A 57671-nucleotide genomic window follows, 5' to 3' on the forward strand; every position below is an offset into this window, starting at 1 on the left:
GGCCAGTTTCCATGATGATGAACGTCAACCGCGGAAACAGATTAACAAGACTATCTTCATTTTCATCAAAATCTGTAGGGCTTCATAAATATATTGTAGAACATGCAAAAGGCGGAGAAAATCATCCGAATGCCAAAGTAAAATTCAATCAGGGAGATATTGTAACCACCCAAATCGCCTGTGAAAACGGAGAAACCATTCTTCTGACTCACGATACAAGCTTGCAGAGACCTTATGATCTGGGATTCAGAGTGCAGGGCACAGAAGGACTTTGGCAGGATTTCGGATCTGGAGAATTTAATGATGGACACATTTATTTTGAAAAAACAATGAACCACAGTCATAAGTGGGACAATCCTGAAAAATGGCTCACCGAAAACGATCATCCCATGTGGAAGAAATATGAAAATATGGCCACAGGAGCCGGCCATGGCGGAATGGACTTCTTTGTGATGAATACTTTTATTGAATGTATCAAACGAAATATAGAATTCCCAATGGATGTGTATGATCTGGCGACATGGTACTCTATTACTCCGTTAAGCGAAAAATCCATCGCACAGGGAGGCCAGGTAGTTGATATTCCCGATTTCACAAAAGGACAATGGAAAAATCGTAAACCCGTATTTGGAATGACAGATGATTTCTAAAAAAACACTTCTTATATTGGCAGGAGGTTTAGGCAGCCGATACAAAGGCCTGAAACAGGTAGACGGACTCCTAGACAACGGCTCTCCTCTTATGGAATATTCTCTGTATGATGCTTTGCAAGCAGGTTTTAATAAAGTAGTGATTATTTTCAACCGTTCTATTCCTGAAAGTTATATTAAAAGGCTTGAAAAAATTTCGAAAAACAACAATTTCGAACTACATTTTGTTTATCAGGATCAGGAAATGTTTGTACCTGAAAATTATAACCATTCTACCCGACAAAAGCCTTGGGGAACGGGGCACGCTATTCTTTGTGCAAAAAATGTGATCAATGAAACATTCACCGTTATTAACGCTGATGATTTTTATGGAAAGGAAGTTTATCAGCTTGCTTTAAAAGAAATTAATCTTGGGAATATTTCAGATTCGCAATTTGAGATTATTGCCTATCCATTAGCAACAACATTGAGTGAAAATGGTACAGTTGCAAGGGGAATTTGCACCATGGATCCTGAGAATTATTTGATAAAAGTTGTAGAACAAACCTCCATTCGGAAAGAAGGGAATGACATTATTTATACTGAAAATGAAAAAGATATAAAAGTAGATCCGGAAACTTTAGTTTCTATGAACTATTTTGTATTTCATCCTACAATTTTCGATTCTTTGGAGCAGTATTTTAATGATTTTATTAAATCAGAACCTTTACCTAAAGAGGAATTTTACATTCCTTCCGCCGTTCAAAGAATGATGGATGAAAACAAAGTAAAAGTTCTGGTAAAATCTTCGCCCTCACAATGGATGGGAATGACCTATGCAGATGATAAAGAAATTATTAAAAACTATCTTGAAAAAGAAATTCACAAAAACCGATACCCTCAAAATTTATGGAAGTAGACCATATTGTTAAAAAATTTATTGCTACCGAAAACTATACACTTCATCCTATCATCAACGGATTGATCAACGTAACTTTTATTGTAGAAAATAAAGACACTCATCAAAAATACATCTTACAGAAGATTAATAATCAGGTATTTAAAAATACAGATTCTATTATCATTAATCATTTACAGATTAATTGCTTGCTACAATCCAATGACTATCAATTGGATATCATTAAACCTATCCTTTCTCTTTCAAAAGAATTTTTGGTACAGGATGAAAATTTACAACCCTGGAGAATGCAAAGTTTTGTGGAAGACAGCGTGACTTTTATTAAAGTTCCTTCATCGGATATTGCCTTTGAAGCTGCCAAAGCATTCAGTCATTTTCTTGACGTTGTAAATACGGGAACGCTGCCCAATATTGAAGACACGTTGCCCAATTTCCTTAATTTTGAGAAAAGAGTACATGATTATCAAGAGGCATTAAAAAATGCAGATCCTCAATTCCTAGAAAATGCCAACACTGAAATAGAACTCACCAACCAATTTTTGTCTTTACCTAATAAATGGATTGAAATGGTGAATAATAATCAACTTCCTAAAAGAATCATTCATGCCGATGCTAAAATCAGCAATATTCTTTTTGATGAAAATCATGAGGCATTAGCCGTGATTGATCTTGATACCGTGATGGTTTCAACCATTCTATATGACTTTGGAACGATGATACAATCTTACACCAACACCACCAATGAAGATGACGGAAGTGCTGAAAATAATTTTAATCCCGAAATTTATAATGCCGTTAAAAACGGATTCTTATTTCATTTAAAAGAAACATTAACTCCGGAAGAATCTAATAATCTTGATTATGCAGCTCAAGTTGCTATTTATATTCAGGAGATTCGTTTTCTGACGGATTATTTAAATGGAAGTATTTATTACTCAACAAAATATCCTGAACATAATTTAGATCGAACGAAAAATCAATTGGAGCTTTTGAAAGGGTTGAATGAGTTTTTGGGTTGGAGGGTTGGCTAATGATAGAATTCCGATTTCTAAAAAATAGTTTAATCAAACCATTAAGATTTTTTAAGACGTTAAGGAAAATTAAGAGAATATCTAAAGGTATTTTTTAGAGTACAAATTTTAAATTCATATATGAATTCTTAATAATCTTAATCGCTTAACGAAATCTTAATGGTTTAATTCAATGATTTTATTTTTGCACAAAATTCAAAATAGCTTTCCATTCTTCATACTTTTTTTCAAAAGAAACAGTGTGCAACGGACTTGTGGAAGGCAATAAAATAGTAGGAAGCTTATAGTTCTTTCCTAAAATTTTCTGTAAATTTTTATAGGATTTTCCGCCATTACAGAAAATGGCTTTTACGTTTGGATATTGTTCCAACAGTTCTCCAATCTGATTGGCTTCTTCATTTTTTATTTCAGAATCAAGACTTCCTTTTCTTTCACAGGAATCTATGACATCCCAAATAGCAATATGATGCTTTGTTAAGGTCTTCACTCTTTCAGGATAATTCTCTGTAAATTCTTCATTGAATAATTCAAAAATAATTTTCCAGAATTTATTTTGAGGATGCGCGTAATATTGTTGTTTTTCCAATGATTTCACACCGGGAATTGAACCTAAAATTAAAATCTTAGATTGATCATCGATGAAGGGTGGAAATGATGAGATTCTGTTTTCCATGATTCAAATATATAAATTTCCAGCAAAGAAAGAACGGACTCAAAAATCCGTTCTCACATTATATCATATATCAAAAAACATTCTAATTGTTTACAATAGATTCAAAAAGTTCCGGATTAATATTCCCTCCACAAATCACAATACATACTTTTTTACCTTTAAAAAGGTCTTTATTTTTAATGAAACCAGCCACGCTTACTCCGGCAGCACCTTCAATAATTTGTTGATCATGTTTATAGATCAACTTCATTGCGTTTTTAATTTCATCTTCAGAAACTTCCTGATAACCATCTGTAACCGCCTCAATAATATCAAGCGTTATAGCCCCTTTTTCATAGCCGCCTGCCGAGCCATCAGAAATAGTGTCCAAAGACATACTTTCTACATATTTTTTATCCCGTATCGCCCAATATACCTCGGGAGAATTGGCGGGTACACATCCCATAATTAAAACATCAGGTAATACAGATTTTAAATAAGAAGCTGTTCCAGAAATCAATCCACCACCCCCTATAGTAATAAGCACGGCATCCAGATCTGGTCCTAATTGTTGAGCTATTTCTACTCCAACAGTTCCTTGTCCGCCAATAATTTTCAGATCATTGTAAGGAGAAACCCAAGTCATATAATGATCTTCAGCGAATTTTTTAGCATACTCTTCTGTAGCCGAAGAATCATTACCGTATTCATTTATTTCTAAATTGCCTAAAGCTTTTATTTTATTAAGCTTCATTTGTGAAGCCGTTTTAGGGACAAATAATTGCGCATTTACATGATCACGTAAACCGGATGCAGTTGCAAATGCCAAACCGTGATTTCCTGTAGAAGCTGTTATAATTCCTATTTCACATTCTTCATCAGTTAAAGACAGTACTTTATTTACAGCTCCTCTGAGCTTAAAGGAACCTGTTTTTTGTTGATTTTCTAATTTCAGATATACTTCACCACCCGTTAAAGATGATAAATAACCCGATTTCAAAACTTCTGTTGTGTTGATATGAGCTCTGATATTTTTTTCAGCCATTAAAACCTCATTAACAATATTTTCTATTTTCATACATTTATATTTTTATTTTAAATATGTTTCATACACCCCCTGAGCGATCATTAAATCCTGAGTGGCAATTCCGGTGAGGTCAGCAATTGTAATTTCTGTATCATTTTTTCGTCCTAAGCTTCTATCTCTAATAACTTTTCCCAGCTCAACAACCTCTTTTTTAGGGGTCAACTGATGATTATACATTTGATATAGTTCTCCACGAAATTTACACTGTTCAATACTGTCAACCACCACAAGGTCAGAATGCGCAACAAGAGCAGGATCCAATTCAATTTTATGAGGTGTATCAGACCCTACCGCTGTAATATGAGTTCCCGGCTTGATCCATTCTTTTCTAAGCAAATATTCTTGGGAAGGCGTTGTTGTAACAATTAGATTACTATTTTCAGCCAGCTCCTGAAGATGGTTGGTTGAGGTAATATCCCAATATTCATGATCAATTTCATCCAAAAATTTCTTTAAACCAGTTTCTGATCTTGCCCAGACTGAAACTTTTCTGCATGCTGTGACTGTTTTTAGATATTTTAATTGCATTTGAGCCTGTATTCCTGCACCCACAATCCCTATCTGAGTAATATTTTTCGGAGCTAAATATTTAGCACAAACGGCACCTGCTAAACCTGTTCTGACATCTGTAAGATAGCCGTTATCCAGCAAAACAGCACTTGTACAACCTGTTTCACTATCAAACAACAACATCAAACCCTGGCTTGAAGATATTCCTTTACCAGGATTTTCATAGAAACCTGAAGCAATTTTTACCACATAATATGGCATTTCTTTTACAGATGCACACTTAATATGAACGTCACCAGAAGGATTTTCAAAATTTAATTCCGTAACAGGAGGAAGCTGCACTTGCGAATTACTGTATAGAGTAAATGCTTTTTCAATTAAAGGCAGCAATTCTATATTAGGTAATAAACTGTGTATCTCGTCTTCTGTAAGAACTTTAGAGCTCGAATTTAGATTAACCATCATTATTAATATTAAATATTTGTGTATTGATTTTGCTTATTGTCTAGGCAATGACTCGTAAATTTAATAATTTTCAGATACCACCGTATTATTTTATGATCATTTATAATAAATTTCAATTTATTAGGATTTAGGCATAAAAAAAACGAACCGAAGTCCGTTTTCAAATATTTTTAAATAATATGTATGTGATATTATAACGTTTCTTTCAACCAATCAAAGAATTCTCTCTGCCAAACTAAACCATTTTGCGGATGTAGCACCCAGTGATTTTCGTTAGGGAAATAGACTAATTTAGATTTCAAGCCTCTCAATTTAGCCGCTTGGAAAGCTTCCTGACCTTGTTCGTAAGGAACACGGAAATCTATTCCACCTTGGAAAATCATAATAGGCTTATTCCATTTGTCAACAAAATTACTTGGGTTAAATTCTGTATATGCTTTTGGCAATGGCTTTTCCCATGGAGAACCTAAATCCCAATTCGCGAACCAAAGTTCTTCTGTTGTTAAATACCAAGATTTCATATCAAATAATCCATCGTGAGCGATGAACGTTTTGAATCTGTTCTCATGAATTCCTGCCAACATAAATACGCTGTATCCACCATAACTAGCTCCAACCGCGGCTACTCTACTTCCGTCAACATACGGTAACGTTTTCGCATAATCTGTTGCTGCCAAGTAATCTCTCATGGGTTGTCCGCCCCAGTCTTTAGAAATTTCTTCATTCCATTTTGTTCCCCATCCCGGCATTCCGCGACGATTTGGTGCTACCACGATGTATCCGTTCGCTGCCATTAAAGCAAAGTTCCATCTTGTACTGAAAAATTGTGTTAATGCAGATTGAGGACCTCCCTGACAATATACTAATGTTGGATATTTTTTATTAGGATCAAAGTTTGGCGGATAATGGAACCATACGCCCATTTCTTTTCCGTCTGTTGTTTTCACCATCTTCAGTTCAGATTTTCCCTGAGCCAATTTAGAATACATGTCTTTATTAGCTTCGGTAATCTGCTTCATTTCACCATTCTTCAGATTAACTGAGAAAAGGTCTGTTGCATGGTTTACGTCTGTTCTTCCAACTACCAAAGAGTTTTTATTATCTGCAAAAATCTCGTTGACATCAAAATCTCCTTTTGTAATTTGCTGAACTTTCGAATTTTTAGGATCTAAAGAAAACAACTGTTTTGTTCCTCTAAAAGCTGCTGTGAAGTAAATTGCTTTAGAATCTCCACCCCAGAAAACATCTCCGGAAACACTTTCGTCCCAACTGCTTGTAAGATTTGAAGTTTTTCCTGATTTCCAATCCATCAATTTGATGTCATTTTTATCAGCCTCATATCCATCTCTTTCCATACTCTGCCAAACCAACGACTTTCCATCCGGACTGAATTTTGGATTTACATCATATCCTTTATTGGTTTCCGTTAAGTTCTTAGTAGCTCCAGAAGCCAGATCGTAAGCAAAGATATCCGTATTGGTACTTGTTGAATATTCTTTACCACTTTTCGGTTTTGTAACATATAAAAGTTGAGAAGAATCTGGGCTCCAGATAAAATCTTCAGCACCTCCAAAAGGTCTTTGAGGAGAATCCCAAGCTTTACCATCCAATAGATCTTTTGCAGCATCTACTTTATCAGAAGCATTTACTACAAAAACGTGATTGTATTTCCCTTCATTAAAATAATCCCAGTGTCTGTGGTTTAGGTCTGTATATACCTGAGCAGTAGTTTTTGGAGTATCGGCATACTTGTCTTTCCCCATTAATTTTTCCACTAAAACCTGCTTGCTGAAAGCTATTTTTTTCCCATCAGGAGAAATTACAATATTATCAGCTTCCCCGATCGTATAAAACTCAGTCCAGGTCTTCCCGCTGTCTTTAGAAAGATAGATATTATCTCCTTCCTGAGCGTAAATACCGTTCTTATCCCACTGAATAAGAGCTTTTTTACCAAAATCTATTTTAGAAGCTTGATTATTAAGAACGTTTAGAAAATAGTTCTCACTTTTTGTTTTTTCCGTTTTTAGATCTACCTGTCCCACTTTATAAATAAGCGAAGACTGATCTGGTGAAACAGCCTGTACTCCCACTTTTTTCAAAGTCCAAAGAATTTCAGGTGTCATTAGTTGTTGTGCATTCATTAAAAGCGGAGCTGCCAAAGCCAGCAGACTGTACTTAAGTTTCATATATTGATATTCATTTTTGTTACGGACCTATGAAATAGCATCATAATTTCAGTAAATCCCTATTTAATTCAAAGATGCCCAAAGTTAATGTTTATCTTAAAATTAAGCGAAAGAATTAACGTTTATGTTTAAAACAAAAAAATCCGCCAATAAAAAACTGACGGATATATATTTGATATGAATTTATTATTTTAATCCTTATCTGAGAACATAGAGTTCGCAAGAGAGGTAATAAAGGAAAGCAAGATACTAAAAATAAATGCCCACCAAAAACCTTTTACATGCATACTGTCAATAAAATAATCAGTCATTAAAATCATAATCGCATTAATTACCAAAGCGAAAAATCCTAATGTTATAATCGTAAGAGGAAACCCTAATATGCTTAATATTGGTTTAACGATGATATTAAGAACCCCTAAAACAATAGCAAAAATAATGGCCGTTGAAAAGCTTTCAAAATATACTCCCGGTAAAATTTTAGTTAGCAGAAATGCAACGATTGCTGTTATAAAAAGTCGAATGATCAAGTTCATAATAATTAATTTTTTAATGTTTATAGGTGCTACCGAGCAAAAGCCATTCGATTTAAAGTAAATAAATTGATAATAATTAATTCAATTTAAGAGAAAAATTCAATCAAATATCAATATCTCATTTACAAATTTCTGATTTCTACAAACTTAATTAAAAGTAGAAGCACGATAAATTAATTCTGTATCCATCACAATTGTTTGGTTTGGCGCTGAAATATCTTTTATTTTTTCTAGCATTAAGTCTGCTGCAGCTTCCCCCATTTTCACCAAAGGTTGCTGTACACTGGTGAGTTTCGGATGGACGATGGTAGCCAATTCGGTTCCTGAAAAACTTGCAACAGCCACTTGTTCGGGGATTTTTATTCCTTTCTCCAAAAGATAATTCATGGCCCCGATTGCCAATGTATCACTGAAAGCAAAAATACTGTCGAATTCAATTTTCCTGTCCAGTAAATGTTTTGCGGCATGCTCTCCGGCTTCGAACATCATTCCGTCCGTTTTTATGATCAACTCAGGATCAAATATATTATGTTTCTTTAAAATACGTTTATAGCCCATTTCTCTTTCAACCGCATTACGGATCGTAGACGGTCCCATGATATGGACGATTCTTTTTCTTCCTGTATTAATCAAGTGTTCAACCACCAAGGACGCTTTGATATTATCATCTACTACCACTTTTGAAACCTCCAATGTTTTACTCGGAATTCTGTCAAAAAAAACTAAAGGAATTCCCCTATCCATGATCTCTTTGTACACATCTTCATTATAGGTTTCATGACAGAGATTAATGATAATCCCATCTACATTAAACTCTTCTAAAAGCTGTAGGTTTTTTCTCTCAATTAAAGGGTTTTCGTCGGATTGTGTAATGATAACCCGATATCCCAAAGGGTACAAAATATTTTGAATTCCCTGCAACACTTTTGAAGAAAAAGGGGTGATCATTTCGGGAACTACAAGGCCAATATTCTTTGTCTGACCATACTTTAAACTTAATGCTGTGGTGTTGGGCCTATATCCTAATTTTTCGGCTGCTTCCAATACTCTTTTTTGAGTTTCGGCATTGATATTTTTGTCATTTAACAGCGCTCTCGATATCGTAGAGGTGGACAAGGATAAGAATTTGGATAAATCTTTAAGGGTAATTCTGCTCATCACGTGTCTTTTTTAGATATATTTTCATCAAAAATACATAAAAAATATGCAAATGGGAACGTTCCCAAAGTTTTGGGAACGTTCCCATAAAAAAAAATCAAATAAAAAACATTATCAATAACCAAATTAATATAAGTTTGAGAAATCGACTAATATTAAAAAAATATATAAAATTTTTCACATGAGTATACAAGCTTATCAATACGATTCCAAAAACATACAATCAGGTATTCTGCACATTGGGGTAGGGAATTTTCACAGAGCCCACCAACAGTTTTATACCAATGAATTATTGAAGTATGAAGACCAGCAGCATTGGGGAATCTGTGGTGTTTGTCTACTTCCTTCTGATGAAAAAATTGTAACCAATTTAAGGTCTCAACATCTTGACTATACTTTAACGATTTGTGGCAGAAACGGCAAAGATGAAATACACAATATCGGTTCTTTAACAGAATTAATTTGGGGTATAGAAGACCCAAAAGCGGTGATCAATAAAATTGCAAATCCAGCGATCAAAATCATCACCTTAACGATTACTGAAGGAGGATATAATTTGGATAAAGAAACGAATGCATTTAATTTAAATGATGAAAAAATTAAATATGATCTGGAAAATCCGAGCAGTCCAACAACTGTTTTCGGGTTTGTTGCAGAAGGACTTCGTAAAAGAAAAGAAGACGGAAACGGAAGCATTACCATTCTTTCTTGTGACAACCTTCAACACAACGGTAATACAGCAAAAAGAGCTTTTACCACTTTCATTGAAGCACAGGATAAAGAGTTGGCAGAATGGGTAAAAACCAACGTTACTTTCCCTAACAGTATGGTGGATAGAATTACGCCAGCCACCACTCCGGAAGACGTTATTAGATTGAATGAAAAAAGCGGAACTGAGGATAAAGCTCCTGTTTACTGTGAAGATTTTACGCAATGGGTGATTGAAGATCAATTTATCGCGGGAAGACCTGCTTGGGAAAAAGTTGGAGTAGAATTTACTCAGGATGTAACGGCTTTTGAAAATATGAAATTAAGCCTTTTGAATGCTTCCCATACCCTACTTTCCTACCCTTCTTTTTTAAAAGGATACCGAAAAGTAGATGAAGCTATGCAGGATCAGGACATTATCAAATTGGTCCGTAATTTTATGGATATTGATATTACCCCTTATGTTCCAGCTCCTGAAAATACTGATCTGGAAAAATACAAACAAACTTTGATAGAGCGATTTTCAAATCACAGTGTGAGCGATCAGGTAAGCAGATTGTGTTTTGACGGAGTTTCTAAATTCCCGGTTTACATTATGCCGAATCTCATCAAAATGATTAATGATGATAAAGACCTCATCCGTGTAGCTTTTCTATTTGCATCTTACAGACATTATCTAAAATATAAGGTGGATGATAAAGGACATTCTTATGAAGTTGCAGAACCTTGGATTACTGAAAATGATGAAAAACTTATTTCAAGTGACAACGCTATTGACTTCTTAGGTTTATCTGCTTTTAAAAGTATAGACTTAAAAGAATCAGAATCATTTATTCAAGTCTATGAAAGATTCGTGAGTGAAATTAAAAATCAGGGAGCTACTCAGGTATTAAAATCAATAATATAAAAAAACAAACACTTATGATAGTCAATTCAGATACCAAACCCCTTGATACAAAAACGAATACCAGTATATTCCCTTTTGCTATTATTACTTTCATCTACTTTATTGTCGGTTTTTTAACAACCGTCAATGAGCAGCTGCAGGCACCTTTGAAATTCACTTTCTTATCTCATGCAGGAAGTTTAAAGAATACTTTCACTACCTTAATCTCCTTTTTTTTCTTTTTAGGATATCTTCTGAACGGAACATTAGGAAGCAAATGGGTAAATGCTTTTGGATATAAAAACACCATTCTGAGAGGACTTTTATTTATGATCTCAGGACTTTTTATGTACTTATTCTCATCTTGGTTTGGTTTTAAATTTCCTGATCTTGACTTTAGTATTGCTGATGCTGTAATTCCTTTTGGATTTATCATTTTCGTTGTAGGATCTTATTTAATGGGAACTTCAGCAGCAATCATTCAGGTGGTAGTGAATCCTTATGCAGCTTCTTATCAGTTAAAAGGGACACAACCTGTACAGCGATTAAATATTTTAACAGCAATTAATTCCATAGGAACCACTTCTGCTCCTTTTTTTGTAACTGTTGTGATGTTCAGCGGAATTTCTATTGAAAACATAGAGATCAAACAATTATTACTGCCCCTTTCTGTTTTAATTGCCTGTATTTTAACGGTTATGCTCATCACCAGAAAACTGCACCTTCCGGATATTGAAAATACGAGAGCCGTGGCAGGAGAAAAACTGGAAAGAAGTATTTGGTCATTCAGACATTTTGCATTGGGCGTTGTGGCTATTTTCTTTTATGTGGGAACAGAAGTTGCAATTGGAGCTAATATCAATCTCCATGCTTTTGAATTAATGGAATCCGGGCATCCCATCACGTTCTTCGGAAAAACAGATATTATGATTGGTGGGATGGACCTAGGAATCCATGCTTTATTGTCCACTTTATATTGGGGAGGGTTTTTAGTTGGAAGATCTATTTCAAGTTTTCTGAGTCATATTTCTGCTAAAACACAATTGGCTACTACGACTATCCTTGCCACCATTCTTGCCATAGTATCCATGATCACTCAAAATCTTTGGTTTCTTGTTGCTATTGGCCTTTTACATTCCTCTATGTGGAGCTGTATCTATTCTCTTTCAATAAAAGGATGGAATAAATATACTTCAAAAGCATCCGGCGTATTTATCTCAGCGGTATTTGGCGGAGCTGTATTTACTCTTGTTCAAGGTGGGCTGGCAGATGCTTTAGGATCTTGGAGATGGACCTGGATATTAACTGTAGTTTGCGAATTACTGATGTTATCCTACGCTCTATTTGGATCAAAAATCAGAGAAAAAGACTTACTTAACTAACCCTTTAATTTTCAACAGTACATTCTATAATCCGGTATTTACTTATCGGATGTGGAATGCTACTTATCAAATAAAAACACACAACATCATGATCAGAACTAAATTATTGATAATGTTCAGCATTATTATTGGAAGCTCATTGCTTTATAGTCAAAAAATCCATTCTGCCCTACAACTTAGAAACAGTCATTTGTGGCGTGGTTTAGAAGTTTCTTCAGGCTTAGTTTATACAGGAGATATTCACATAGACGGTAAAAATTTCTATGGCGGATTTTGGACCGGAGGAAATGTAGATGGCTCTTACAAAGAATTCAACAATTATATTGGTTATAAAAATAAACATCTTACGGTAGAACTTTGGGACATTTATAATTTCTCACCCAATGCCACTTACAACAACAAAGAATTTTTCAATTATAATGCCAGCGAAACCGGCCGTTTCTGGGATTTGAGATCCTATTACACCATCAGTGATAAAATTCCTTTAACCTTAAGTGCCAACACTGTAATTTTCGGTAGAGACAGGAATAAAGACAACACCGAAAACAAATATTCGTCTTTTGTTTCTGCGGAATATCCAGTTTATAAAAAAGAAGATGAAAACCTGGAAGTCCGTACAAGAGTTGGCTATGGTTTCTCCCTCAATCATGCAGGAGAAGACAGTAATTTCTTTGCTAAAAAAGATGGTATTACTGAGGTGAGTTTAATTGTTTCCAAAACTTTCATCATTGCTGGCTATAAACTTCCTGTCGGAATCTGGGGAATGTGGAATCCTGTTGGGAATAATGCGTATCTGCAATTTTCTGTTCAGGCTTACTCATTTTAAAACCAATACAATTAGTTAAAAAACAGTTAATTAACATGCAACCTATTATTTATTGAAGTACTTTTATTGATGAAAAATTCAAATAATGAAAAATTACGTTGTCCTTTTTACCATCATCCTTTTCAATTTCTGTAATGCTCAGAATTATAAAATCTATTACAAATTATCGTATAAAAAAGACTCTACAGACAGTAAACTTAGCACTAAAAACATGGTGTTGGAAATCAATAAAAACAAATCATTTTTTTATTCTCCTTCAGATCTACAAACAGGAAGTAGAGAAACCTCAGCAGCCGTAAATACAGAAATCACTTACGATGGGGAACCTTTTGAATATATCTTGACTGTAAAAAATAATTCTTCAAAAGAAATCAGCAAAACAACTTCTATCGGGATGAATACCTATGAAATTAAAGATACTCCCATTCTTAACTGGAAAATAGAAAATGAGAAAAAGAAGATTGGCACTTATAACTGTCAGAAAGCTACTCTCAGCTTTTCCGGTCGCCAATGGGAAGCATGGTTTTCAACAGAAGTTGCCATTAATAACGGACCTTATATTTTCAGTGGATTGCCCGGTTTAATCATAAAAATTAATGAGACTAAAAATAATTTTGACTTTGAACTCACTGGCTTAGAAAAAATGAAACCTGAACAAAAGAATTTTTCATGGAATAGCAGATCTATAAAAACCACCAAAAAGCAATTGCAGAAACTAAAGCTAGATTATTACAGTGATCCTTTCAAAGAAATAAGAGCCGGCGAAGGAATGATGATTACCCGTGGGGACTCTGGTGAGCCCGTTCAAGCTAACCTTAAAGAATCTGTAAAACAGGAACAAGAAAAGCTCAAAAAAGAAAACAATCCTCTGGAGTTAGTTGATTTAGTGAAATATCCTTAATCGAATAAAAATACTTATTTTATCTTCATCATCGTAACCAATGAAGTTGCCACATGACTTTCTGAACCTCCATTTTCATCAACAACATAAATTTCTGTTCTGATGACGCTGATCTTTGCACCTCCTTTTATCACATAAGATTTTGAAACCAAAGCATCACCCATTGCAGGACGTAAATAATTAACTTTTAATTCCACCGTCACAACATAACAATCTTGTTCATAATGGCTCACCGCCGCATATCCTGAAGAAACATCCACCAAAGAAGCAATCATTGCCCCGTTGAACATTCCTGCTTTTCTGGTCATTAATTCCATTTTTGGAATTTTCATGGAAATGAAATCAGTATCAACTTCCAGTAATTCTGCTTTGTAGAATTTTAAGGTTTCTGAACGGTTGAAACTGTCAGTGATGAGTTGTTTTTTTTCGGGGGTCATTGATTATTATTTGAAGGGTAAATTTAAACACAAATGGCACAAATATTTCAAACAAATGACACAAATCTTAAAACAAAGTTTAAACTTAATAATCTTAATCGCTTAATATAAACTTAATGGTTAGATTTTTTAAACATTAAGAAAGGTTAGTTAAGTTTTGGCTAAAGCCAATTGAACGTATTTAAAATGAAAACGGGCTAAAGCCCGTTCCTATTGATATTGTTGAAAATAATGTTTGTGTTATTCGTGAAGAACATTCGTGTTATTTGTGTTTGAAACTTAGTTAAGCTCAACCTGAAAATCATCAGACAACAATAAAACTCCTTCTACTAAACTTTCCGGATGTGTTGTAAACCCTTTTAGCTTTGAAGTTTTTCCTTTTAATACTAAATCTAAAAGTTGTTTATCTGAAATCTTTTTCCCGAAAATATCGAAAGAGATTTTAAAGCCACAATTTTTAAAATCAGAACAGCCGACAGCGGTTTTTCCTTTGATTAAATTATGTTCTTTACACTTCGGACACTTAGTTTCTTCCCAAGTCTGAAGTTCTTTTTTTACCGCAGGTTCCCTCTTTTTCTTTTCAACTACTTTTTCTTCTTCCTGCAACATGATGACTTTTCCTTTTCCGTCTACCACTTTTTTGGTCAACTCCGTCACCATTTGGATCAATTCTTCTTTAAACTGATTGGCTTCATATTCACCACTTTCAATTTTGCGAAGTTTTAATTCCCATTCCCCCGTTAATTCAGGGCTTTTCAGTAATTCATCTTCAATCGTATCAATCAATTGAATTCCGGTCTGTGTAGCAATTAGATTTTTTCTTTTCTTTTCAATATACTGTCGTTTGAAAAGCGTTTCTATGATATTGGCTCGGGTGGATGGTCTTCCGATCCCGTTATTTTTTAAAAGTTCACGAAGTTCTTCGTCTTCCACCTGTTTTCCGGCAGTTTCCATTGCTCTCAGAAGCGTTGCTTCCGTGTAAGGCTTGGGTGGCGAAGTTTTACCCTGATGAATCATCGGATCATGGGGTCCGGTTTCTCCGGCAACGAATTCAGGAATCGTTTGTTCCTCTTCCTTATCTTTTTCTTTATCAGCAGGTTCTTCTTTGGCATCTTTTGCATAAACTGCTCTCCAACCCGGTTCAAGGATCTGTCTTCCACTTGTTTTAAACGGAATGGTTCCTACCTTACCTTCTACCAAGGTATTTGAAATTTTACATTCAGGATAAAATACAGAAATAAAACGTTTGGCAATCAGATCATACACCAATTTCTCTTCCCTGCTCAAGTTTTGAGAAGGCGTAACTTCCGTTGGAATAATCGCATGGTGATCCGTTACTTTTGCATCATCAAAAACTGCTTTCGATTTTGGAATTGGTGCTTCTAATAAAGGGGCAATCAGTTCCTGATAGAAATACATTTTTCGAAGAATCCCTTCAATTTTCGGATATAAACTTTCCGATAAATAGGTGGTATCAACACGTGGATAAGTCACATGTTTTTTCTCATAAAGACTTTGAATATATTTTAAAGTGCTGTCTGCAGAATAACCGTATTTCTTATTGGCTTCCACCTGAAGTCCGGTCAGGTCAAAAAGCCTTAGATTCTTTTCTTTTCCTTCTTTAATTTCAAAAGAAACGATCTCAAAAGGGTTTACTTTAAGATATTCCAATCCTTTTTCTGCGCGGTCTAATGTTTTTAAACGGTCAATCGCTGCGTTGAAAATAACGTCACGGTATTTGGTTTTCAGTTCCCAATATTCTTCGGTATTAAAAGCCTCGATTTCTTTCTGACGCTGAACCAACATCGCCAACGTGGGCGTCTGCACTCTTCCAATAGAAAGGACTACTTTATTTCCTCCAAATTTTTTAGTGAAAAGTCGGGTCGCGTTGATTCCCAATAACCAATCGCCAATCGCTCTTGCATTTCCTGCGAGATAGAGATTTTTGTAATCTTCGGCTGGTTTTAGGTTTTGAAAACCTTCTTTAATGGCTTCTTCGGTAAGAGAAGAAATCCATAAACGCTGAATGGGTTTGTTGCATTTTGCTTTCTGCAATACCCAACGCTGAATGAGTTCTCCCTCCTGCCCGGCATCCCCACAGTTAATCACCTCATCACACTCTTCCACCAATCTCTCAATCACTTTAAACTGATTTTCAACGCCTTTATTGGGAATTAGTTTGATCCCAAAATTATTTGGTATAATGGGCAGTAAAAACAAATTCCAGGATTTATATTGAGGACCGTAGTCGTGAGGTTCTTTCAGGGTGCAAAGATGTCCGAACGTCCATGTTACACAATAGCCGTTCCCTTCCATATACCCTTGTTTAGGCGTGGTTGCGCCCAATACTTTGGCGATATCTCTGGCAACACTGGGTTTTTCGGCAATACAAAGTTTCATGAATTTCGGGGATTATTGAAAGGGTTGCAAAAATCGGGATTTTTTTTGGATATTAAGTAATCTTGTAGTGTAAGAATTATACATTGCTGATAATTATTAATGATATAGAGCTGATGGTAATCCTATTTAATTCACTTAAGTTACCTCTCCAAAATACATTAAAGAGTCTGCCTTATAATCTAAAAAATAGTAACAAACATTTTGATCATATATCTATTTCAATTGGTTTGTTTTTATTTTACTCGAATGGCTCAAAAATATCACGCATATATTCAATTATAGAATTGTAATCAATAATTCCTGAATTTCTATAATCTGGTTCGTGAGTTTTTAATTCATTATAAATAGTTTTTCCATTAGAATCATCTAATAAAAATATTCTTGAAACTCCTCCATCTAATTGAAAGTATTCTAATTTCCAATAAGAATGACTCTTATCAAATAATCTAGCAATAGAATAACTTGGTAGATTATCTATTTCAATTTTGGAGGCTATTTCTAATACTTGAAGAACTGACATTCTGAAATATTTTTCTATATTAACATTAGAAATTTCATTTCCAGATTTATCATATACATACCAATTTCCTACGGGTATATTATCCGAATAAGTTTTTATTTTCTTTAACTCTCCTGTATCATAAAATACATAACTATATTTTACATCAATATTAATAGAGCGATTTTTATAATTATCCCAATCTTTATGTATTAGTATTACATTATTTTCATTTCTATAAATTTCCTCAAGAGAATAAAGTCTTGAATTTTCAATAAACATTCTCCGAACAAGTCCTTTAGAATCATATTCTTCAAAAGAATAATTTGAATCATTTATGCTATTTTTTGTAACCCTATTTAGTTTAATATTTATTCCTGATGGGCTTTTAATATTTATAGAATCCTTTTTTGTAAATTGATTATTTATTTGTTCTAAATTCGGAATTTCTATATTTCGAATGTTACGATTGGGGATTATCATTCTACTTTTCTTTATACTATTTTTAGAATCCTTTATTTTTTGTGCACAACAAGTCATTTCATTAATAAAAAGACACATAAAAATTAATATCCATTTTTCCATTTTAAATCTATCTATTGTAGAAATTTTTATTTAAAATATTCAAGTTCTCTTTCTATTATTGCTGTAATAGGGCCATCCTGGCCATTCATATAAACCTTACATTTATACCAATTATTATATTCATCATACTCATATTTGTAGTAAGTATGCTCTGGAAGTTCATACATGAAGCCTCGCAACTTTTGATTTGGAAACTCTGGAACATATTGTTTGTGAATTATATTTCCAAACTCATCATAATACATGATGGTTTTCTTTGTAACATATACTTTACTTCTTAAGGAAGATGTAAAATAGATTTCATTTTTTGAGATATAGTTTTTATTGGAATCGTATGTATATGTCTCACTTTGAACTTCTTCTTCGCAGCCATAAAGAGTCATTTTTACAATACGATCTTGGTTATCATATTCATATGAAAAATGTAAATCAGGACAATAAGAACTTTCCGTATCTACTGCATTAAAAGGCATTTCTTTACCAGAAATTCCTGGTTTAATATTTTGTTTGATAAGGTTTCCTTTATTATTGTAAATAAATTCAGTTTTTCTAATTAAATCCTTTTCGTTTAAGGTAAACTTATCAGAATCTGAGACTAAATAAAACTTTTCTTGCTTTATTCTTTTATGCTGATCTAACAAATATACGTATCCAAAGACCTGTTTATTGTCGTTCTGGTATATATTATTCTTATAAACATAATTTTGTTTAACCAATTGATAGTCATTATAAATTGAGTATTTAGGATATTTTACAACTTTAATATTCTTCTTTTGTTGTAAATCTTTATCGTCATATTCATGGAAAATAGCATACCTTTCTGATAGAGGCTTTTTTGTCATATCCATCCAATTCTCGTATCTGGGAATCTGTTTTATTATTCTTCCTTTATTGTCAAAGGAAATAAAAATTGCGCCTCCGATATTTCTGCTGAAATACATTACTTCTTCTTTAGCTTTTTGAAGATCTTGAACATTACCCAAAGAATCAGAAATATAAGTATAATACCAATATGCAGATTTCACAGGACCATGCAGATTAATATTTTCAGATCTACTCTGCTTTGAATTCATTAACATATCATCGGTTAAATTTTGCCCTAAGTACAGAGAAAAACAAGATAGTTGAAATAATATATTTAAAAAAAAATTCATGTAAAAGCTTTATTCAAGTGATAAATATAAAAAAAGCTCCCTTAAAAAAGAGAGCCCTCAACAATATTAATGAATCTAACTTCATTATTTTTTATTCACTTCTGCAATCGCATCGTTAATTCCACCACCTGCTACTTCAAAGAAAGACGGTCCTGCCAACAGGTATACTTTTTCTAATTTCTTGGTATTTGAAAGTTTGTGTTCTTTTAAATAAGTTTCAGAACGGTTAGCCAATACAATCCCTTTGACTACATTTCCGGCTACTAATGCGGTTGGAGAATCAATTCCAGCATCTTTCAGGTCGCTGGCAAATGCGAAATTGGTTACGCCTAATCTCATCGCTTCACGAGCGGCCACTTCACCTACGGAAGTCATCAGTTCGGGAGTGAATTTATTTCGGTCACCCAAGCCAATCAACAATAGTTTTTTTGCTGACATAGAACCTGTAGGAGACGTAATTAAAATGGTTTCTAATGAATGTCCCTGAAACTGTCCCGACTGTCTGATCTTGGTGAACTCACCTTTTAATGCGTCATCTAAATGGACTAACCCATTCAAGCTGGCAGGCAAAGCCTGAGCGTTGTGAATGTCATTTTCTGTATATTCAAAAACACAGGCAACCTGCAGTTGAGCATCTGCGGAAGACGGTCCCTGCACCAATCCGATCATTGAAATTCCGTCAACGGAGCCCCAGTTTTTTGATGTTCCGACAGGTGTTTTATTTTGAGCACTTAATGTCAATGATAATAAAGCTACTGCAAATGATAAAATGAAATTTTTCATGATTTTAATTTTTAGCATTAATTATTTTTGAGTGTCATTTTTAATAGAACATTTAGGTCATTAAAAATTTAACCACAAAAGATTTTAACACTTAAGTTATTTTTAAGTTAAAAGCATTCTGTTGAGAAGATCACTAAAGCTTTCTGAAAATCTTCGATTTCAATTCTTATGTGAGTTTTATATTCTCCATTTGTTTACCTCAGATTACATCGTCATTGGAACTTCCATTAATAGAATCTCCGTATTTTCTGCTGTTGCTTTAATATTCAAATCTGAAATATCCCAAACTCCAAAACCGTCTCTCGTTTCTAACGGCTGACCTTCAATCTCCGCACTTCCTTTTAAAATAAAGGCATAGACTCCATTTCCTTTTTTCTTGATCTGATAGTTGGTTTCAATTGTATTGTCAAAATTTCCTAAGTGAAACCAAGCATCCTGATGAATCCAAACGCCTTCGTCATCAGCATTTGGAGATAATATTTGCTTAAATCTATTTTTACTTTTTGTTTTATCTAATGTAATCTGATCATATCTCGGCGTTACATTTCTCTTATTTGGATAGACCCAAATTTGAAGAAATTTAACCAAGCTATCTGCATTTTTATTGAATTCACTGTGCATGATTCCTGTTCCGGCACTCATCACCTGGATATCTCCACTTTTGATAATAGCAGAATTTCCCATGTTGTCTTTATGCTCCAAATCTCCTTCCAACGGAATGCTGATAATTTCCATATTGTCATGGGGATGTGTTCCAAAACCTCTTCCAGCCTCCACTTTATCATCATTAAGGACTCTCAATACTCCGAAATGCATTCTTTCCGGATTGTGATAATTGGCAAAGCTAAAAGTATGATTACTTACCAACCATCCATGATCTGCCTTTCCTCGTGAATCTGCTTTATGAATGACTGAATTATCTTTAATTTTTGACTCGGGATTGGGTAAATGATTGTATCCGATTGGTTCTAATGGCTCGATCTCATCAATCTCATTTTTCATTGTGTTTCCCAATGAAGCTGATGCCACAAACATTCCTGTTCCTAATAATCCTTTCTTTAAAAAATCTTTTCTGTCCATATCTATTCGTTATTTGTTCGTTATTGATAGGACAAATTTAGGGAGATGGAAAATGCTGGGCATTTAACTAGTTTAATAAATTTCTTTTTTTAAGTATTTTTATGTGATTATATTCTTTGTTGGAATACGCAAAGGCGCAAGGGTATTATTTATAAATCATAGATAAGGCGCAAGGATTTTATCTGCGATAAAATTAATTATGGATAATTTGTTGAAAATATTTGATTTTCTTGCGCCTCAAAAACGTTTTTAATTGTGAATTTTTGCGTCTTTGCATATTCCAACCAATTAAATTTCTTTTGTCTTGAAATCGAAGATTCGACGTAGTCAAACAAAAGAAAGAAAAGCTCAAGACTTGGAAACTTTCGCTAAAAAATAATTAAGTTTTGGCTAAAGCCAATATTATGGAATGTATACTTTTTAAACGGGCTGAAGCCCGTTTCTATTGACCGAAAATTTGTAATTATTTATGACAATAATTATAATATTTAAGGATAAAAAATCTGCATCATCTGTAAAATCAGCAAGACAAAACCATTTCTATTTTGAAGCTAATCTTTTCCGGATTGTGCTTACAAATTCTTTTGAAACCCCAAGATAAGAGGCAATATAATACTGCGGAACTCTTTGTGGGATTGTAGGATATACTTTTACAAATTCTAAATATCGGTCTGATGCAGTTTTTGAAATGGTATTCACCAAACGGTTTTGAAGCGTTGATAAATTCCGCTGTACCAACATTCTGAACACTCTTTCAAATTTTGGATATTCTTTTAATAATTTTTCTTTGGCAGTGGGAGTCAGCATATAAATCTCTGAGTCTTCCAGTGTTTCGATATAGAATTTGGATGGTTTCTGTTCCTGAAATGAAGCAATGTCACTCGTCCACCAATCTTCAATGGCAAATAAAATAGTGACTTCGAAACCATTATCATCAAGGTAAAATACCCTCACACAACCTTTTTGGATATAGCCTTCAAACTGGCAAATTTCTCCTTCTCTTAATAAAACAGTTTTCTTTGGAACAGTCTCGCAAGTGAGTAAATCTGTGAAAAATTTTTCTTCATCTTGACTAAGAGTAATGAATCGTGTTACGTTTTTGATGATATTTTCAAACATATAATAAGTTTACGGCTGCAAATTAGGGAAAAGCGCGTAAACTTCATTCTTTAATAATCCGCTTCCTCCGCCATAATGGTCGATTACCTTTACATCCTGATCTAAATTTTCACAAAAAACTTTGATATCTTTTTCAAATTGTTCCTCTAACCCTGAACTTAACAGTACAATATCAACCTGATTTTCTTTGAGATAATTGTAACAAATGTTTTCATCACTTTGAATTTCCGCTTTCCAGCCTTCATTATTTTCTATGATTCTTTTTAAAGTATCCAGTATTTCCTGATTTTTCCCGATCACTAGGAATTGTAGTGTTTTCATTATGTCTTTTATTTTAGTTATTCCTTTTATCTTCTCAATTTATTCCCACAAGTTTGTCATCCTGAAAGGATCTAAACACAAATCTTTTCATGCAATTTTCTAATACTAAGTTTAGATCCCTCTGGGATGACAAACTTTGTGGATGATTGTTAAGTGATCAAAATTTTAAACAAGTTTATTTTTAAAAATGCTTAGTTCCCGTAATTTTCAATTCATTTAAATCTAATTGAGATTCTGCTTTTCGAATTTCGTCATCACTGAAAACCTTCTCTCTTTTCATGGTAAACAATTCCTTTCTCTGCATTGCAAAAATATCAAGCATAATCTGATGGTACTCTTTCAAATCATTTTGTCTGTTGGAACACATTTCCAATGAACTTAAGTGTCCTTTATGTAATTTGATATCGTTTTGTAAACTGTCTTTGAAATTTTCAACCAAACTATTGCTCGTTACGCTCTTCTCATATCTTTCATTCAACCTTTCAACTGCCAGACTATCCAATCTTATCTGAATTCCAGCCTGTTGCTCATGCGAAGGTAAAATATCATCAATTTCTCCGATTTTGGTTAATTTAATAATCAAAGGAAGCGTTAAACCCTGAAAAACCAAGGTCACAAAAATAACAATAAACGTAATGAAGATTATTAAATTTCTCATCGGAAATTCGATCTGATCATTCATCATCACCGGAATCGACAAAGCCGTTGCCAATGAAACCACGCCACGCATTCCTGCCCAACCGATAATCAATGGATTTTTCCATCCCGGACTTGGATCTCTTCGTACTTTTTTACTCAACCATCTCGGAATATGTGCCACCGGATAGATCCATAATAAACGGACTACAATCACAATTAAACTTATGATTAACCCATATTTGATTCCTTCCATTAAAGAAGTCTCCCCAAAGCCATTAATTATATCTGGAAGTTCAAGCCCGATTAATACAAAAACTAATGCATTCATCACAAAAATCAACGTATTCCAAACGCCTGTCATATTGATTCTCGTAGTTCCTGTTTTAAAAATTTCATGGGAACGGAAAGACATGAATAATCCGCCGCTTACAACCGCCATTACTCCCGAAAAATGAAAATGTTCAGCACTCAGAAATAAAATATAAGGGGTCATCACAGTTAATGCCGCATCTATCGCCGGAGTTGTTGGTAAAAACCTGTGAATGGCGTAGAAAATGTGAGCCCCTACAATTCCTACTACAATTCCCATTCCTGCAACGAGAAAAAATTTCCCCGTCGCTTCCTGCATTGAAAAAGCTCCTGTCGTCACCGCTACTAAAGCAAATCGGAAAACAATTAATGATGATGCATCGTTGATCAAACTTTCTCCTTCCAACATCGCAAGGGTTCTCTTTGGCACTTTTAATCCTTTTAAAACTGTTGTTGCAGCAACCGCATCAGGTGGTGAAACAATTCCGCCCAACAAAAATCCTAATGCCAACGTAAACCCCGGAATTAAAGATTGAGAAGCAAAAGCCACAACAATTGAGGTCAGAAACACCAAACCGAAAGCCATTAATGAAATTGTTCTTTTCCATTTCCAGAAATCATTCCAAGACGTGTACCAAGCTGCTTCGTATAAAAGTGGGGGCAAAAAAATCAGGAAAATAATCTCCGGATCCAATTTTAAAATCGGAACTCCGGGAATAAAACTAATCCCCAATCCCGCCAATACCAAAAATATGGGATACGCAATTTTGATACGCTGTGCCAGCATAACGAGGAGCATGACGAGTAATAAAAGTCCGAGTATTAGTAGTAAATCTTCGTGCATAGTTTTTTTGTTTAAACTTCTTTTGTCTTGAAATCAAAGATTCGACGCAGTCAAACAAAAGAAGCAAAAGTTCAAGACTTGGAAACTGAATGCTAAAAATTAAAACTTAATCCTAAAATCCCCAAAACTTGTGCAAATTTACTATTTGTTCTTCGATTCAAAATTTGTCTCGCGCTTCGAACAGTGGGAATTTTTTAACGGATTAATTTTTAATTTTCTTAACGCTTCAGCTTCCTATGTCGGTTTAAATTTATAGCTTATTTTAAGTTTTGGCTAAAGCCAAATTGATTTTTGCTATTTAGTTAAACGGGTTAAAACCCGTTTCTATTGATTACAATCTCATGTTTATTTGTGAAAAACATTCGTATCAATTCATGTTTAAATAACTCTATTTAAAAATCAACGTATTCGCTAGTTCCATTTCTTCTTCGTTAATGGAATGACCAAAGTTAGCATATACTTTTTCGGTAACATCGGCATTCATTTCTCTTAAAATATTGGCTGTAGCATACACTCTTTCAACAGGAACATGGAAATCCGGATTGCTCGTTCCCAAGAAAATTGGAGTTTGAGCAAAATCTCCTTTGTAGTTTTCACGATTGATTTTATCACCGATCACACCACCAATAATCGCTACTGCTCCACCGAATTTCTGTGCATTTCGGGCTAAAAACTCCAATGTAAGACAGGCGCCTTGAGAAAATCCAAAAAAGTAAATATTATCCGTTTTAATTCCTGCTTCTAAAGCCATTTTTACTGTCTTCCCAATCATTTCAATGGCTGATGAAAGCCATGGTTCGTTTTGTTCTACAGGAGCGATAAATGAAAGAGGATACCAACTTCCATTCGTTGCCTGTGGTGCTAATATTGCATACTCTTCAACATTTAAATGTTGTGATAAGCTTAAAATATCCTGCGCACTTCCCCCTCGACCGTGAATCATAATTAAAGCTTTTTCGGCTTGGTCTGGAGGTTTTCCTGCTGTTTTTATATCTAAAATGTGACTCATTATTTTATCTGTATTTTTCTGTTGGATAATTAATTTTTGGGAAGAACGTCAATCAAATGTTCTCTTTTTTCTTCAAACTGTTCCGGAAGCATTACATCTTCTCCCAGAGATGCTAGCTCTTCATCAATATCGAATCCCGGACCTGAAGTTGCAATTTCAAATAACACACCTCCCGGTTCTTTAAAATATACGGAAGTGAAGTACTTTCGGTCTTTCACTTCGGTATGCTTCAAGCCGAATTTGTTTAATTTGTCAATCATTTCAAGCTGAGATTGTGCATCGGGCGTCGCAAACGCAACGTGATGAACGGTTCCTCTTCCAGCCAACCCTTTCAAAGCATTTGGAGTACAAACCAAATCAACATATTTTCCCGGCTGATCATCTGTTCCAAATCGAAATCTGTCTGAACTTTCAGCGATTAATTTGTGATCCATTTGGGTTGTCAACAACGCTGCCGTTCTTTCATATGCATCTAACCAGATTTCTACGTGATGGATTCCTTTGATGGCATAATCTTTCGGGATAAATCCGTTATAGTAGCCTTTTCGGTCATCTTTATCATTAAAAACCAATTCTAATCCCAATCCGTCAAAATCCTCAAGATAAATGAAAGCTTCACCAGAAAACCTTTGCTGTGGCTGTTTGTAGGGAATATTAAATTGATCAAGGCGATTCAACCAATAGTCCAGTCCATCCATTGAGATTGAAAAAGCCGTTGTATTCAACATTCCTTTTCCATGTCTTCCATTCACCAACCCTTTTCTATAAGGGAAAGTGGTCATAATAGTTCCCGGAGTTCCAAATTCGTCCCCGAAATAGAAATGATAAACATCAGAATAATCAAAGTTGACCGTCTTTTTTACTAATCGAAGTCCTAAAACTCCGGTGTAAAAATCTATGTTTTCCTGTGCATCGCCTGTTATGGCTGTAACGTGGTGAAGTCCTGTTATAAGTGGCATTGTTTTTTTGTTATTTTTTGATGGTTTCTAGTTGATGGATTCTAATGCAAAGACGCAAGATTTTTATTTTATCGTGCATATTTTTCGTTCACACAGCTATTTGAATGCCTTGATTTCCGGTTTCAGTCAGCAATGTCATGTCTGGTTTATAATTCTGAATGAAGTAGATCAAAATGAAGAATCTCTATTAATTATAATGAAATTTATCCTATTTATAGAGATTCTTCCTTCGTCAGAATGACAAATTAGATGTTATAATATTCCGTTAAAACTTTGATTTTGTAAATTTATTTTTACAATTCTTCTTTCAACCAAACGTCATTATATTCTTCCGGGTTGCGTTTGAATTGCGCGTGAACGTACGGACACAGCGGTACAATTTTCAAGTCATTCTCTCTTGCGTAGGAAACCAGTTTTTCTAATAATATTTTCGCAAAACCTTTTCCGGCGTATTCTTCATTAACTTCTGTATGATACACTGTTAATTTTTTTCCGATTACCGAGATATCCATTTTCCCGGCTTTGTTATCGTCTGAGAACAATTGAATTTCTCCTCTTACATTTCCTAAAACTACTTCTGTTCTTTCCATTGTATTATTTTTTTGCTTGTTGCTTGTTGCTTGTTGCTTGTTGCTTGTTGCTTGTTGCTTGTTGCTTGTTGCTTGTTGCTTGTTGCTAAGATATACCGTTTACTAAAATTGAGTAATGACCTATGATAACTTCGGTAAAGCTTCTGCTATTTTATTACGTAATCCTTCGTGTTGCTTTGGAAGTTTTAAGTTGGTTCCCAATTCATTTAAAGGTTCATCAACGGTGAATCCAGGATTATCGGTTGCTATTTCGAATAAAACGCCACCCGGTTCACGGAAGTATAATGAATAGAAATAATCTCTGTCGATTTTTGGAGTGATGCTTAATCCTGCAGACATTACTTTTTCGCGGTATTCCATTAAAACATTATCATCCTTCACTCTGAAAGCGATGTGATGATTGGTTCCCGCAGCGTTTCTTCCCGCTACAATTTTATCATTTTCAATAATATCAATTAAATTTGCCGTTTCTATTGAATCTGTTGCGAAACGGTATCTTTCACCTTCCTGTTTTTGAAGATCGTAGCCTAAAATATCTGTCAGCACTTTGATCGTTGGATCTGCTTTTTTCAATGTCAATGTTACATTATGGAAACCTTTCAATGCATTTTCATCTTTAATATCATCGGTTGTCCAAACTTTTCTGTCATCCGGAGTTGATGATTCGATGAACTGTAATTGTAATCCGTCCGGATCTTTAAAAGAAATCATTTTCTCACCAAAAATCTCTCCCTCTTCAACATTTACATTGAGCTGTTGAAAACGGTTCTTCCAAAATTCCAGACTTCCTTTTGGAACCGAATATCCAATATGCGTTGCCAATCCGCTTCCGTTTGTTCCTTTTCCAATTCCTTCCCAAGGAAAGAAAGTTAGAATTGTTCCCGGCGTTCCGGTTTCGTTTCCAAAGTAAAAGTGATATGTTCCCGGATCATCAAAGTTGACGGTTTTCTTTACCAATCTCAGTCCCAAAACCTGCGTGTAAAAATCTAAATTCCTTTTGGCATTGTCAGCAATTGCTGTGATATGGTGCAGTCCTAAAATTCTATTTTCCATTTTTTCTATTTGTTTAATTTTGATATGACAAATTTAGGCTGACGAAAAATGCTGCACATTTAACTAGTTTAATAAATGATGGGAATTTTATTTATTTGAATGAAAAGAAAAAGCCCTTTTAAATGTAGTATTTAAAAGGGCTGGTATTACTCAATAAATTTATAACTGTAATTCATTACTAAGAATAAGCTGAACGTCATTTTCTTTTAATAAAGTGCCGTTTCCTACCCTCATTGAATCTAATTTAAATGATAAAAAGTAAGTATTACTTGGTTTAAACCAAAGATATATATGTGAATCTGTTCCTACATACTGCCCAGCAGTAATCGTCGTAGATGCGTTAACATGGGTTTTATCATAAATCAAATTTCCAATTGGCTCATAACAATATCCGACCCAGATGACATCAATAATATCCGATCCAGAATAATCATATCCCATAGCTTTAAGATGATACATGGAACGATCTGTATTTGCTTTGTAAGGTAATTTTATATGACAAATTTTATTTGCATTAGGATCAAGATCAGTTGTGAAAAATTTTAAAATTCCTTCTCTAGTACTTGCCACATCTTCAGGCTTTACAAATTCCGGATTATCCACATGGACGTAACTATCCAAAACATCTTCAAATTGTTTCTCCGTAGGCCTTTTCCCTGCCATGAAGAATTCTTTTAACTCTGCAATAATTCTTTTAGGCATGATTTACTACCTTTTTAAGATTTTCAATTTCCTTATTCTGAGAAATCAGATAAAGAGTGAGTTCTTCTATTTTCTGAAGAAGTTTAATTTGAAAATTTCCAATTTCTACTCCATTTTCAGTCATTTCCTTAGCTGAAGGAATTTCAGGAAGGTGATTCTTTTCAGAGATGAATTTTTCTACATCCTGAATGGATTTCAGATTATAGTCTGCTGCAAAAACAAAGTCTGCCGTTGGCGTATTGGAAACCACAAAGTTTTTGGCTTCTACTTTTCCTTGAAAGGCAGCGTTACCATTAGGGGTAAATCTCGCAATTTCTTTTTGATTAATTCTTAATGCCAGTGCTTCTATTGCTTGCCCCCCACTTCTAACCACTCCTACATCAGCGGTATCATTATACCATGTGAAACGAACCATTGAATTCATTGTACCAGGCATATTAATTGTGTCTAAAAACTTAATCGTTTTAGGTTCTCCCGGAAAATGTACATCAAATGCTCCCTCAGGTACAGTAACCCCAATTCCTACGTTTCCTCCTTTAGGATTTAAAGATAAATCATAAAATACATTAGCTACATCAGAATTTTGAGGCTGTATCCATCCGTAAGAAGGTCCTATATTCATCCCAAAATCTAAAACTTCACCCAACCCTTTATCACTGGATTGAAGTCTTAATAATGCCTTAGAGTTTGTTCCATCAGTAGGTACACCATCATTATATCCTTGCCTCCCTCTTACTGTTAAAGGCTGTGTAGAGTTTGATGCATTTGCTCCAATCGCTACATTTCCATTACCTGCAATATTCATTCTGGTCATCTTACTTGTGACAAAATTTATTGCTCCGTATGTATCACTTAATCCGTTATTAATGATATTAAAATCACTATAAGAGCCATACATAAAGCCAGTGCCGGAATATCCTGAATTAAGCTCCAGATCTGCACTGCTATGATATTTTAGTCTAATTTTAGTACTTCCACCAGCTGCTTCATTTCTATCAAATAAGGCCGCTACGCTATTTACATTTCCTAAATTTTCATTTTCTTTTACATGAATTTTTGCCTCTGGAGAAGCAGTACCTACGCCTAGTTTTGCATCTTTAGTAACCTTTAAACCCACCTTTGCGGAATCTGATGAGGACTGATCTCCAACGAGTAAGCTCCAATCATTTGTCATTGGCTGTAATCTAATAGATGAGGAATCATTCCCTTTATTATTAAGAGCATTCCATGCATTATTTTTATTGATTGACCGTACTTTGATAACAAGAGACATAATCTCATTTGTAACTCCAAGTATTCTGGTAGCTCTGATACGGAATTTACGAGAATAGCCATTAACATCAATCGTAAAACCATTTGCATTTGGATCCCCTACATAATTGTTTTTATTAACCGTTCCACATTCTCTCCATATATTCGGATTTGAGTGCGAAACTGATGCGATATGAGTTGCTGCTGATGCGATATTCCCTCTGGTATATGCTATCGAAACTTCATAAAATCCACTTGCATTAACCATTTCCGGGAAAAATTCTAAAAATTCTACGTAGTCTCCAACTTGATAATCTGGCGGAAAATTAAGATAAGTTGTATACTCAGATGATGCATCTACATGTACGTAGCTATCTATTAGGTCCCCAAACTGATTTTCTGTAGGCCTTTTCCCTACTTTAAAATATTCTTTTAATTGTGTAATTGTTCTTTTTGCCATGATTTAATTGTGTTTTACAGTATCAATTTCTTTTTTAAGAGAAATAATATACAAGGTTAGTTCTTCAATTTTTTGGAGTAATTTCATTTGAAAATCCCCGATTTTCACCCCATCATTCATCATAGTTTCACCTGATGGAATTTCTGGAAGATGTTTATTTTCTTTGATATACGATTCTAATTCCGCTAAATCTGGCATTTGATAATCTGGCCTGATTGATGAATAATTATCGTAATATTTTTGGAAAACATAATCTGCGGGTACATTTGTATCAATAATTATATCTTCCGCATGAATTTTTCCTTTTACTGTAAGTTTTTGATCAGGATTTTTTGTGCCGATTCCCACGTTTCCTGTTATAGCTTGAACTCTAATTCTTTCGATATTATTAGTTCCTATGGTTAAAGGATTATCTGAAAGCGTTTTAATAACCCCTAATCCTTGTCCATCTCTTGCAAATGACATTTCAAGTACATTGCTTCCCAATTGATTAATATTAAAACCAGCTATATTTGAAGGAGTAATAGTATCATTTAGAATTTTTGATGTTATAAAACCATTTACTTCAAGCTTAGATTGAGGATTATCTACCCCAATTCCTACATTCCCTGCATTTTTATTTAATATTATATTATTCCCTAAAGAATTAATATGTAATGGCGATCCTGCATGGCTTTGAATCCAGGTATATTGTGAGTGGGTGCCAAATCTTATATTCGGAAAATCTATATTGCCGATGATGAAGTCTCCCAATTGATCAGGAGTAGAATATGTGGAATTAATCTGCAATTTTGCTTGCGGCAATGTTGTACCAATACCCACATTTTCATTGTAATATACATAATGTTTTTTCTGTCCTACGAGAGGATTAGAATAAACACCTGATAAAGTAGCATTATTAATGGCTAATGCTCCTCCATAAGTGTGTTGTTTTATTCTTACCTCATATGGATTTCCAGACCAATGTGTATGGTAAATCGTTAATTTGTATTGATTAAGTGTAGTATCCCAAATAATTCCGCCAATATAGATATTGTCCACTATAGGACCAGCCGCCTCTACTATCCTTGAAAGAGGTTGATACCAAATAGCATTATCTGGATTTGCCCCTATATCAAATTGTTTTCTTATAACTCCAACGCTATTACTAAAGTTATATGATCCTACTATTTCAACTTCAATATGTCCACCAACATAATCGTTTCCGAGTAAAATATCTACCGCCATATCAGTTTGCTGATGGGGGAAATCTATATGAAAACTTTTCTCTTTATAATTAGGTGAAAATATATTTGGGTCATCTAAATGTGCATAGCTATCAATAAGATCTCCAAACTGATTTTCTGTAGGTCTTTTTGCTGCTTTGAAATATTCTTTTAATTGTATGATTGCTCTTTTTGCCATGATTTAGTTTAATTTCATACTATCCATTTCCTTTTTAAGAGAAATGATATACAGGGTTAACTCTTCAATTTTTTGGAGTAATTTTATTTGAAAATCTCCAACAGCAAGTCCTTTTTCTGTCATTTCTTTTGCTGAAGGAATTTCAGGAAGATGATTCTTTTCAGAAATAAACTTGTCCAAATCATGAATTCCTCTTAAATTATAATCCGGTGCAAAAACAAAATCTGCAGTAGGTGTTTGTGTAATCACCACATCTTTTGCTTCAAGTTTACCATACAATGCCATATTTCCTTTATCAGATAACATCAACTTTACTCCGTAGTCTCCATTATCAGAATAACTCCAGAATTGTAAGCCGTTTCCATAACCACCTGTCATATTGTACATTGCCCATCTGTTTGCAGTACCTGGCGTTGTTTTACTAGCATTTTCTAAAAAAAGAGCCCCCCCTTCGTTACTGCTTACTTGTGATAGCACTACCCCTTTTACGTCTAGTTTTTGCTTAGGAGAATCAGTACCTATACCTACATTACCGTTAGGATTAATTCTCATCAGTTCAAACATATCTACAGGATAATCAAAAGCAGTCTGCTGATAATTAGAAGCTAGAAATTTAACACCTTCACCTCCTGTAATTATAGCGGTATTATAATTAGGAAAAGCACCATTGGTTGATAGCCATTTTAAGGCCCCGTAAGGATTCGCCCTAACCCCATAACTCATATAAGTTTCTGCACTGCTTCTTAATGATCCCCAGTTATTCAATGAACCATCTTCATAGCGAATGGCAAATGCGTTGACCCCTTGTGTACCATCACCACTACCAGCGAAAACAGTCCCTCTAACATCTAGTTTACTCTTGGGTTCATTTGTTCCAATTCCGACATCTCCATTTGTATTTACTTTTAAAGCTACTTTAGCACTTTCATTTGTATGCAGACTTCCTACCCAAAGGTTCCACTCATTGCTCATCGGCTGAAGAGGAACAGAGGCAGTATTACTACCTCTGTTATCTATTGCTAACCATGAGCTGTTTTTATTAATAGAACGTACTTTTATTACAACTGACATCGCTTCATTTGTAGCTCCAAGTACTTTTATAGCTCGTATACGAAACCTGCGAGCAGAACCATTTACGTCAATAGTAAAAGCAACTGCGCCTGAGTCATCTACATAATTATTTTTATTGATTGCCCCACATTCTCTCCATGCATTTGGGTTTGCATGGGAAGTTGCTGCAAGATGGGTAGCTGCTGAAGCTATATTATTTCTTGTATAAGCTATTGAAATTTCGTAAAACCCGCTAGCGCTAGCCATCTCAGGAAGAAATTCTAAAAATTCTATATAATCTCCTACCTGGTAACTTGCAGGAAACTCTACAGAAGTTGAATACTCAGATGATGCGTCTACATGTACATAACTGTCTATTAAATCCCCAAACTGATTTTCTGTAGGTCTTTTTCCTACTTTAAAATATTCTTTTAATTGTGTGATTGTTCTTTTTGCCATAATTTTATTTTTAATCTGGGCTCACTACAAAAGTCTGTTCTATAATCATCCCATCGGTTCCATCAGAGGAAATTCCACCAATATTTGATGAGTTATCTGGGCTGTACATTGTAATAACTTTATCTTCTTTACTAAACATACCAGCCGTATTTTCTGTAATGACTTTGAAGTGATGATAGATAGGATTTCCTTCGGCATCTTTTACCGTAAGAGGATCTAGTCCTAGCTTATCGAATCTTAAAAAGATCGTTTTATCATTAATATCAAAAACTTCTTTAGGAATCCAAGCTTCTGTATTTGTAAGCGGATCATTTTCGAATAAATACAATTGTACTTTTGAAATATTATTTGGAAGAATATTCATTCTAGCCATTTCTTTCCAGTTTCCTTGATTATTCATTTTATAAAGGTGATATTTACCTTTATAACATTGTTCTTTCCAACTTAACAACCCTGAAGTCACCACATTTCCTGTAATTGGATTAGATTCAAATTTCAATTCCGGAGATGATGGCAGCACATTTTCTGTAATGGTTGTAATCATTATTTTTGATGCTTCCGAAGGCGCATACTCTGTTACGATGACATCACTTTGATTAGTTCCATATTGTGCTTCTGCATATTCTACTTCTGCTTCTACAGTAACACGATAATATAATGGATCATTAAAAGGAACCTCAGGTAAATCTGAAAAACTGTCTTGTAATGTCCACGTTTCGTCACCTACTACTCCTTCTTGTTCCAAATCAAGCTCTTTCACCAATTCCATTGTTCTAACAGAAATAGCATCCTGCATGTTAAGAGCACGATATAATTTCGCTTTTTTAACATTGTAGATTTTATTATAAGGGTTGATTGTTACTTGCATTTTTGGAGAAACATTTACTGCTGAATCTTCTAAAACAGGAATCACACTTTTGATCTCAGGAGTTTTCAGAGGGAATGAATTAACCATTTTTATAGGTCCAACTGCAGCACTTAATTCACTTTGTAACAATTGAGCATTTGTTTCCTTTACTGCATAAAAGTACACACTGGTAGATGCTCCATCTAATGTATAATCTACAAATAAAGTTTTATGATAAGGAGTTCTTTCCAGAATCTTCATCATTGGAGCCATATCAAATTCTCCATCTATATCATTACCCGGAGTTAATAGTACTCCGTTTCTGTTTCTAATAACCTGTGCTTTAGGAATTGGCTGATAAACACCATCTTTAATAAACTGATAAAGAATAGGAACCTCTGTTAAAGGCACATAAGTATTTTCAATTGTTTGTTTTACAAAATCATAGAATGTCACTCTTCCAAACTTCCCATTAGGGTCAGCTGGAATAATCTCTGTTGATAAATCCTGAATACCATTAGCACCGCCATAAGCTATTGCCGGTATGCTAGGAGAATAATGCTTATTATGATCTGCAATAAATTCATTGATACCCTTTAATAAACCTTTACTGTTTGGAATCGGAAGCCTATATCCATTATGCTCTATAAATTGTCTCTTATCTGAAGTAATAATAGCATTGGCTAGATCTGATAATCTGTCGTTGAAAAACTCATCGTTATTATGTTCTCTAATATACTCAACAGAGTTTAATTCAGGGACAGCATTATATCCTTCTGTATGTTTATATAATGAACTCAGTAAAATATCGTCATTACTACGAAGAAACATTACGCTGAAAGGCTTATGCTTATAAGTAGTGGTAAAAGCATATGAAGAACGTCCAAAAGTATCAGGTCTTGTTGCATATTTTGAACCAGACGGAGCATCCGGAACCTTAGGCGCTTCAATTTTTCTTCCAAACATCATTGTTGGGGAAGAAATTCTCGACTTATAATCTGCATAAGTAAGATCCACACTTCTTGTTCCGAAGATTGTATACTTTTCTAAGTCATCATTCTGAGGAAGAATATCTTCATTTCTTAAGCGGCATGGTGCATTATAATGAAGATAAGCTCTATATCCAGGATAGAAATTCACCTCTACAGTTCTGCTAGGCATTGTATTAGGTTGAATTGGATTGGTTGAAAAAGCTTCATCTAAAGCAAAGACTTTCAGATCTCCATTTCCAATATTATCAATACGAACCACTTTAAGTGTTGATTTTTCTTCAAACGGAGCATCATGTTTTTCAACACGGATACTTCCTCTATACCATTGTACACTATCTGCACCCACCACAGTAGAATACTGAGGATGATTACCTAAATTAAACCCAGGGAAATCAATCTCATACATTCCTACAAAAGGAAGTGGAACAGGAGTAGGATCATTAGGATCCGGATTAGGACCAAATTCAACAAATCGTTTAACAACTGCCGTCTTTTTAATTCCTCTGAATTTTCTGAAATAGGTATTTTCAGTAATATCAGGAGCCTGCCCCGATCTGATTATTTTCTCTTCAGTATGAATCGGCCAGTTATTACCAATTTGAATTTTTAAAGGATGAGGATTTACAGTTCCCCATGTTGTAGGATTCTGCATATTCTCTCCAACCATAAATGAATCGTTGGCATGAGGTACGGTAAAGTTCGCCGGATCAAAAGGAATAGATGTATTTTGACCAAACGCATTTCCTACCTGTTTTTTCAGGACATGGAAAATAGGATAATCAGGATTTGTTCCAGGTAAGATATTATGAATAAAATAATCATCAGTACCTACCGTAAATACGCCACCTATATAATTAGGAAATGCTACAGGTGCAATAGTCGGTTTCAATACCTGAAGGGTTCCTGCTGCTACCGTTCCTGTACTACTTAAATCTAACCCTTTTGTTTTAACAACAGATACCAAAGGATTTCCTGCTAAATCAGCGATACTCTCAATTGTTCCAAAAACTCGATTTTGAATTTCCGGACGGAAAAACACTTCAATATGGTCTGCAAATAATTCTTCAGCATCAGGCAGAGGGGTGAAATCTGTAATCTGTACTCCATTAACTTCTTTTTGATACGTAATCATATCCTGTGAAGCATCGTACTCCATTGTAAGTCTTATCAAAGACTTATCATTAGCTGGGTTCTGCGCATACAAATCCTGTTCATTTTGAGAAGTAAGCAATAAAGGCAGCTCCTTTTGAATCAAAAATGCATTTACACTGGATGGAGGCAGTAAAATATTTGATGGCTTAATAGTAGACTCTACTTCAAATGTAAGAAATGCTGATTGAGCCCTTGAAAACCAGTTTACTCCATAAGAACCATATTTATGTTTTCCAGATCTCTTTTCTTTATGAACGTATGCTGGATTTCCGTACTCTGGAAGCCCAATCGCTACAGTTTCAAAGTGTGCTTTGTCTCCGTTTGAAAATACATTTACATAATTGGGGTTATGAGGAAGTTCAGGAAGTCTCCATTCCGTTTCATCACTTGATTTATACTCAATTCCCACGTGTACCGGATATGTGAAGGTAGACATATCAAATTGTTGAGTGGAATAGTAGAAAGGACTATTTGCTGGTTCATCAGGAGATAATTCTTCAGTTAATAAACTTAAAAATCTTGCTGTTCCGTCATAAGTATATCCATTTGCATCTGTTAAGCTACTCATGGTAACTCCTGCAGTAGGATCTGCCGAAACAATTCCTGGAACCGGCTGTTTTAGTCTTACAGGCAAACAAAGACGCTGATCTTTTACTGATGTCGGAAGTGTAAGAGAGACATGAACAGCTTCAAAAGGTCCCTGTCCGTTCCCCAAATCAGCTTCAGTTACATAATGAGCCGCATACATATATTGCTCTCCGCTAAATACATCATCTTTTATATCCATATGGCCTAATCCTAACATCCTTGCTACATGGAAATCCAAAGCTGCCATTTGCAGAATTGAGAAATGAGAAATTTCTAAAGGATTAGGATCACTTGTGTCATCCTCAGGATAATAGTAATCTAAAGCCAATGGATTAGCTGCATCATCACTAAACTTCAAATATTTAATAACAGAATCTTTGATACTGTTTTCTGGGTCTTTATTATCATCATACCATTTTGAAATATAGTTTTTGATATTAACAAATTCACCATCATTATATCTTGGCCAAGTGGCGTGTACAGGGTAACTGCCCGGATCCGGATCTAATCTTTGATGAGCTTCACCGTCGTCTGTAGTAAGTGCAAATTTCCCAAACTCTTCCCAACCTTCTCTGTTATAAGCATCTTCATAGAATTCAAAATCAATTTTGGAAATAATGGTCCCATCAGGTACAAAACGAACACTTCTTGCATTTTCAGCAAATATCTTAGTTGTAAAATTTGAAATAGTTCTTCTAAATGTTACGTTTTTAGGAAGGTTTTGCTTATTCGTTTCCACAGAAAGCACTTCTGTTTTTGCAGTTCCTAAGGTATTTTTAGGCGTAAGTTGCAAAGCAAAGAATAAAGAATCTTTATTTTCTACTTCAATAATATTACTTCCATATTTATCTAAAAAACCACTTGGATCTGAAAAAGGATCAGTATTAGCTCTTACCTCATTATATTTACTTGTATTTCTAAAATAAACATAGAACATCCTTCCATCACGCTTTCCGCTTGAGTAAAGCCATAGTGCTTCAGAATCAACTACAGTTGTAGGAGAACTTGTTAAATAAAGTGATGTAATTGAAGGCTGATAACGAATTCTGGATAACCTAACGAAATCCTCCTGTCTGTTGAAACCCTTAGGAGAGCCTTGATAGGCTTCTCCTTTAGGTAAATGTTCTGCTGCAGGCCCTTTAAGCATCCATCTCAAATGGATTCCTGCAGTACTCTCTTCTCCTTTTGATCCGGCAGCTTGAATGTATAAACAATCTGACTGTAAAAAGATATTATTCATTGATAATGAGGTCGGTGCCGCATTAGTTATATTATTTGTATTTAAAGACATTGTATTAGTTTATTTTAATATTTTTAGCAATAACTGTACTTGATTCTATATAATTTTTTCCATCCCAAATTTTATAAATGAATTTGAAATTCAGTTCATTTGATATAATCAATTTATCGGCATTCATTATTAATGCCTGAGAATAATCTTTAGAATAAACAACTTTATAGTTGATGTTGGTAGTGTAACTTCCTGCTCTGGTAAGTCCTGCTACTTCTATCATACCACTAGATATAAGTTCTGGAAGCGCAGGAGATACTGGATTGGTCATCTGTCTGCTAACATCTTCCAAAGGAATCTTAGGATGGTTAAACGGCTCCGGGTTTCTGATTAAGATTGCCACCACTTTTCCTGTATCAGAATTAATAATCTTATTAAATTCCGTTGTAGGAGCATCTTCCTGAGGTGTAATTCCGAATAATCCCTGAACAATTCTGTCAAACGGATGCTGGTACTGATTCGCAATCGCTTGGCTTAATGGGTTGTCACAAACCTCTTTTGGTTTTGTCTTAATGATATCCCATGCTGCAGTCAGCTTATTAGGTGCAATTGATTTTTCAATACTATAAACCGCTTGTTTGGTTTGGTTTACTCCATTGGTATCCTGGTATGGAATAAAGCAGCTTTCTACCTGATCTTTAAAGTTTTCATAACGAGAAGTCTGGAATACAAATTTGTGAACTTCTTTAGCATACTTTTTCTTCAGGTTATCATCAACATTCGTAATATCAACATTCGTATCTTTACCCCAATAGAAATTCAGAACCTGTGCTGTATATAACTTCTGAGGTTTTAACCTTCTCGGCTCTATTACACGATACATTGATTTTGGTTTCTCAAGTGCTATAATTCCTGTACAATGTGTACCGCTGTTCAACATATTGAAATATTGATCCAGTACTGTAGGAATCGCAGGATCGTTATCTACAGCCCAGCTTTCAATAGTCTGAGGAATATCTACCGCAGATTGTATAATAGTTGTCTCTGTAGGTTCTAATGTTGGTGGATTAATCACTGAAATATCTTCAACAGGATCTTTAATAATCACCTTCATCGTTCCTCCAATTGCTCCCATGTTATGGCCTTCAGATACAAAATTTTCCCATCCACCTAACAATTTGGATACATAGCTGGAAGTGAAATACAATGAGATCTTTGTTGTTATGTCATGATAGAACAAAGGTTTTGCATTCACAATATTTCCGTCTGCATTTGGATAAGAACGCTGATAATCAATATAAGCTCTCAAAGAGGTATGAGGATACTGATCAGGATGTGGAGTCTGTGATTTCACATACGCACCGTTGCTATCATAAATGTCTCCTGTAGTATCTTCTAACCTATATTCAGAACCATCCGGATTCGCAATTTTAATATCTCCATAAGTTGAGTTCTTGTCTAAATGGAAGAATCCTAACGGACCTGCTGTACGGAAAGCATACGCATATGGATACACTTTATGATTGATTCCGTTATCTACATTATCTTTTAAGATAAATTTGATATAATATGCAGTATCCGGTCTCCATATTGGCTGAACAGATTTTGTAATAGCATAAAGAGCTGCTTGAGTTTCCTCTGCAATAGCTGCCTGAGAAGGAATATGAACATTATAGTCAAAATCTTCTACAGATAACCATTCAATTTCATGGAATAAAGTAAAGCATTTCTTTTTAGAAGAACAGTTACCCAGATCTTTCAGAATTGAAATAATATCCTGGCATGCTTGATTAAATGCACCTCCATTCGTCATATAGAAATACTGCCCATTGAAAACAACGGTATTAATTGTATATATCTGTCTTGATAATACTGTCGTTAAATATGAATACCCAGGATGGCTATCAATAAATGCATTAAAAGCTTCTAATAAAGGAGATCTACTAATATTTTGTCGGTCATTAAATTCCCCAAACACTTTAAGAGCAAGCTCTGCACTTAAATTACATAATGTAGAGTCTGTACAAAGATTTAAATCCAATGACAATCTTTCGATTTGTCTGAACTTCGCCTTCAACACTTCAAAACGTTTGATGATTTCATCATAACTTACCGAATGATTATCAACATAATTTTGAAAATCTTCTAGCATCTTTGCATATTGATTCAGATAAACATTAAACAAAGGAGATTGAACCCCAAGTGATGCTAATGTTTCTAACATTTGATGATAAACTCCAAGACCCAACTGGTTGCTTACAAAAGTAGCATAGGTAATCCCATTTGGTGTACCTCCCCTTCTATTGAAAGGAACAAAGAAACTAAGGTTATAATGCTGTGCAATCACTTGGTAGTATTTACACATAATTTCTTCTTTAACCTGTCTTGCCCCTTCGCATCCTGTAGACTGCAATTTTTGCAATTGTGCTTCTAGATTTCTGTATTGCTGAATATCACTTGGCTGTACAGTACCTACAACACCACCATGAGCCAATGCCTGCTGGTAACCTTGCTGCATCAATACTGCCATTTGTTCCAAAATAAGATTAATCTGCGTTGAATCTGTAACATCCGGAATAATAACAATTTTAGTAATTCCTTTTTCCGTAATCCACTCTGGTACAATCACTTTATCATTAAGAACATCTTTTGGATAGTATACTTCATCCATATGATATTGAACAAATGACTGGGTATCATCAATGATCGGGCTGAAGAATTGAATATTTAAGCCTGTGCTGTAAGTGCTAAGTTTCAATTTAATCTCTCTTGCTGGAGCAGGTAACATAACAGTAAGGTGTGACTTATTCTTAAATTCTAATGACTTTTCAAAACCAAAAATATTCACCTCATCAGATACTTTACCTGAATCTCCCTGCATAACCATATTTCCATTAGGATCCATCGTATACTGTACATCTCCTGAAATCTGGTACGAAGCTTTTTTACTTTGGAAGAAATTGTTCGTAGAAGCAAAATACTGGGTATTCAATGGTTTATCTAAAAAGTCTGAAATAGAATTCTCAATTTCCTGACCATGACAGAATAATGTAGAAGGTAACACCCCATATTGTTCAGGCGTAAACCATCCCGGATTTCCTTGTTCTGTATAAGAGAACGGGGTTGTTCCTAATACACGGATTGCATTATACTGGTTGTCTTTTTTCTGCCATTGACCGGCTTTCGCATTGGTAAGATAAGTATTAGTAGGATCCATTGCTTTGAAAGGATCATATTTCACCCATTTCCCATTTCCAACGTATGCTTTAATTTCAAAACTTTCAAGAGTGTATTGGTGTTTTACCTGTCTCAATTCCAATCCTTTCATTACTTTATCAGGCGGAATAAGATCTACGGAATTACTTGCCGGGTTGGTAAATCCACCGATAACCTTATTACTTTCAGTTGTAGGAAGCAATCCTTTTGTTGTTTTGATATCAATATAGGTATCTAAAGGAACTACATTTTTAATTGTATCTACATTTGGAAAACTATTGGCACTTACCTGTAACAGATCAAATGTTTCGTTCGTTAACATACTGATTCCTTTTACTAAACTTTCCGTCTGATCAGAAATTTCTGTAAACGGATTTACAGGATCTCTTTCTACTGTTTTATTAAACTCCCATTTAAGCTCAACTTTAACACTAAAGCTAATTTTAAAGAACAGAATTTTCAATTTAAATGCGACACTAAATGCTCCGTAAATTAAGAACGGTTTCGGAGACTCTACTGCTAAAAGAATGGTAACAGCTGCATAGATCCTAATGATTTTAACATCAATATCAATAGCTAACCCTGCTTCAAAGTACGCTCCCATCTGAGGTTTTTGGAAACTGATTTTTCCTCCAAGCTCTAAGTAAGCTAATACAAAGATTTTAACTGGACCAAATTTTCTGTCAAACCTAAATTCTCCTCTTGCTCCCGCCTCAATTCCTTTTCCGGAAATCATTAAGAAGGCTTTCAAAGTAAATAGGTTTTTCAGTAAGCTTGCTGTAATTGGTGCCTGTTTTGTTCCGAAATTAATATACCATGCAGATGGATTATTAAAGAAGAAACCAGCTTGAATTTCAGCGTATAACTTAATAATATCACCTGTTTCTTCAGGGAATTTATAGTCGGCTCCAAATCCGAATTCTAGTGAGTTATCTCCAAAAATAAAGAACGCAAAGAATGGTGGATCATCCTGATAGGTCACCCTACTCGATAGAAGCTTCATTCTGGCATCTACCATCACCATGGATGGAAGTGAAAGCAATAACATCGCATTCGCAGAAATGATATTTCCATTAGCCATTGTATCTCCAAGCAATGCACCAACTCCTAAAGAGAATGGGAAATTATAGGCCTCGGTCTGATCCGGACGGCTAAACTTATCTACCCCAACTCCTCTTTTCGGAGCTGTATAGTACTGATACCATGTGTTATCAGATGTCATACCAATTGCTTTTTTCTCTGCCACATAACGATAGCCTAGCAATCCACGGAATCCGTAGATGGATACAGGACCTAATGCAATTGGATTTGGAAGTTCAATATTGGCATCAATCAGGAATGCAGGATATTTCGGTGCTAAACGCATATCTACCCCTCCTGTGATTCGAGGATTTTTCACCTTTAAGCTCACTCCTCCTTTATATTCCTGGAATGCTCCAGGCTCCGGAATGGATAACCATCCTTTGATCGAAACCGTTGGATCACTTGAATTAGCAGGAATGATCATATCTATGTGAATGGTCTGGATATGAAGATATGAATCAGGACCTTTATTAACGTCCGTATCATCATTATCAATGGTATAGTAGAATTTGATTCCATCTCCACGGGCATCAATTCCTGCAACACCGATACTTACACCACCATCGAAACCGAAGTAGTTGTATTTACGGGTTACATTCTTTACGACTCTTTCATGAGATCCAAAGTGAATCGCCGTAACAGAAACATCTACAGGCCCAATCGGAAGTTTAATAGGCTTTGGAAGGGTCATATTTCCTCCATTCACTCTGAAATCGATGCTTCCATCGCTATAAATTCTAAGCGCAGAAATACTCAAAGTTTGCCCTTTTAATAGGCCTCCCAATAGGTCATCAACGAATTCTACATCTGCAGATGCACCAATGAATAGCTTTCCATTTTCTTTCCCTAGCTCTACGGATTTTAGATGTAATTTAAAAACTCCGGGTAAGGTAATAGTAGGATCTAATGGAGCTACAGCTGCTGCAGTTAAAAGGAAATCTCCAGCTGCATCCAAATGTCCTGTAACATCTATTTTAGCATCTCCATTTGAGCCTTTAAATTTTGGAATTACTAACTGAGCTTTAATATTGGATGAAATAATATTACTCTGCTTAAAGGTAAGATCAAAGGAATTAAACCCGATGCTCCAGCTGCCCATGTCTGCATATAGATAATCATCAGTGGTAGTAGGAGTACCATTTATTGCTTCTAACCCAACTGTTCCTGAGATTCCTCCTGTACCTACTAAAAGATCATTTCCATAAATCTGAAGGGTGGTATTATTTACATTTTTAAACCATTTATGAGGAAGTGTTATTGCTGCTCTTTTGGCATAAACTCCTTTAAAATTGTCAGGTCTTCCATCTAAAGTAGCTTCCGGAATATTCGAATCAGATTTAAGATCAACTTTTAAATCATCAAATTCAACAATCAACCCTGTATTACCAATCATGGAACGATTCAGATTGAATGCACTTTCTTTGGTAAATTTAAACCCACTTGAAGAAGAGTAATCTAATCTTCCCACGTCAAAAGTTAAATAACTAAAATATTGATCAGGAAGTGGATCATCCAATTCTAATCCTGTTACAGGTTCAACTCCTGTATAAACTGGGGTTAACCATTTTTGAGGAAATTGTAATCCAACGGATATTTCTTGTATAGATGCATTAAAATTTAGCCTAATAGCTTCATTAAAACTTTTTTTAGCATCTTCAAAATACCCTTCGAAAACAGTCTTCACTCTTTCAACTCCCTGGCCATTAAGGTCAAGTGATGTTTTACAAATTACATCTAAGAAGTCATAATTTAAATTTGAAATTTCATTAACAACACTTTCTGCTTTTTCCCATAAAGCCATGTTGTCATCAGATGGAGGAAGCATTGCTTGATTGTATGCATTATTAAATTGCTGAATGAAATTTTGTAATCCGTTAATTTCCGGATAAAAAGCTCTTAATACATCATAAAGTAATTCTGACTGTGTAACACCTGCCAATTCCATAAAGATTTCCAAAACGGAACGAACACCGTTATCGAAAGATTCAAAATTAAAGCTGTTAATATATTTAAGAATTGCCCATGAATAATCAAAGCTAATAGGTATTTCTGTAGTCCCTGTTGTAGTAGGATTTAGAACAAGTTTTAAATCGTCAGCAATGGGAATATTTATTCCAAGCGGAGCATAAGTAGTTAAAATAAAGGTATAATAGGCAGAAGAGCCGTCGTAACTTTTTGATGCAATCAGGTTTTTCACATAAATATGATCAAATACACTGACGAGCGCATCGCGAATTCCCTCTATTTCATTAGGGATGGCATCCAACGAAATCAACTGACTTAATGATGGATGTATATTTTGATTTGGCATAATTCAATTATTATTTTGTAATTGGTTGTCTATAGAGCATCAACTGTCATAGTATTGAAGCTCTCTTTCTATAGTTGCAGTAATAGGTCCATCCTCACCATTCATATAAATATTACACTTATACCAATTATTGTATTTATCATATTCATATTTATAGTAAGTATGTTGTGGAAGTTCATACATAAAACCTCGCAACTTTTGATTTGGAAAATCTGGAATATATTGTTTGTGAATTATATTTCCGAACTCATCATAATACATGATGGTTTTTTTGGTAATATAAACCTTACTTCTTAGAGAAGATGTAAAATAGATTTCATTTTTCGAAATATAGTTTTTATTGGAATCGTAAGTGTATGTCTCACTTTGAACTACTTCCTCGCAGCCATAAAGAGTCATTTTTACAATACGATCTTGGTTATCATATTCATATGAAAAATGTAAATCAGGACAATAAGAACTTTCCGTATCTAATGCCGTAAAAGGCATTTCTTTACCAGAAATTCCTGGTTTAATATTTTGTTTGATAAGGTTTCCATTATTGTTGTAAACAAATTCAGTTTTTGTTATTAAATCCTTTTCGTTTAAGATAAACTTATCAGAATCTGAGACTAAATAGAATTTTTCTTCTCTTATTCTTTTATTCTTATCTAATAAATATACATATCCAAAGACTTCTTTATGATCATTCTGATATATATTATTCTTATAAACAAAATTCAACTTAACTATCTGATAATCAATACAAATCGGATATTTAGGATATTTTGTAACTTTAATATTCTTCTTTTGTTGTAAATCTTTATCGTCATATTCATGAAAAATAGCATACCTTTCTGATAAAGGTTTTTTTGTCATATCCATCCAATTTTCATATCTGGGAATCTGTTTTATTAATCTTCCATTATTGTCAAAAGCAGTAAACAATTCACCTCCTATATTTCTATTAAAATACATTACATCTTCTTTAGCTTTTTGAAGATCTGGAACATTACCCAAAGAATCTGAAATATAAGTATAGTACCAATACGCCGATTTCACAGGACCATGCAGATTAATATTTTCAGTTCTACTCTGCTTAGAATTCATTAATGTATTATCTGTTACAGCCTGTCCGAAGCAAGTAGTTAAAAAAAATACTTGAAAAATTACAACAATAATGTTTTTCATTTTAATTAGTTAATATTTTTAATAATGTTTTAATTCCTATTCTATTTTTATCTGATGCTAAAGCCAGAATTCTATTAATTTCGTCAAAATTTGAACGTAGTGGATCATTAATAGGTAAATCTGTTAATTCTCCATTTTTAAACAATGTTCCCTGATAGCTAAGTCTTGCAAAACCGTGTACAGCACCTCTTACTCCGGGACCTTCTCCACCTCCTATTTGTCCTCCAACTGTGGGACCCAAAATAGCCTCTAAGCCAGCTTCTAATCCTGAAATACTTGCAATAAAGGAAAATAGATCTATAAAATCATCAATCCCAAAATCTTCATTTTGCTGAATTGTAGGTTTTACGTTATTAAGATAGCTATTATATGCCTTAACTCCTTTTATAAAATATTTTACAACTTCAAAAAATGAGTTTGCCGTATTACCCCCAATAAGATCTTTTATGTAAAAATTTAACCCTTTAAATTTATTCGCTGTTCCAGTAAATTGTTCATTTTCAGAAAAAAGAAAATTATAATAATCAATTCCTTTTTCAACCTTTCCAGCCTTTCCATCATTTAATTGTTTACTTATTTTATCATTAATTCTCTTACGTTCCAGAGCTAGATTTTTCTCAAAACTAGCTCTCGCTGTACTTGTAGTTAATATAGAATATTTATAGTATAATTTATTAATATAAAATTCAAAAAGTAAATCAACAAGATTAAATTCCATATTAATTTTAAAATCTAACGCCAATGAACCATCTATAAACGTAAATCCTGATTTGATTCCGCTAAAAAATTTCTTTAATAGCCCTACTTCTGTCGCTGCGGAAGAAGATCTAGAAAATGAATCTGCAACTCTTGTTGGATATTTCAAGCTTGCTAATCTGTCAAGTCTATTATTTTTCTTTCTCGTAGCATCAGACTTTTTAGCAAAGACCCCTACTTTTTTGCGATACTCAAAATTCTTTAAAATTTTCTTTACATTGTCATAAGTAAAATTATAGTTTGGATCATCACCCATTTTTTTAATTTCACCCATATCAAGATTTAATTTCATCTCCGTTCCAGCTTCACCAATAGTTCCGACATCTCCGGTAAAATATCCAAAATACAATGACACACTTTTATCAAATCTATCTCCTGCAGCATTGTTAGAAATTTTAAGTTTTCCATTTGTTAAAGCTTGGAAATGTTTATTTTGAACATTCCCTCTACCCAAACGAATATCACTCAAAGTCACATCTTTTGCATCTGCTTTTCTTTCAAACTCCCATTCACAACCAATCATAATACCCTTATCAAAATCTAAGGCACTGAAAAATGAAGAAGATACATAATTTATAACAAGCTTTTGAAGGAAGCTTCCTAAAGGTCCTGCCCCCAGCTGAGCTTGTGCATAATATTTAAGATCAATTTTTGCTTTACTAAACACTCGAGCATCAATATTGGAGACTTTAGGATTCATATCATACTCCGCTTCAAAAGATAAAGATAAACCACATGTTATATCTCCAGTAGCTTGAGCTCCTACCCCGGGAACCTGACTTAGCAGATTGTGGGCAAGTCCAAAACTTTTTCGACCTTCTTGAGTTGCTGCATCTTCAATATTACTTTGATTTATGTGCAAATTATTAGCAGAAGTACCATTATTGAAACCTGCTTGAGCTGCCGACCACGCACTCGCCTTATTTTCAACACCTAGTTCTAGTTTTGTGAGATAGTGATGTGGATCAAGATTAATTACATTAAGATAGTCTAAAAGTCGAGATGTATTGGTTACCATTTCTCCTCCAAAAACGGCTATTACCATAGACAGTAATGCTGTTTCTTCTTTTCTTATTGGAAATTGATATTCTGTATTAGCCTTAAATGAAGCTACTATCGACGCACCAGCACCTGCATTAAGACCTAATGATTTCTTTTGTCTTCCTACACCAGAATATAAACCAACTCCACCACCGGACATAACTTCCAAGCCCACTCCTACAGATCCAGCTTCACTAAAACAGATATTAAAATCTTCAGGCTTTGTAACCTCTCGCCATAAATGACGCTCTACACTACCTTTAAAATTAAAGACCGTAAAAAGTATATCAAACTCTCCACCTACTAGCCCTCCTGTTCCACGAGGCCAATATTGCGCTAATGATTGTATCGCAAAATTATATGCTTTTACAAAAAAGTCTGCGACCTCATGGTAGGTTTCAACTGCTTCATTTTTTACACTGTCGATAACTCCCGATATTGCATCAATTGCATTTCCTAAAGTATTAATAATACCATCTAAAACCGATCCCTGAACCTGTCCCATGTTGTTATCATCTACTTTTGTGAGCATTTCATCGTGTCTATAATTCAAATAATTATATAATGAATCAGCAAACTTTCTGGAAGGTATAATAATATTTTTACCTGGATCCGGTACAAAAGAAAGTACTTTACCTGTGGAATCAAATTGTATTTTGCTAGCAGCATTTAAAGCCTCCATTCTTTTTAAGAATCTGTAATAATTCGGCAGAGCCGTGTTTGGATTACTGCTGTTATAAGTATTATCAAAAACATTCACATCATCTAAATGATTTACATTATACCTTTGATAAGTACCACTCTTTTTCATTCCGTATTCTTTTGTACTATTACTACTTAAAACATATTCAGAATTATAGTAGTATAAAAGATTTAAATAGAACTGAAAACGGGCATCTTCACTTCTTTCATTTACAGCGAAAGGAATTCGATTAGGAAGAGTAACAATTGTTGCTCCAGTATATGGATCTTTAATATTGAGAGCACCTGTGTTATAATAGTTTTCTGTAACAATATCTCCAAAATTATCATCTGCTTCAACCTTATATATTTTAGCATCAGGATCGTCAAAATTCATTGGAGGAGTTTTTGCCAATTCATCCTCAAAACCTTGTCGATTAGATATATTAATTTGTGCAACAGGCTTATTTTTTTTTACAACTAAAATTGTTGCCGGGTTATCCAACTTTTTTTCTACAAATATTCCAGCCTCTCGCTGAAGCATTTCATTATAAAGTTCACGCTCAGTCTTCGCAGATGGTTTTATCCTAGCAGATTTATCTTCTTTAGCAAGAATAGTATATCCACTAAATATGTTTTTAGTATTTATTTTAAAAGTTTCATTTGCATTGTATGTAAATACAGAATAGCTATATTCTAACGTAGATGGATTATAATTTTCCTGAAAAGTAATTCTTTTTCTAGTATTTTTTCCAATATATGTTGTTTTAGCGGCATCTGTTAATGATTGCTGCGTTAATTTAGAGTCAATACTCAATAATGTTTTTGAATCAATTATTCCTGTTTGTGGTAAGCCTACCCATTGTTGAAACTTAATAACATTACTTTCCATTGTATTATCAAAAGTATATCCTGGAGATGTACTTCCTGAAGGAGATAATATGAAGTTAGGTGAGTTTGAGTAAAGTTCTTTAATTATTGTAAATGCAATATTTATAGCTCCTAAGCATTTCCTTACAGTGTTATCTTTTTTTAAAGATTTTACAGCTACAGGATTTCTTGCTAAGGCCACCAAATACTCTTCTGATCTAAACAAACTACTTTTTAAAATAGTATCTACCTTAACGTTTGCATCTTTAGCAGTAATTGGAATGTCAACAATTGCATTTGTTGATATATAATTTGCCATGTTTATTTAATTTTAATTATAGTTAACTCCTGTAAATGTTATTGGTAAACTATTGTATACCACATCTCCAGGGATATTTTCAAGACCCATATATAAGATATTTGACAGAGGATCTTTTACGACTGTAGGAATGCTCAAAGTGAGAGTGATTTTCTCTAAATTCACATTCTCATATTCTACAGTCTCAACACTTTTAGCCTTAATAAATTTAGAATGATCATTAAAAGTTGAGCTTGTTATAGACTTCAGATGTGTATATTCACCATAAGTAAACGAGACAGATTTCAAACTGTTAAATGCTGTATCTGTATTTCTAAAGTCATCTTCTTGAGAATATGTTAAAAAGTGCGAAATGTTATTTGAGCTATCATTAATCATAAATTTTTCAAGTTCAAAATTGTCAAACTTATAATTATTTGCTAGCTGAATCAAAAAGCCAATATTGGGATTAGTTGTCGAGCTATCATAATCTGTAAGATTATAAGGAGCATTATACTTCCCTCTATTTATTAGAGAAACAAATGATTCTTTAAAATCTTTATCTAGGGAGTAAATAACCTGCTCTTTGTAAACAAAGAATGTTACATGTCTTTTATCGTAGGCTATCCCAATAGTAGATGTATAAGCTTCTCCATTTATTGGATCGAATATAATAGGGCAGTTAATGGAAGAATATGTATTAACAGCAAAGCTACCTTGCTCCACATCATTACCAAATATATTAATTGATGCTAGTGAAAATAAATTATCCCAAGCTATAGGTAGATCTTCATTTACATTATTTCTATTAGAAGATTTTTTTAATAATATATAATTGGAAGCAATCATATTATTATATTTCCAATTATTTAATTTAATCGCCTGACTAGAATTTAAATTAATATTTGCACTATTAAAATCATTACTTATAATGTGATATTTTCTCTTTGTTTTATCATCTGTTGTCGAAATATTCTGTGTATAAGAGTATAGTAATGATTGATTGCCTATTTCAGTCGTTTCTATAGGAAGAGATAACCAAAAATTTTCTCTAGAAGAATTATATGTTTTATTAATAATTCTTAATATTGGCCAAACTGAATAATAGTTTAGATCCTCATACACAATTTTATTACTAGAATCATAAAACCCTAGTTTCAAAACGTCAGATTCTTTAAAAAAATGATTGTAAGAAAATCCTTTATTATCTCTAATATCAATATAAATGACGTTTTTATTATAAAATTTTTCTAAAAAATTTTCATTAACTCCTTTTATACTGACTTTTTGATTTTTACAGGTTCCATAAAATGCTGCTAAATCTAAATAAGCCAATATTTCTTCCCTCCTATCTCTATCTTGAAAACGTAATTTCAGTTTATTTTCCTCACTATCAGCAGACTGAACAACCAATTTGGAAACTTCAAGAGTGTGATTCTTTTTTCTTAATATATTAATTTTTGGATCATATCCAATTTTGTCCATTACAACCTCTACTCCAGCTAGAGCATTTTGTCCCTGAAATTTTCCTATTTGATCTCCTCCTTCAACAATTAAAGGATTAAAATCATCTGTATTATCAAAAATAATACTTTCTATATAGCTATTTACATTAGAACTATATTGCACTCCTAAACAACTCGAAGAAGCTTTTACGTTTGGTGTACCAACTGCATCATTAATTTTATCTTGTATTTTCTTAATATCTTTTAATATATTAGAACTTGACCAAGAAGAATCAGAGACTTTAATAAAATTATTACTGTCTATTAAAGAACTCTTTTTAATGCCCCGATAAATAAATAATTTAATCGGAAAACCTGCCGTGTAAGAATTAATTGGAATTAAAGCCGCATTTAATAGTTCACTATTATTTTCATCATTAATAAAAATGATAATTCCTTTAGTTATAGCAATTACAGGAGCATCTGAACTTACAGAAAATTTATTCTCTAAATTATAAATGTCAGTATTTGAAGAACTAGGCAAAGGACCAAAAGCAAAATCAGAGTTTTGGGTTGCAATAATAGCATCTGGATCTGTGAAAAAGAATACTTTTGCCATATTATTATTTTGTTTATATTATAAATTTTGTTGAAATTAAAATATCTAATTTTAGATTAAAAACTGATATTATTAAATTTTTATTTTGAATAGATTAGTGATTATTACATTGTTTTATATATATATATATATATATATATATTTTTTTTTTTTACAATCATCTAAATATCAATTTACTTCATTGAAAAGTGAATAAAAACAAGGGAAGAGTTTTTATGATTGTGATGAATAAATTGATTTAATTTTTCTAACGCTTCACAATATTTTTGCGATTTTAATTACTTGATTCGTTAGATTGGAACAAATGTATTCCGTTGTAACGCCAAAACTTGACGCATTATACATAAAGGTTAAAAAAATTAAGTGTTCTCATGAAGTAAATGTTTTTTATATTAGCGCTAATATATTTTCCCTTGTAATTATTCGCTTATTTCTAAAGCAAAACTATTCCCTGTTAACGTCAAAACTTGACGTGTTATAATTTATTTAGAAAAAAATTAAGTATTTTATAATATTGTATTGATAATTTACACAAACACAATGAAAATACTTATTTAAACATCATAAAACCAAATAGTTAACTATTAAATGCAAATTATTTTTCAAAAAGTCTATAATTTTAGTAGACTAATAAAAATATATGTTTTATATTTGCAACATATTAAGAACAAAAAATAAAATGAAGACAGAATTACAATATAATTCTTTACAGAAACATAGCATCAATACCATGATGATGGATTGTTGTATGCCTATGCTTTATCTAAATTCCTGTGGTTGACCTTACTTTTATATGACATATTTTTAAAGGCCTTACCACGTTGTAGGGCCTTTTTTATTTCTAAAAACAACATAAAAAAACATAACTCACAATGACTCACTCAAAAAATAACTGGTTAGTCCCCGTCGCATTTGCCAATATTTATGTAATCTGGGGAATTACATTTTTAGCCATCTCTTTCGGATTAAAAGGCTTTCCTCCTTTTATCCTTTCGGGTTTTAGATTTTTAGCTGCTGGGATATTAATGATTGGCTATCTTACTGCAAAAGGAGAAAAAGCCAATTCATTGGTTAATTGGAAAAAAAATGGAATCACAGGAATTCTTATTCTTACCGGAGGAACCGGGCTGGTAGCTTGGGGAGAACAGTATGTCTCTGCTTCGGAAGCTGCAATTACAATTGCCACAGGACCATTTTGGTTTATTGCCATCGACAAGAAAAACTGGAAATACTATTTCTCTGATAAATTTATTCCTATAGGTTTAGCGATAGGTTTTATCGGATTGATTTTATTTCTGAAAGGAAGTGTAAATTCTAACGCCCATCATCCGGCAATAAGCGATTCCATTCGGGTCACCGCATTTATTGTTTTAGCCATAAGTTCAATAGCATGGGTACTGGGTTCTTTATATTCTAAGAAAAATCCTGCCAGCCATTCTACTTTTATGAATATTGCGCAACAGCTCATTATTGCAGGGATTGCTTCTTTTATCATCGCCTTTTTCAGAAAAGAATGGAACCAGTTCTCAATCAGTGAAATTCCACTCTCAGCATGGCTGGGTGTAACATTCCTGATCTTCTTCGGTTCTATTGTGGCCTATCTTTCGTATATTTGGCTTTTATCTGTAAAACCGGCCGCTTTAGTAAGTACGCACACGTATATAAATCCCATCGTGACCGTAATTGCTGGCTGGATTATTGCTAATCAAACGATCAACGGAAATCAGCTGTATGGTCTTTCAGTAATATTAATTGGAGTTCTCCTCACCAATATTACCAAATACTTCAAACTTTCCAAAAGGTCAAAAGTAAAAATAAGAAGGGTAATGAGGCATGTAAAGAAAAACAACAGACCTTATCAACCCGTATAAAGTGTAAGTAAGTAGCTTAAATATAATGATAGAAATTAAGAACATTTCAAAAACATTTCACCAAAAAAAACAGTCGTTTAAAGCACTGGATGATGTGAGCCTGACTCTTGAACAAGGAGATATTGTAGGAATTATAGGCTTTTCAGGTGCCGGAAAAAGTACTTTGATACGTACTGTAAATTTATTGGAAAGACCCGATCAGGGACAGATTATCATCAACGGAAAAGATTTCACCCAACTAAAACCTAAGCAGCTTGCTCATGAACGCAAAAAAATAGGGATGATCTTTCAGCATTTTAATCTGCTTTCTTCAAGAACTGTTTTTGAAAATGTAGCGCTTCCTTTAGAATTAGATAACAATAACAAATCGGATATCCAGAAAAAAGTTAATGAGCTGCTGAAGATCGTAGGATTGGAAGACAAAGCCAATGACTATCCTAAAAGTCTTTCTGGTGGGCAGAAGCAAAGGGTTGCTATTGCAAGAGCTTTGGCTAATGATCCTTATCTCCTACTTTGTGACGAAGCCACAAGTGCATTAGATCCGGCGACCACTCAATCTATTTTACAATTGTTGAGAGATATTAATCTAAGGTTGGGAATTACCATTTTACTGATTACCCACGAAATGGAAGTTATCAAATCAATCTGTAACCACGTTGCCGTGATAGACAAAGGTAAACTTTTAGCGAAAGGAACTTTAAGTGAGATCATCTCTAATAAAGAAAATCCGATCATCAAACAATTTTTAAACTCAGGTGTTATGACTATACCACAAGAATTAAATAAAAAACTACAAAAAGAACCACAAGCGGGATTATTTCCACTTGTTGAAATAGAAATTGACGAACATATATCTGTGGAAAAATTACTCTCCGTTATTTATGATCAATATAAAATTCCATACAAACTTCTGAAAGCAGATGTAGAATATCTTGGAGATTCCAACTTCGGGAAATTATTGCTGCAGCTTCAAGGGGAAGAGGAAGAAAACCAAAAAGCAATCTATTATTTCAATCAAAATAAAATTCAAAATACAGTAAAAGGTTATGCTTAGTGATACGGTAATTTCGCTTTTGTCGAAAGGAGTTTGGGAAACAGTTTATATGACTTTTGTTTCAGGGTTTTTCGGATTCGTGTTGGGACTTCCTGTTGGAATTCTTTTATTTATGACCAGAAAAGATCAGTTGCTGGAAAATGTATATTATAACAGAATACTCTCTATTTTGGTTAATATTTTCCGTTCTATCCCTTTCATTATTTTGATTGTCTGGATGATCCCTTTTACAAGAACTTTGGTGGGAACATCTATTGGAGTCAATGCAGCATTAGTTCCGTTAAGTATCGGCGCTGCACCATTTATTGCAAGATTGGTAGAAAACAGTTTGCTTGAAGTTCCGGCTGGGTTAATTGAAACCGCAAGAGCTTTAGGTGCTACTCCATTTCAGATCATTAAAAAAGTATTGCTTCCAGAGGCACTTCCTTCATTGGTTAATAACGCAACCATCACTTTGATCACCTTAGTAGGATATTCTGCAATGGGTGGAGCTGTTGGCGCAGGCGGATTAGGACAAATCGGATATCAATATGGTTACATAGGTTATGACGCTGTAATTATGAATCTGGTATTAGGTTTATTGGTAGCTATCGTGTTTATCATTCAGTTTTCTGGTGATAGATTAGCTAAAATATTTGATCATCGCTAATTTTGGTTAATCGCAAAGGCGCAAAAAATTGAATAATAGATGTTTTTAAGGCGCAAGGATTTTATCTTCGATAAATTTGATTGTGCATACAAAACCTCATGTTTTACGATGAAAATCTAAGATTTTCTTGCGCCTTAAAATCCGTGCAAAGATTAGAAACCTTTGCGACTTTGCGTTTAAAACAGATAAAATAATAAATAAAATAATTTACAATGAAAAAAATAAAAATTTTAAGTTTCCTAGCAGCTGGTTTACTATTATTCACGGCTTGTAATAAAGCAAAAAAGGAAGATCCAAATCATATTAAAGTCGGTATTACAGCAGGGCCTGAACAGGAAATTGCTGAAGTAGCGAAAAAAGTAGCAAAGGAAAAATACAACCTTGACGTAGAGCTTGTTTCTTTCAATGATTACGTAGTCCCAAATGAAGCGTTGAATAATGGAGATATTGATGCCAATGCTTTCCAACATGCTCCTTATTTGGATGAACAGTCAAAACAGAGAGGATACAAACTAGCGATTATAGGAAAGACTTTTCTTTATCCTATCATAGCGTATTCAAAAAAGATTAAAAACATCAGTGAACTTAAAAACGGAAGTACGATTGTAATTCCTAATGACCCTACCAACGGCGGACGTTCATTACTTCTTTTACAGAAAAACGGATTAATAAAATTAAAAGACGGTATTGGTTTACTTCCTAAAGTAACTGATATTGTTGACAACCCAAAACAACTGAAAATTGTAGAAATTGAAGCTCCACAATTGCCAAGAGTTTTGGATGATAAGGAAGTGGTAATTGCGATTATCAATAATAATTTCGCTGCACAGGCCGGATTAGATGAAGCTAAAAACGGGATTTTTAAAGAAGATAAAGATTCTCCTTATGTGAACCTTGTTGTGGCAAGAGAAGATAACAAAAACGATGAGAAAGTGAAAAACTTCCTTAAAGCATATCAATCTGATGAAGTGGTAAAAAAAGCTGAAGAGATCTTCAAAGGAGGCGCTGTTAAAGGTTGGTAGTAGTTTTTGCTATAAGCAATAGGCTTTAAGCAGTAAGCTATTATTCGATTGATTAAAAAATTCTATTATTTTATATCGGGACATCATTTCAGAAAAATTTACAATCTGAAATGGTGTCTTTTTATTTTGCCTTTTTTTCTTAGAAATTCTATTAGCCAAACTCGCATTTTTCTTACTTACAATTGGTTATTAATGACCAATTATGCAAAAATTACATTTTCTCAATTTGAGATAATAAAAATTTTTCTTAATTTTGTTACGAATCAAAAAAAGGTTTTTATGTTAAAGAAAACTGCCATCATAAGTTTATTCACACTTTTTTCTGCTTATTCTATGGCTCAAAATACTACACCCGTTTATTTAGACGAATCCAAACCCGTTGAGCAACGCGTTAAGGATGCACTTTCCAGAATGACACTGGAAGAGAAAGTAGCAATGCTTCATGCACAATCGAAGTTTAGCTCTCCCGGAGTTCCTAGATTGGGAATTCCTGAATTCTGGACAACAGATGGCCCTCACGGTGTCCGTCCGGAAGTGATGTGGGACGAATGGAACCAAGCCGGCTGGACGAATGACTCTATCATCGCCTACCCTGCTTTAACCGCACTTTCAGCAACATGGAATAAAAAAATGTCATGGAATTACGGTAAAGCTTTAGGAGAAGAAGCCCGTTACAGAAAGAAAGATATCCTTTTAGGACCCGGAGTAAATATCTACAGAACGCCATTAAACGGAAGAAATTTCGAATATATGGGTGAAGATCCTTTTTTAACATCTAAAATGGTAGTTCCTTATATCAAAGGAGTGCAATCAAACGGTGTAGCGACTTCTGTAAAGCATTATGCTCTTAACAATCAGGAAATGTTCCGTCATACAAGTAATGTAAAGATAGACGACAGAACGTTGTATGAGATTTATCTTCCGCCTTTCAAAGCTGCGGTTACAGAAGGAGATTCGTGGACGATCATGGGCGCTTACGACATGTACAAAAACGAATATGCAAGCCAAAACCAATATCTTCTAAATGATATTTTAAAAGGAGAATGGAAATACAAAGGCGTTGTAGTTTCAGACTGGGGTGCCGTAAACAATACGGAACAAGCTATCCATAACGGATTGGATCTTGAATTCGGAAGCTGGACCAACGGACTTTCTGCAGGAACCAAAAATGCATACGATAATTATTATTTAGCACAGCCTTATTTAGATTTAATTAAATCCGGAAAAGTAGGAACAAAAGAACTTGACGATAAAGTAACAAGAATTTTAAATCTTGCGTACAAAACGACAATGAACCGAAACAAGCCTTTCGGAAATGTTGCTTCTGAAGAACATAAAGCGGTAGCCAAAGAAATCGGTGAAGAAGGAATTGTTTTGTTGAAAAACCAAGGAAACGTTCTTCCAATTGATATTAATAAAGCTAAAAGAATTGCTGTTATTGGTGAAAATGCTATTAAGATCATGACTGTTGGTGGAGGTTCATCTTCATTAAAAGTGAAATATGAAACACTTCCTTTAGACGGAATTAAAGCAAGATTTGGAAAACAATCTGACGTACAATATGCAAGAGGTTATGTGGGAGATATTGGTGGAGAATATAACGGCGTAAAATCCGGACAAGACTTAAAAGACACTCGTTCTGAAGCTGAATTATTAAACGAAGCTATTGAATTAGCAAAAAAATCTGACTACGTAATCTTCGTTGGAGGATTAAATAAAGCCGATTTCCAAGACAGTGAAGGAAACGACAGAAAAAGCTACGGATTACCATACAATCAGGATAATGTAATCT

Annotated in this window: 39 protein-coding genes and 1 pseudogene (2 of these 40 cut by a window edge); 12 read left to right on the forward strand and 28 right to left on the reverse strand. The window is 34.1% G+C overall.

The window, feature by feature from the left end; translation table 11 throughout:
- The 3 genes and pseudogenes from BUB80_RS05960 to BUB80_RS05970 form a co-directional block, all read left to right on the forward strand.
- Positions 1-650, forward strand: a pseudogene (locus BUB80_RS05960) (Gfo/Idh/MocA family protein) (it extends 731 nt beyond the left edge of the window).
- The gene (locus BUB80_RS05965) at positions 640-1548 is read left to right on the forward strand and encodes a nucleotidyltransferase family protein (RefSeq protein WP_083547075.1); all 909 of its coding nucleotides are present in this window, start codon (positions 640-642) and stop codon (positions 1546-1548) included. Before BUB80_RS05960 ends, BUB80_RS05965 begins: the two are co-directional and overlap by 11 nt.
- Positions 1539-2579 (forward strand): phosphotransferase enzyme family protein, encoded by a 1041-nt coding sequence (locus BUB80_RS05970; RefSeq protein ID WP_073291835.1) that lies wholly within the window; start codon positions 1539-1541, stop codon positions 2577-2579. The genes BUB80_RS05965 and BUB80_RS05970 overlap by 10 nt, the downstream gene beginning before the upstream one ends.
- A 178-nt stretch (positions 2580-2757) precedes the next feature.
- Here the strand turns inward: BUB80_RS05970 and BUB80_RS05975 are convergent, their stop codons facing one another.
- The 6 genes from BUB80_RS05975 to BUB80_RS06000 all read right to left on the reverse strand — a co-directional run bounded on the left by BUB80_RS05975 (position 2758) and on the right by BUB80_RS06000 (position 9173).
- On the reverse strand, positions 2758-3252 hold the full coding sequence (locus BUB80_RS05975; RefSeq protein ID WP_073291837.1) for a DNA-deoxyinosine glycosylase: 495 nt from the start codon (positions 3250-3252) through the stop codon (positions 2758-2760).
- 82 nt (positions 3253-3334) lie between these two features.
- Positions 3335-4309, reverse strand: coding sequence for a pyridoxal-phosphate dependent enzyme (locus tag BUB80_RS05980; RefSeq protein ID WP_073291839.1), 975 nt, complete (start codon positions 4307-4309; stop codon positions 3335-3337).
- Between the two features lie 12 nt (positions 4310-4321).
- Positions 4322-5293 carry a Rossmann-fold NAD(P)-binding domain-containing protein gene (locus tag BUB80_RS05985; RefSeq protein ID WP_083547077.1) on the reverse strand — a complete coding sequence of 324 codons (972 nt, stop codon included), beginning with the start codon at positions 5291-5293 and terminating at the stop codon, positions 4322-4324.
- A 191-nt stretch (positions 5294-5484) separates the two neighbouring features.
- The gene (locus tag BUB80_RS05990) at positions 5485-7479 is read right to left on the reverse strand and encodes a S9 family peptidase (protein ID WP_073291841.1); all 1995 of its coding nucleotides are present in this window, start codon (positions 7477-7479) and stop codon (positions 5485-5487) included.
- Between the two features lie 191 nt (positions 7480-7670).
- A complete protein-coding gene (locus tag BUB80_RS05995) occupies positions 7671-8015 on the reverse strand; it encodes a phage holin family protein (protein WP_073291843.1) in 345 nt (114 codons plus the stop codon).
- A gap of 147 nt (positions 8016-8162) precedes the next feature.
- Complete coding sequence (locus BUB80_RS06000; RefSeq protein ID WP_073291845.1) at positions 8163-9173, reverse strand: LacI family DNA-binding transcriptional regulator; 1011 nt, start codon at positions 9171-9173, stop codon at positions 8163-8165.
- A gap of 181 nt (positions 9174-9354) precedes the next feature.
- Between BUB80_RS06000 and BUB80_RS06005 the strand changes: the two genes are divergently transcribed.
- From BUB80_RS06005 to BUB80_RS06020, 4 genes are all read left to right on the forward strand, one after another.
- Positions 9355-10788 (forward strand): mannitol dehydrogenase family protein, encoded by a 1434-nt coding sequence (locus BUB80_RS06005; protein WP_073291847.1) that lies wholly within the window; start codon positions 9355-9357, stop codon positions 10786-10788.
- Positions 10789-10802: 14 nt separating this feature from the next.
- Complete coding sequence (locus tag BUB80_RS06010) at positions 10803-12149, forward strand: MFS transporter (RefSeq protein WP_073291849.1); 1347 nt, start codon at positions 10803-10805, stop codon at positions 12147-12149.
- 88 nt (positions 12150-12237) lie between these two features.
- Positions 12238-12975, forward strand: coding sequence for a hypothetical protein (locus tag BUB80_RS06015; protein ID WP_073291987.1), 738 nt, complete (start codon positions 12238-12240; stop codon positions 12973-12975).
- An 85-nt stretch (positions 12976-13060) separates the two neighbouring features.
- Positions 13061-13876, forward strand: coding sequence for a GLPGLI family protein (locus BUB80_RS06020; protein WP_073291851.1), 816 nt, complete (start codon positions 13061-13063; stop codon positions 13874-13876).
- A 14-nt stretch (positions 13877-13890) separates the two neighbouring features.
- Here the strand turns inward: BUB80_RS06020 and BUB80_RS06025 are convergent, their stop codons facing one another.
- From BUB80_RS06025 to BUB80_RS06135, 22 genes are all read right to left on the reverse strand, one after another.
- Positions 13891-14313, reverse strand: coding sequence for a PaaI family thioesterase (locus tag BUB80_RS06025; RefSeq protein ID WP_073291852.1), 423 nt, complete (start codon positions 14311-14313; stop codon positions 13891-13893).
- Positions 14314-14592: 279 nt separating this feature from the next.
- Positions 14593-16713, reverse strand: a complete 2121-nt coding sequence (locus BUB80_RS06030) for a type IA DNA topoisomerase (protein ID WP_073291854.1) — start codon at positions 16711-16713, stop codon at positions 14593-14595.
- 238 nt (positions 16714-16951) lie between these two features.
- Positions 16952-17797, reverse strand: coding sequence for a hypothetical protein (locus tag BUB80_RS06035; protein ID WP_139262561.1), 846 nt, complete (start codon positions 17795-17797; stop codon positions 16952-16954).
- Between the two features lie 26 nt (positions 17798-17823).
- The gene (locus tag BUB80_RS06040) at positions 17824-18870 is read right to left on the reverse strand and encodes a hypothetical protein (protein WP_139262564.1); all 1047 of its coding nucleotides are present in this window, start codon (positions 18868-18870) and stop codon (positions 17824-17826) included.
- Between the two features lie 165 nt (positions 18871-19035).
- A complete protein-coding gene (locus BUB80_RS06045) occupies positions 19036-19734 on the reverse strand; it encodes a M17 family peptidase N-terminal domain-containing protein (protein ID WP_228433699.1) in 699 nt (232 codons plus the stop codon).
- Positions 19735-19938: 204 nt separating this feature from the next.
- Positions 19939-20814, reverse strand: coding sequence for a pirin family protein (locus BUB80_RS06050; RefSeq protein WP_073291862.1), 876 nt, complete (start codon positions 20812-20814; stop codon positions 19939-19941).
- Between the two features lie 540 nt (positions 20815-21354).
- Entirely contained in the window at positions 21355-21933 is a 579-nt protein-coding gene (locus BUB80_RS06055; protein ID WP_073291864.1) for a Crp/Fnr family transcriptional regulator, read from the reverse strand.
- 9 nt (positions 21934-21942) lie between these two features.
- Positions 21943-22254, reverse strand: a complete 312-nt coding sequence (locus BUB80_RS06060; protein ID WP_073291865.1) for a hypothetical protein — start codon at positions 22252-22254, stop codon at positions 21943-21945.
- Positions 22255-22435: 181 nt separating this feature from the next.
- Entirely contained in the window at positions 22436-24046 is a 1611-nt protein-coding gene (locus tag BUB80_RS06065; RefSeq protein ID WP_073291867.1) for a Na+/H+ antiporter, read from the reverse strand.
- A gap of 388 nt (positions 24047-24434) precedes the next feature.
- Complete coding sequence (locus BUB80_RS06070) at positions 24435-25055, reverse strand: alpha/beta hydrolase (RefSeq protein ID WP_073291869.1); 621 nt, start codon at positions 25053-25055, stop codon at positions 24435-24437.
- A gap of 29 nt (positions 25056-25084) precedes the next feature.
- Positions 25085-26014: a VOC family protein gene (locus BUB80_RS06075; protein WP_073291870.1), complete on the reverse strand. Its 930-nt coding sequence runs from the start codon at positions 26012-26014 to the stop codon at positions 25085-25087.
- A gap of 293 nt (positions 26015-26307) precedes the next feature.
- Positions 26308-26604, reverse strand: coding sequence for a GNAT family N-acetyltransferase (locus BUB80_RS06085; RefSeq protein WP_073291875.1), 297 nt, complete (start codon positions 26602-26604; stop codon positions 26308-26310).
- A 120-nt stretch (positions 26605-26724) separates the two neighbouring features.
- Positions 26725-27657, reverse strand: a complete 933-nt coding sequence (locus BUB80_RS06090; protein WP_073291876.1) for a ring-cleaving dioxygenase — start codon at positions 27655-27657, stop codon at positions 26725-26727.
- A gap of 159 nt (positions 27658-27816) precedes the next feature.
- Positions 27817-28359, reverse strand: a complete 543-nt coding sequence (locus BUB80_RS06095; protein WP_073291878.1) for a hypothetical protein — start codon at positions 28357-28359, stop codon at positions 27817-27819.
- Complete coding sequence (locus tag BUB80_RS06100) at positions 28352-30070, reverse strand: hypothetical protein (RefSeq protein ID WP_073291879.1); 1719 nt, start codon at positions 30068-30070, stop codon at positions 28352-28354. The genes BUB80_RS06095 and BUB80_RS06100 overlap by 8 nt, the downstream gene beginning before the upstream one ends.
- Positions 30071-30073: 3 nt before the next feature.
- Complete coding sequence (locus tag BUB80_RS06105) at positions 30074-31474, reverse strand: hypothetical protein (protein WP_073291881.1); 1401 nt, start codon at positions 31472-31474, stop codon at positions 30074-30076.
- A gap of 3 nt (positions 31475-31477) precedes the next feature.
- Positions 31478-32983 carry a hypothetical protein gene (locus BUB80_RS06110; RefSeq protein WP_073291883.1) on the reverse strand — a complete coding sequence of 502 codons (1506 nt, stop codon included), beginning with the start codon at positions 32981-32983 and terminating at the stop codon, positions 31478-31480.
- A 10-nt stretch (positions 32984-32993) separates the two neighbouring features.
- Complete coding sequence (locus tag BUB80_RS06115; RefSeq protein WP_073291885.1) at positions 32994-37853, reverse strand: hypothetical protein; 4860 nt, start codon at positions 37851-37853, stop codon at positions 32994-32996.
- 4 nt (positions 37854-37857) lie between these two features.
- Complete coding sequence (locus tag BUB80_RS06120; protein ID WP_073291886.1) at positions 37858-44403, reverse strand: hypothetical protein; 6546 nt, start codon at positions 44401-44403, stop codon at positions 37858-37860.
- A 39-nt stretch (positions 44404-44442) separates the two neighbouring features.
- Positions 44443-45573: a hypothetical protein gene (locus tag BUB80_RS06125; protein ID WP_073291888.1), complete on the reverse strand. Its 1131-nt coding sequence runs from the start codon at positions 45571-45573 to the stop codon at positions 44443-44445.
- A 1-nt stretch (position 45574) separates the two neighbouring features.
- Positions 45575-49240 carry a peptidoglycan-binding domain-containing protein gene (locus tag BUB80_RS06130; RefSeq protein ID WP_073291890.1) on the reverse strand — a complete coding sequence of 1222 codons (3666 nt, stop codon included), beginning with the start codon at positions 49238-49240 and terminating at the stop codon, positions 45575-45577.
- Between the two features lie 12 nt (positions 49241-49252).
- On the reverse strand, positions 49253-51283 hold the full coding sequence (locus BUB80_RS06135) for a hypothetical protein (protein WP_073291892.1): 2031 nt from the start codon (positions 51281-51283) through the stop codon (positions 49253-49255).
- A gap of 872 nt (positions 51284-52155) precedes the next feature.
- Here BUB80_RS06135 and BUB80_RS06140 point away from each other — a divergent pair.
- From BUB80_RS06140 to BUB80_RS06160, 5 genes are all read left to right on the forward strand, one after another.
- A complete protein-coding gene (locus BUB80_RS06140) occupies positions 52156-53154 on the forward strand; it encodes an EamA family transporter (protein ID WP_073291893.1) in 999 nt (332 codons plus the stop codon).
- Between the two features lie 25 nt (positions 53155-53179).
- Complete coding sequence (locus BUB80_RS06145) at positions 53180-54208, forward strand: methionine ABC transporter ATP-binding protein (RefSeq protein ID WP_073291895.1); 1029 nt, start codon at positions 53180-53182, stop codon at positions 54206-54208.
- Positions 54201-54857, forward strand: a complete 657-nt coding sequence (metI, locus tag BUB80_RS06150) for a methionine ABC transporter permease MetI (RefSeq protein ID WP_054509870.1) — start codon at positions 54201-54203, stop codon at positions 54855-54857. Before BUB80_RS06145 ends, metI begins: the two co-directional genes overlap by 8 nt.
- A 212-nt stretch (positions 54858-55069) precedes the next feature.
- On the forward strand, positions 55070-55879 hold the full coding sequence (gene metQ / locus BUB80_RS06155) for a methionine ABC transporter substrate-binding lipoprotein MetQ (protein WP_073291897.1): 810 nt from the start codon (positions 55070-55072) through the stop codon (positions 55877-55879).
- A 279-nt stretch (positions 55880-56158) separates the two neighbouring features.
- Positions 56159-57671, forward strand: the 5' portion of a protein-coding gene (locus BUB80_RS06160) for a glycoside hydrolase family 3 C-terminal domain-containing protein (RefSeq protein ID WP_073291989.1). 746 nt of this gene lie beyond the right edge of the window; 1513 of the gene's 2259 nt are visible here — the first part of the coding sequence; the start codon lies at positions 56159-56161; the stop codon falls past the right edge of the window.

The organism is Chryseobacterium polytrichastri, from assembly GCF_900142445.1.
GTDB classification, from domain to species: domain Bacteria; phylum Bacteroidota; class Bacteroidia; order Flavobacteriales; family Weeksellaceae; genus Chryseobacterium; species Chryseobacterium polytrichastri.

Excerpts from the sequence above, each read along its gene's own strand:
- BUB80_RS05965 (WP_083547075.1), top strand. The coding sequence starts at position 640 with ATGATTTCTAAAAAAACACTTCTTATATTGGCAGGAGGTTTAGGCAGC.
- BUB80_RS05970 (WP_073291835.1), top strand. The coding sequence starts at position 1,539 with ATGGAAGTAGACCATATTGTTAAAAAATTTATTGCTACCGAAAACTAT.
- BUB80_RS05975 (WP_073291837.1), bottom strand. The coding sequence starts at position 3,252 with ATGGAAAACAGAATCTCATCATTTCCACCCTTCATCGATGATCAATCT.
- BUB80_RS05980 (WP_073291839.1), bottom strand. The coding sequence starts at position 4,309 with ATGAAAATAGAAAATATTGTTAATGAGGTTTTAATGGCTGAAAAAAAT.
- BUB80_RS05985 (WP_083547077.1), bottom strand. The coding sequence starts at position 5,293 with ATGATGGTTAATCTAAATTCGAGCTCTAAAGTTCTTACAGAAGACGAG.
- BUB80_RS05990 (WP_073291841.1), bottom strand. The coding sequence starts at position 7,479 with ATGAAACTTAAGTACAGTCTGCTGGCTTTGGCAGCTCCGCTTTTAATG.
- BUB80_RS05995 (WP_073291843.1), bottom strand. The coding sequence starts at position 8,015 with ATGAACTTGATCATTCGACTTTTTATAACAGCAATCGTTGCATTTCTG.
- BUB80_RS06000 (WP_073291845.1), bottom strand. The coding sequence starts at position 9,173 with ATGAGCAGAATTACCCTTAAAGATTTATCCAAATTCTTATCCTTGTCC.
- BUB80_RS06005 (WP_073291847.1), top strand. The coding sequence starts at position 9,355 with ATGAGTATACAAGCTTATCAATACGATTCCAAAAACATACAATCAGGT.
- BUB80_RS06010 (WP_073291849.1), top strand. The coding sequence starts at position 10,803 with ATGATAGTCAATTCAGATACCAAACCCCTTGATACAAAAACGAATACC.
- BUB80_RS06015 (WP_073291987.1), top strand. The coding sequence starts at position 12,238 with ATGATCAGAACTAAATTATTGATAATGTTCAGCATTATTATTGGAAGC.
- BUB80_RS06020 (WP_073291851.1), top strand. The coding sequence starts at position 13,061 with ATGAAAAATTACGTTGTCCTTTTTACCATCATCCTTTTCAATTTCTGT.
- BUB80_RS06025 (WP_073291852.1), bottom strand. The coding sequence starts at position 14,313 with ATGACCCCCGAAAAAAAACAACTCATCACTGACAGTTTCAACCGTTCA.
- BUB80_RS06030 (WP_073291854.1), bottom strand. The coding sequence starts at position 16,713 with ATGAAACTTTGTATTGCCGAAAAACCCAGTGTTGCCAGAGATATCGCC.
- BUB80_RS06035 (WP_139262561.1), bottom strand. The coding sequence starts at position 17,797 with ATGGAAAAATGGATATTAATTTTTATGTGTCTTTTTATTAATGAAATG.
- BUB80_RS06040 (WP_139262564.1), bottom strand. The coding sequence starts at position 18,870 with ATGAATTCAAAGCAGAGTAGATCTGAAAATATTAATCTGCATGGTCCT.
- BUB80_RS06045 (WP_228433699.1), bottom strand. The coding sequence starts at position 19,734 with ATGAAAAATTTCATTTTATCATTTGCAGTAGCTTTATTATCATTGACA.
- BUB80_RS06050 (WP_073291862.1), bottom strand. The coding sequence starts at position 20,814 with ATGGACAGAAAAGATTTTTTAAAGAAAGGATTATTAGGAACAGGAATG.
- BUB80_RS06055 (WP_073291864.1), bottom strand. The coding sequence starts at position 21,933 with ATGTTTGAAAATATCATCAAAAACGTAACACGATTCATTACTCTTAGT.
- BUB80_RS06060 (WP_073291865.1), bottom strand. The coding sequence starts at position 22,254 with ATGAAAACACTACAATTCCTAGTGATCGGGAAAAATCAGGAAATACTG.
- BUB80_RS06065 (WP_073291867.1), bottom strand. The coding sequence starts at position 24,046 with ATGCACGAAGATTTACTACTAATACTCGGACTTTTATTACTCGTCATG.
- BUB80_RS06070 (WP_073291869.1), bottom strand. The coding sequence starts at position 25,055 with ATGAGTCACATTTTAGATATAAAAACAGCAGGAAAACCTCCAGACCAA.
- BUB80_RS06075 (WP_073291870.1), bottom strand. The coding sequence starts at position 26,014 with ATGCCACTTATAACAGGACTTCACCACGTTACAGCCATAACAGGCGAT.
- BUB80_RS06085 (WP_073291875.1), bottom strand. The coding sequence starts at position 26,604 with ATGGAAAGAACAGAAGTAGTTTTAGGAAATGTAAGAGGAGAAATTCAA.
- BUB80_RS06090 (WP_073291876.1), bottom strand. The coding sequence starts at position 27,657 with ATGGAAAATAGAATTTTAGGACTGCACCATATCACAGCAATTGCTGAC.
- BUB80_RS06095 (WP_073291878.1), bottom strand. The coding sequence starts at position 28,359 with ATGCCTAAAAGAATTATTGCAGAGTTAAAAGAATTCTTCATGGCAGGG.
- BUB80_RS06100 (WP_073291879.1), bottom strand. The coding sequence starts at position 30,070 with ATGGCAAAAAGAACAATTACACAATTAAAAGAATATTTTAAAGTAGGG.
- BUB80_RS06105 (WP_073291881.1), bottom strand. The coding sequence starts at position 31,474 with ATGGCAAAAAGAGCAATCATACAATTAAAAGAATATTTCAAAGCAGCA.
- BUB80_RS06110 (WP_073291883.1), bottom strand. The coding sequence starts at position 32,983 with ATGGCAAAAAGAACAATCACACAATTAAAAGAATATTTTAAAGTAGGA.
- BUB80_RS06115 (WP_073291885.1), bottom strand. The coding sequence starts at position 37,853 with ATGTCTTTAAATACAAATAATATAACTAATGCGGCACCGACCTCATTA.
- BUB80_RS06120 (WP_073291886.1), bottom strand. The coding sequence starts at position 44,403 with ATGCCAAATCAAAATATACATCCATCATTAAGTCAGTTGATTTCGTTG.
- BUB80_RS06125 (WP_073291888.1), bottom strand. The coding sequence starts at position 45,573 with ATGAAAAACATTATTGTTGTAATTTTTCAAGTATTTTTTTTAACTACT.
- BUB80_RS06130 (WP_073291890.1), bottom strand. The coding sequence starts at position 49,240 with ATGGCAAATTATATATCAACAAATGCAATTGTTGACATTCCAATTACT.
- BUB80_RS06135 (WP_073291892.1), bottom strand. The coding sequence starts at position 51,283 with ATGGCAAAAGTATTCTTTTTCACAGATCCAGATGCTATTATTGCAACC.
- BUB80_RS06140 (WP_073291893.1), top strand. The coding sequence starts at position 52,156 with ATGACTCACTCAAAAAATAACTGGTTAGTCCCCGTCGCATTTGCCAAT.
- BUB80_RS06145 (WP_073291895.1), top strand. The coding sequence starts at position 53,180 with ATGATAGAAATTAAGAACATTTCAAAAACATTTCACCAAAAAAAACAG.
- metI (WP_054509870.1), top strand. The coding sequence starts at position 54,201 with ATGCTTAGTGATACGGTAATTTCGCTTTTGTCGAAAGGAGTTTGGGAA.
- metQ (WP_073291897.1), top strand. The coding sequence starts at position 55,070 with ATGAAAAAAATAAAAATTTTAAGTTTCCTAGCAGCTGGTTTACTATTA.